Origin of the sequence: Falsiroseomonas algicola, from assembly GCF_011040385.1 — a bacterium.
GTDB lineage: Bacteria > Pseudomonadota > Alphaproteobacteria > Acetobacterales > Acetobacteraceae > Falsiroseomonas > Falsiroseomonas algicola.
In genome coordinates this window covers 110,935-167,669 of record NZ_JAAIKB010000003.1, presented here as the reverse complement: position 1 = coordinate 167,669, position 56,735 = coordinate 110,935, and the positions used below count along the sequence as shown (strand labels likewise).

At 71.4% G+C, this 56,735-nt stretch carries 50 protein-coding genes and 2 tRNA genes (2 of these 52 only partly in view); 20 read left to right on the top strand and 32 right to left on the bottom strand.

What is annotated here, in order from left to right:
* The 6 genes from glgC to G3576_RS09435 form a co-directional block, all read left to right on the top strand.
* Positions 1–558 carry the 3' portion of a glucose-1-phosphate adenylyltransferase gene (gene glgC, locus G3576_RS09460; RefSeq protein ID WP_164694141.1) on the top strand. Its footprint begins 714 nt before the window's first position, so the window shows 558 of its 1,272 coding nt (coding positions 715–1,272); its start codon lies off the left edge, out of view; it ends in the stop codon at positions 556–558.
* Entirely contained in the window at positions 555–1,997 is a 1,443-nt protein-coding gene (gene glgA, locus G3576_RS09455) for a glycogen synthase GlgA (RefSeq protein ID WP_164694140.1), read from the top strand. The genes glgC and glgA overlap by 4 nt, the downstream gene beginning before the upstream one ends.
* Positions 1,987–6,006 carry a glycogen debranching protein GlgX gene (gene glgX / locus G3576_RS09450; protein ID WP_164694139.1) on the top strand — a complete coding sequence of 1,340 codons (4,020 nt, stop codon included), beginning with the start codon at positions 1,987–1,989 and terminating at the stop codon, positions 6,004–6,006. The genes glgA and glgX overlap by 11 nt, the downstream gene beginning before the upstream one ends.
* A gap of 54 nt (positions 6,007–6,060) precedes the next feature.
* On the top strand, positions 6,061–7,161 hold the full coding sequence (locus G3576_RS09445) for an alpha-hydroxy acid oxidase (protein WP_164694138.1): 1,101 nt from the start codon (positions 6,061–6,063) through the stop codon (positions 7,159–7,161).
* Between the two features lie 77 nt (positions 7,162–7,238).
* Entirely contained in the window at positions 7,239–9,221 is a 1,983-nt protein-coding gene (locus G3576_RS09440) for a hypothetical protein (protein WP_164694137.1), read from the top strand.
* Positions 9,221–9,907, top strand: coding sequence for a sulfotransferase family protein (locus tag G3576_RS09435; RefSeq protein WP_164694136.1), 687 nt, complete (start codon positions 9,221–9,223; stop codon positions 9,905–9,907). Before G3576_RS09440 ends, G3576_RS09435 begins: the two co-directional genes overlap by 1 nt.
* A 12-nt stretch (positions 9,908–9,919) precedes the next feature.
* On the opposite strand, the gene G3576_RS09430 is transcribed toward G3576_RS09435, so the two are convergent.
* From G3576_RS09430 to ffh, 15 genes are all read right to left on the bottom strand, one after another.
* A complete protein-coding gene (locus G3576_RS09430; RefSeq protein ID WP_164694135.1) occupies positions 9,920–10,702 on the bottom strand; it encodes a 2-oxo acid dehydrogenase subunit E2 in 783 nt (260 codons plus the stop codon).
* Positions 10,703–10,707: 5 nt separating this feature from the next.
* Positions 10,708–11,388: an ABC transporter ATP-binding protein gene (locus tag G3576_RS09425; RefSeq protein WP_164694134.1), complete on the bottom strand. Its 681-nt coding sequence runs from the start codon at positions 11,386–11,388 to the stop codon at positions 10,708–10,710.
* Positions 11,385–12,569 (bottom strand): FtsX-like permease family protein, encoded by a 1,185-nt coding sequence (locus G3576_RS09420; RefSeq protein WP_328728916.1) that lies wholly within the window; start codon positions 12,567–12,569, stop codon positions 11,385–11,387. The genes G3576_RS09425 and G3576_RS09420 overlap by 4 nt, the downstream gene beginning before the upstream one ends.
* On the bottom strand, positions 12,569–13,585 hold the full coding sequence (locus tag G3576_RS09415; protein WP_164694132.1) for an HlyD family efflux transporter periplasmic adaptor subunit: 1,017 nt from the start codon (positions 13,583–13,585) through the stop codon (positions 12,569–12,571). The genes G3576_RS09420 and G3576_RS09415 overlap by 1 nt, the downstream gene beginning before the upstream one ends.
* Positions 13,582–14,151 carry a hypothetical protein gene (locus G3576_RS09410; RefSeq protein WP_164694131.1) on the bottom strand — a complete coding sequence of 190 codons (570 nt, stop codon included), beginning with the start codon at positions 14,149–14,151 and terminating at the stop codon, positions 13,582–13,584. The genes G3576_RS09415 and G3576_RS09410 overlap by 4 nt, the downstream gene beginning before the upstream one ends.
* Positions 14,148–15,509, bottom strand: a complete 1,362-nt coding sequence (locus G3576_RS09405; protein ID WP_164694130.1) for a cytochrome P450 — start codon at positions 15,507–15,509, stop codon at positions 14,148–14,150. The genes G3576_RS09410 and G3576_RS09405 overlap by 4 nt, the downstream gene beginning before the upstream one ends.
* Before the next feature lie 160 nt (positions 15,510–15,669).
* A tRNA-Arg gene (locus G3576_RS09400) sits at positions 15,670–15,746 on the bottom strand.
* Positions 15,747–15,814: 68 nt separating this feature from the next.
* A complete protein-coding gene (gene leuB, locus G3576_RS09395) occupies positions 15,815–16,927 on the bottom strand; it encodes a 3-isopropylmalate dehydrogenase (protein ID WP_164694129.1) in 1,113 nt (370 codons plus the stop codon).
* A gap of 65 nt (positions 16,928–16,992) precedes the next feature.
* The gene (gene leuD / locus G3576_RS09390; protein ID WP_164694128.1) at positions 16,993–17,613 is read right to left on the bottom strand and encodes a 3-isopropylmalate dehydratase small subunit; all 621 of its coding nucleotides are present in this window, start codon (positions 17,611–17,613) and stop codon (positions 16,993–16,995) included.
* Between the two features lies 1 nt (position 17,614).
* Positions 17,615–19,069, bottom strand: coding sequence for a 3-isopropylmalate dehydratase large subunit (gene leuC / locus G3576_RS09385; protein ID WP_164694127.1), 1,455 nt, complete (start codon positions 19,067–19,069; stop codon positions 17,615–17,617).
* A gap of 66 nt (positions 19,070–19,135) precedes the next feature.
* The gene (rplS, locus tag G3576_RS09380; protein ID WP_164694126.1) at positions 19,136–19,516 is read right to left on the bottom strand and encodes a 50S ribosomal protein L19; all 381 of its coding nucleotides are present in this window, start codon (positions 19,514–19,516) and stop codon (positions 19,136–19,138) included.
* A 27-nt stretch (positions 19,517–19,543) separates the two neighbouring features.
* A complete protein-coding gene (gene trmD, locus G3576_RS09375; RefSeq protein WP_164694125.1) occupies positions 19,544–20,302 on the bottom strand; it encodes a tRNA (guanosine(37)-N1)-methyltransferase TrmD in 759 nt (252 codons plus the stop codon).
* Entirely contained in the window at positions 20,299–20,829 is a 531-nt protein-coding gene (rimM, locus tag G3576_RS09370) for a ribosome maturation factor RimM (protein ID WP_164694124.1), read from the bottom strand. Before rimM ends, trmD begins: the two co-directional genes overlap by 4 nt.
* Positions 20,830–20,853: 24 nt before the next feature.
* Positions 20,854–21,183, bottom strand: a complete 330-nt coding sequence (gene rpsP, locus G3576_RS09365) for a 30S ribosomal protein S16 (protein ID WP_164694123.1) — start codon at positions 21,181–21,183, stop codon at positions 20,854–20,856.
* A 23-nt stretch (positions 21,184–21,206) separates the two neighbouring features.
* Positions 21,207–22,592, bottom strand: coding sequence for a signal recognition particle protein (gene ffh / locus G3576_RS09360; protein ID WP_164694122.1), 1,386 nt, complete (start codon positions 22,590–22,592; stop codon positions 21,207–21,209).
* 315 nt (positions 22,593–22,907) lie between these two features.
* Between ffh and G3576_RS09355 the strand changes: the two genes are divergently transcribed.
* Entirely contained in the window at positions 22,908–23,192 is a 285-nt protein-coding gene (locus G3576_RS09355) for a hypothetical protein (RefSeq protein ID WP_164694121.1), read from the top strand.
* A gap of 13 nt (positions 23,193–23,205) precedes the next feature.
* Positions 23,206–24,702 carry a tripartite tricarboxylate transporter permease gene (locus G3576_RS09350; protein WP_164694120.1) on the top strand — a complete coding sequence of 499 codons (1,497 nt, stop codon included), beginning with the start codon at positions 23,206–23,208 and terminating at the stop codon, positions 24,700–24,702.
* 115 nt (positions 24,703–24,817) lie between these two features.
* On the opposite strand, the gene infC is transcribed toward G3576_RS09350, so the two are convergent.
* Both infC and thrS read right to left on the bottom strand, forming a co-directional pair.
* Positions 24,818–25,330, bottom strand: coding sequence for a translation initiation factor IF-3 (gene infC, locus G3576_RS09345; RefSeq protein ID WP_235951707.1), 513 nt, complete (start codon positions 25,328–25,330; stop codon positions 24,818–24,820).
* Positions 25,331–25,470: 140 nt separating this feature from the next.
* Positions 25,471–27,405, bottom strand: coding sequence for a threonine--tRNA ligase (gene thrS / locus G3576_RS09340; RefSeq protein ID WP_164694118.1), 1,935 nt, complete (start codon positions 27,403–27,405; stop codon positions 25,471–25,473).
* Between the two features lie 149 nt (positions 27,406–27,554).
* Between thrS and G3576_RS09335 the strand changes: the two genes are divergently transcribed.
* Positions 27,555–29,165, top strand: a complete 1,611-nt coding sequence (locus tag G3576_RS09335; RefSeq protein ID WP_164694117.1) for an NYN domain-containing protein — start codon at positions 27,555–27,557, stop codon at positions 29,163–29,165.
* Here the strand turns inward: G3576_RS09335 and G3576_RS09330 are convergent.
* The 6 genes from G3576_RS09330 to G3576_RS09305 are packed head-to-tail and all read right to left on the bottom strand — an operon-like array spanning position 29,162 to position 35,355.
* Positions 29,162–30,079: a glycosyltransferase family 9 protein gene (locus G3576_RS09330; RefSeq protein WP_164694116.1), complete on the bottom strand. Its 918-nt coding sequence runs from the start codon at positions 30,077–30,079 to the stop codon at positions 29,162–29,164. The genes G3576_RS09335 and G3576_RS09330 overlap by 4 nt on opposite strands.
* Positions 30,076–31,203 (bottom strand): glycosyltransferase family 4 protein, encoded by a 1,128-nt coding sequence (locus tag G3576_RS09325; RefSeq protein ID WP_164694115.1) that lies wholly within the window; start codon positions 31,201–31,203, stop codon positions 30,076–30,078. Before G3576_RS09325 ends, G3576_RS09330 begins: the two co-directional genes overlap by 4 nt.
* A gap of 42 nt (positions 31,204–31,245) precedes the next feature.
* Positions 31,246–32,202, bottom strand: coding sequence for an isopenicillin N synthase family dioxygenase (locus G3576_RS09320; RefSeq protein ID WP_164694114.1), 957 nt, complete (start codon positions 32,200–32,202; stop codon positions 31,246–31,248).
* Between the two features lie 32 nt (positions 32,203–32,234).
* Positions 32,235–33,083, bottom strand: a complete 849-nt coding sequence (locus G3576_RS09315) for a carbohydrate ABC transporter permease (RefSeq protein WP_235951705.1) — start codon at positions 33,081–33,083, stop codon at positions 32,235–32,237.
* Entirely contained in the window at positions 33,080–34,018 is a 939-nt protein-coding gene (locus tag G3576_RS09310) for a carbohydrate ABC transporter permease (RefSeq protein ID WP_164694113.1), read from the bottom strand. Before G3576_RS09310 ends, G3576_RS09315 begins: the two co-directional genes overlap by 4 nt.
* On the bottom strand, positions 34,018–35,355 hold the full coding sequence (locus G3576_RS09305) for an extracellular solute-binding protein (protein WP_164694112.1): 1,338 nt from the start codon (positions 35,353–35,355) through the stop codon (positions 34,018–34,020). Before G3576_RS09305 ends, G3576_RS09310 begins: the two co-directional genes overlap by 1 nt.
* Before the next feature lie 181 nt (positions 35,356–35,536).
* Between G3576_RS09305 and G3576_RS09300 the strand changes: the two genes are divergently transcribed.
* Genes G3576_RS09300 through G3576_RS09290 form a run of 3 tightly spaced genes read left to right on the top strand, consistent with a single transcriptional unit; the run spans position 35,537 to position 38,435 of the window.
* Complete coding sequence (locus tag G3576_RS09300; protein WP_164694111.1) at positions 35,537–36,697, top strand: fumarylacetoacetate hydrolase family protein; 1,161 nt, start codon at positions 35,537–35,539, stop codon at positions 36,695–36,697.
* An 8-nt stretch (positions 36,698–36,705) separates the two neighbouring features.
* The gene (locus tag G3576_RS09295) at positions 36,706–37,428 is read left to right on the top strand and encodes an alpha/beta hydrolase (RefSeq protein WP_164694110.1); all 723 of its coding nucleotides are present in this window, start codon (positions 36,706–36,708) and stop codon (positions 37,426–37,428) included.
* Positions 37,425–38,435, top strand: coding sequence for a phosphotransferase (locus G3576_RS09290; protein WP_164694109.1), 1,011 nt, complete (start codon positions 37,425–37,427; stop codon positions 38,433–38,435). Before G3576_RS09295 ends, G3576_RS09290 begins: the two co-directional genes overlap by 4 nt.
* Here G3576_RS09290 and G3576_RS09285 read toward each other — a convergent pair.
* A complete protein-coding gene (locus G3576_RS09285; RefSeq protein WP_164694108.1) occupies positions 38,387–39,241 on the bottom strand; it encodes a Rossmann-fold NAD(P)-binding domain-containing protein in 855 nt (284 codons plus the stop codon). The genes G3576_RS09290 and G3576_RS09285 overlap by 49 nt on opposite strands.
* Before the next feature lie 119 nt (positions 39,242–39,360).
* Between G3576_RS09285 and G3576_RS09280 the strand changes: the two genes are divergently transcribed.
* The 4 genes from G3576_RS09280 to G3576_RS09265 all read left to right on the top strand — a co-directional run bounded on the left by G3576_RS09280 (position 39,361) and on the right by G3576_RS09265 (position 42,333).
* A complete protein-coding gene (locus G3576_RS09280; RefSeq protein ID WP_164694107.1) occupies positions 39,361–40,329 on the top strand; it encodes a tripartite tricarboxylate transporter substrate binding protein in 969 nt (322 codons plus the stop codon).
* Positions 40,330–40,407: 78 nt separating this feature from the next.
* Positions 40,408–41,241 (top strand): tetratricopeptide repeat protein, encoded by an 834-nt coding sequence (locus G3576_RS09275; protein WP_235951703.1) that lies wholly within the window; start codon positions 40,408–40,410, stop codon positions 41,239–41,241.
* Positions 41,242–41,251: 10 nt separating this feature from the next.
* Entirely contained in the window at positions 41,252–41,617 is a 366-nt protein-coding gene (locus G3576_RS09270; protein ID WP_164694106.1) for a CidA/LrgA family protein, read from the top strand.
* Entirely contained in the window at positions 41,614–42,333 is a 720-nt protein-coding gene (locus G3576_RS09265) for an LrgB family protein (RefSeq protein ID WP_164694105.1), read from the top strand. The genes G3576_RS09270 and G3576_RS09265 overlap by 4 nt, the downstream gene beginning before the upstream one ends.
* Positions 42,334–42,336: 3 nt before the next feature.
* On the opposite strand, the gene G3576_RS09260 is transcribed toward G3576_RS09265, so the two are convergent.
* The 8 genes from G3576_RS09260 to G3576_RS09225 form a co-directional block, all read right to left on the bottom strand.
* Entirely contained in the window at positions 42,337–43,053 is a 717-nt protein-coding gene (locus G3576_RS09260) for a hypothetical protein (protein WP_164694104.1), read from the bottom strand.
* A 68-nt stretch (positions 43,054–43,121) separates the two neighbouring features.
* Positions 43,122–43,439 carry a hypothetical protein gene (locus tag G3576_RS09255; protein ID WP_164694103.1) on the bottom strand — a complete coding sequence of 106 codons (318 nt, stop codon included), beginning with the start codon at positions 43,437–43,439 and terminating at the stop codon, positions 43,122–43,124.
* Entirely contained in the window at positions 43,436–43,810 is a 375-nt protein-coding gene (locus G3576_RS09250; protein ID WP_164694102.1) for a hypothetical protein, read from the bottom strand. Before G3576_RS09250 ends, G3576_RS09255 begins: the two co-directional genes overlap by 4 nt.
* Before the next feature lie 169 nt (positions 43,811–43,979).
* On the bottom strand, positions 43,980–44,648 hold the full coding sequence (fzlA, locus tag G3576_RS09245; RefSeq protein WP_164694101.1) for an FtsZ-binding protein FzlA: 669 nt from the start codon (positions 44,646–44,648) through the stop codon (positions 43,980–43,982).
* A gap of 74 nt (positions 44,649–44,722) precedes the next feature.
* Entirely contained in the window at positions 44,723–45,757 is a 1,035-nt protein-coding gene (locus tag G3576_RS09240; RefSeq protein ID WP_164694100.1) for an endo-1,4-beta-xylanase, read from the bottom strand.
* Between the two features lie 74 nt (positions 45,758–45,831).
* A complete protein-coding gene (gltB, locus tag G3576_RS09235; protein ID WP_164694099.1) occupies positions 45,832–50,373 on the bottom strand; it encodes a glutamate synthase large subunit in 4,542 nt (1,513 codons plus the stop codon).
* Between the two features lie 5 nt (positions 50,374–50,378).
* Positions 50,379–51,818: an NAD(P)-dependent oxidoreductase gene (locus G3576_RS09230; RefSeq protein WP_164694098.1), complete on the bottom strand. Its 1,440-nt coding sequence runs from the start codon at positions 51,816–51,818 to the stop codon at positions 50,379–50,381.
* Between the two features lie 216 nt (positions 51,819–52,034).
* Positions 52,035–52,973: a complex I NDUFA9 subunit family protein gene (locus G3576_RS09225; RefSeq protein ID WP_164694097.1), complete on the bottom strand. Its 939-nt coding sequence runs from the start codon at positions 52,971–52,973 to the stop codon at positions 52,035–52,037.
* A 159-nt stretch (positions 52,974–53,132) separates the two neighbouring features.
* On the opposite strand from G3576_RS09225, the gene G3576_RS09220 reads away from it, so the two are divergent.
* The 4 genes from G3576_RS09220 to lptC form a co-directional block, all read left to right on the top strand.
* Positions 53,133–53,219 (top strand) — tRNA-Leu (locus tag G3576_RS09220).
* Positions 53,220–53,526: 307 nt separating this feature from the next.
* Entirely contained in the window at positions 53,527–55,131 is a 1,605-nt protein-coding gene (locus tag G3576_RS09215; protein WP_164694096.1) for a sensor domain-containing diguanylate cyclase, read from the top strand.
* A 168-nt stretch (positions 55,132–55,299) separates the two neighbouring features.
* On the top strand, positions 55,300–55,923 hold the full coding sequence (locus G3576_RS09210; protein WP_207622740.1) for a ribonuclease D: 624 nt from the start codon (positions 55,300–55,302) through the stop codon (positions 55,921–55,923).
* Between the two features lie 237 nt (positions 55,924–56,160).
* A protein-coding gene (gene lptC / locus G3576_RS09205) for an LPS export ABC transporter periplasmic protein LptC (RefSeq protein WP_164694094.1) crosses the window boundary here: on the top strand, positions 56,161–56,735 show its 5' portion. It continues 52 nt past the right edge of the window; only the first 575 of its 627 coding nucleotides appear in the window; it begins with the start codon at positions 56,161–56,163; its stop codon lies beyond the right edge, outside the window.

The window sequence follows — 56,735 nt, the reverse complement described above, 5'->3', positions numbered from 1 at the left end:
GACATCATTCCCTACCTGGTCAAGCACGGTAAGGCCGTGGCGCATCGCTTCGAACGGTCCTGCGTGCGGTCTCGCGCTGAATCCAAGCCCTATTGGCGGGATGTCGGGACCGTCGATGCCTATTGGGAGGCCAATATCGACCTGACGGACGTGGTGCCGGAACTCGACCTCTATGACCGCGACTGGCCGATCTGGACCTACGCCGAGGTGACGCCGCCGGCGAAGTTCGTGCACGACCTGGACGGGCGCCGTGGCGAGGCCATCACCTCCCTCGTCTCGGGCGGCTGCATCGTCTCCGGCGCCATTGCGCGGAAGTCGCTGATGTTCACCGGCGTGCACCTGCACAGCTACGCGAAGATCGATGGCGCGGTGATCCTGCCCTATGTCGATGTCGGGCGCGGCGCGCGGCTCACGAATGTCGTCGTCGATCGCGGCGTGAAGATCCCCGAGGGCATGGTGGTCGGCGAGGATCCCGAGGAGGATGCGCGCCGCTTCCGCCGGACGGAGAAGGGCATCTGCCTCATCACCCAGGCGATGCTGGATCGCCTGGCGTCGTGAAGATCCTCTCCGTCGCCTCGGAATGCGTGCCGCTGATCAAGACCGGCGGCCTCGCCGATGTCGCCGGCGCGCTGCCGGCGGCGCTGGCGGCGGAAGGCGTGAAGGTGACCACGCTGCTGCCGGGCTATCCCGCCGTGATGGCGGCGCTCGGCGGCGGGCGGGCGCTGCGACGGATCGATGACCTCTTCGGCGGGCCTGCGCGGCTGCAGCGGGGAGAAGCCGCGGGGCTCGACATCATCGCCATCGATGCGCCGCATCTCTACGCCCGCGCGGGCAATCCGTACCTCGCCGCCGATGGCGGGGAGTGGGGCGACAACGGGCTCCGCTTCGCGGCACTCGGCGCCATCGCCTCCCTGCTCGCGACGGGCGGGATGCGCGGGCTGAACTTCGATGTGGTGCATGCGCATGACTGGCAGGCCGGGCTGGCGCCGGCCTATCTCCGCTTCGGCGCGAAGCGCGTGCCCTCCGTCTTCACCGTCCACAACCTGGCGTTCCAGGGCAAATTCCCGCTCGATCTCTTTCCGCGTCTTGGCCTGCCGCCGCAGGCGCTGTCGGTGGAGGGGCTGGAGTATTTCGGCGCGCTCGGCTTCCTGAAGGCCGGGCTTTGGTATGCCGACCGCATCACCACCGTCTCCCCCACCTATGCCGCGGAAATCCGTACGCCGGAGGCCGGGATGGGGCTGGACGGGCTGCTGCGCGGCCGCGCGGGCGCGGTCTCCGGCATCCTCAACGGCATCGACACCGTCGAATGGGACCCGGCGAAGGACCGGCACCTCGCCGCCAATTTCAGCGCGACGAAGCTTGCGGGCCGCGCGGCGAACAAGGCGGCGCTGCAACGGCGCCTGGGGCTGGAGGAAAACCCGGACGCGCTGCTGCTGGGCTTCGTCGGGCGCCTCACCTGGCAGAAGGGCGTGGACCTGATCCTGGGCGCCATCCCCTCCATCCTCGGCTGCGGTGCGCAGCTGGCGCTGCTCGGCACCGGGGAACGCTGGATCGAGGATGGCGCGCGCGGCGCCGCCTGGGCGCATCCCGGCCGGATCGGCGCGGAGATCGGCTATGACGAGGGGCTTGCGCGGCTGATCTATGGCGGCGCCGATGTCGTGCTGGTGCCGAGCCGCTTCGAGCCCTGCGGCCTCGCGCAGCTCTGCGCGCTGCGCTACGGCGCGGTGCCCCTGGTGGCGCATGTCGGGGGGCTGACGGATACCGTCGTGGACGCCAATGAGATGGCGCTGGCGCAGGGCCTCGGCACCGGCCTGCATTTCGCGCCCGTGCAGCGGGAGATGCTGGAAGCCGCGGTCTGGCGCATGGCGGGGCTGTGGCGGGACCGCAAGGCCTTTGCGCGGCTGCAGGCGAATGCGCTGGCCACCGACGTGTCCTGGACCCGGTCGGCCAGGCGCTACGTGGCCCTGTACCGCGACGCCATCGCCGATGCGCGCTGAGGCAACCGAGGGTTCGCACGAGCCGCTCGGCGCGACGCTGGACGAGACCGGGGCGAACTTCGCCTGGCCGGCGCCGGGTGCCTCCGCGGTCTTCGTCTGCGTCTTCGACGCGCAGGACCGCGAGATCGCCCGCATTCGCCTCCCTGGCCGGCACGGCGCCGTGCATCACGGCCATGTCGAGGGCATCGCCGCCGGCACGCGCTACGGGCTGCGCGTGGAGGGGGCCTTCGAGCCCTGGAACGGCCACCGGTTCAACCCGGCCAAGCTCCTCGTCGATCCCTGGGCGCGGCAGATCGATCGCCGCTTCGCCCTGGCGCCGGCGCTGTTCGACACCGGCGATGCGCCGGATGCCGCGGATAGCGCGCCCTTCCTGCCGAAGGCGGTGCTGGCGCCGCCGCTGCCGCCCATCCGCCGCCATGCACCGCGCGGGCCGCAGGTGATCTACGAGCTTCACGTGAAGGGCTTCACGGCGACGCATCCCGCGATCCCGGAGGTGCTGCGCGGCACCTTCGCGGGCCTCGCCCATCCCGCGGCGATCGCGCATCTCCGCGGCCTCGGCGTGACCTGCGTGGAGCTGCTGCCGGCGGCGGCCTGGGTGGATGAGAGGCACCTTCCGCCGCTCGGCCTGGCTAATTACTGGGGCTACAACCCGGCCGCGCTGCTGGCCCCCGATCCCGGCCTGGCGCCGGGCGGCATGGCGGAGGTGCGGGACGCCGTCGCCGCGCTGCAGGACGCCGGCATCGCCGTGGTGCTGGATGTGGTGCTGAACCACACCGGGGAGGGTGACGAACTCGGCCCGACGCTGTCGCTGAAGGGCCTCGGCAACGCCGATTTCTACCGGCTGCGGGGCGATGACCGGCGCCGCTACGCCAATGACACGGGCTGCGGCCATGCGCTGGCGCTCGACCGCCACTGGGGGCTGCGGCTGGCGATGGATGCGCTGCGGCATTGGGCGGAACAGGCGGGGCTCGACGGCTTCCGGCTGGACCTGGCGACGACGCTGGCCCGGCGCGACCACGGCTTCGACGCTGATGCGCCGATGATCCAGGCGATGCGCCAGGACCCGGCGCTGCGCGACCTGCTGATCATCGCGGAGCCCTGGGATATCGGCCATGACGGCTACCGCCTGGGACAATTCCCGCCGGGCTGGGGGGAGTGGAACGACCGCTTCCGCGACGATGTGCGCCGCTTCTGGCGGGGCGATAGCGGCATGGTGGGCGCGCTGGCCACGCGCCTCGCGGGGTCCGCCGATACCTTCCGCGAGCGTTCGCTGGCGGACAGCGTCAATTTCGTCACGGCGCATGATGGCTTCACGCTGGCGGACCTCGTGAGCTTCACCGCCAAGCGCAACCACGCCAATGGCGAGGACAACCGCGACGGCACGGACGACAACAAGTCGTGGAACAATGGCGCGGAGGGGCCGAGCGACGATCCCGCCATCCGGGCGCGCCGCCAGGCCGATGCGCGCGCGCTGCTGGCAACGCTGCTGCTGGCGCGGGGCACGCCGATGCTCTCGATGGGCGACGAGGCCGGGCGCAGCCAGGGCGGCAACAACAACGCCTATGCGCAGGACAGCGCGCTGAGCTGGTTCGACTGGGCGGGCGCCGATGCGGGGCTGGCAGCGTTCACGCGCCGGCTGGTGGCCGCGCGGCTGGCGCATCCCGCCTTGCACGCGACGGCGCCGCTGACCGGTGTGGCGGATGCGGATGGCGTCGCGGATGTCGCCTGGCTGCGGCCGGATGGCGCGGCGATGGATCGCTGGGAAGACCATGACTGCCGCGCGCTGGTCGCGCTGCTGCAGACCGGCGCCGATCGCTGCCTGGTGGCGCTGAATGCGGGCGATGCCGCGCCCTTCACGCTGCCCCCTTCCCGCCCTGGTCGCGCCTGGCGGCTGCTGGTGGACAGCAGCGCGCCGGACGCGACGGAGGTGCCGGAGACGCTGCCGGCACGCGCCGTGCTGCTGCTGGCGGAGGAGGCGATCCTCGCGCGCTCGCCGGCCGATGATCCCGCGCTGCTCGCCCATCTCGCGCGCGAGGCAGGGATCGACCCGATCTGGCACGAGATCTCCGGCCAGCGGCATGAGGTGCCGGTGGAGACCCTGCAGGCGCTGCTGGGCGCACTCGGGCTGTCGGCCGGGAACCGCGCGGCGATGCGGGACAGCCTCGCCCGCCTGTCGCGCCCCCGGGCGCTGCCGCCTTCCGTCACGCTGTGGCCAGGCCAGCCTTTGCCCATGGCGCTGGCCGACCGGCCCGTGATGCTGCGCATCGCCTGCGAGGATGGCAGCGAGCATCGGGTGGCCGTGGCGCCTGGCGACGGGGAGACGAGGCGCCTCATCCGCGCCGATGGCAGCGCGGCCGCCGAGCGGCTGGTGGCGCTGCCGCCGCTGCCGGAAGGCCGGCACCTGCTGTTCGATGAGGCCGCGCCGGAGTCGCGCTGCCTGATCACCATCGCGCCCCCGCGCTGCTTCCTGCCGCCGCTGCTGGACCGGCCGCGCTTCGGCATCGCAGCCCAGATCTACGCGCTGCGAGGGGCGGCCGACCAGGGGATCGGGGACTTCTCCGCCGTGGCCGCGTTGGCCCGCGCCGCGGCCGAGCAGGGCGCCAGCTTCCTCGGCCTCAGCCCGCCGCATGCGCTGATCCCCACCGATCGCAGCCGGGCCAGCCCCTACCACCCCAGCGACCGCCGCTTCCTCGACCCCATCTTCATCGACGTCGCTGGTCTTCCCGGTGGCGACGCCGAGATCTTCGCCGCGCTGGCGCGGGGCGAGAGCGTGGACCACGCCGCCGTCTGGGCCGCCAAGCGCGCGGTGCTGCGCGCGGCGTGGGAGGCTTCGCCGCGCGGCGACCTCCCCCTGCCCGGCTCGGCCCTGGCGCGCTTCTGCACCTGGACGGCGATCGCGGAGGCCGAGGGCCACAGCGACTCGCGCCGCTGGCCCGCCGGGCTGCGGCATGGTGACGACAGCGGCGTCGCCGACTTCGCCGCGCGCCATGCGGATGCTATCGATTTCGCCGCCTTCTGCCAGCGCCTGGCCGATGATCAGCTGGCGGCAGCCGGGCGCGCGGGCGCCGGGCTCTACCGGGACCTGGCCGTGGGCGCCGCGCCGGATGGCGCGGAGATCTGGTCCGGCGATGGCCGCTTCCTGCCCGGCTTCTCCGTGGGTGCCCCGCCCGACCCCTTCAGCGCGGAGGGCCAGGTCTGGGCCCTGCCGCCGCCCGACCCGCGCCACGCCATGGAGACCGGCCACGCCGCCTTCGCGGGGCTGATCCGGGCGAATATGCGCCACGCCGCGGCGCTGCGCGTGGACCATGTGCTCGGGCTGCGCCGGCTGTTCCTGGTGCCGGACGGGGCGCGCGGCGGCGATGGCGCCTACCTCGCCTATCCCTTCGAGGAGATGCTGGGCCAGCTCGCGCTGGAAAGCACCCGCGCCCGCTGCCTGGTGGTGGGCGAGGATCTCGGCACCGTGCCGGCAGGAATCGGGGAGGCGCTGCAATCCGCCGGCATCCTCTCCTACCGCGTGCTGTGGTTCGAGAAGGAGGGCACGGGCTTCCGTCCGCCCGCCCACTACCCGCCCCGCGCTGCCGCCTGCGTCGCGACCCACGATCTGGCGACGCTGGCGGGGTTCTGGAGCGGCGCCGACCTGGATGAGCGGGAGGCGCTGGCGCTGCTCGCCGACCCCGCGGCCGAACGCGCCACCCGGGCCGCGGAGCGGGAGGCGCTCTGCGCCCTGCTGGACGCGGAGGGGCTGCTGCCCGACGGCGCGGGCCCGGACCAGCCGATGGATGATGCGCTGGCCGCCGCCATCCACGCCCTGGTGGCGCGCACGCCCTCCGCCCTCATGCTCGTGCAGGCGGAGGACCTGGCGGGGGAGACCATCGCGGTGAACCTGCCCGGGACGGACCGCGAGAGGCCGAACTGGCGACGGCGCCTGCCCGTGGGCGCGGAGGCGCTGATGGCGCTGCCGCGCGCGCAGGCGATCCTCGCAACCCTGCGTGGCGTCCGCCCCGGCTAGGCCGCGGCGCAGTCGCGTTGCAGACTGCCCCCTTCACGGGGGAGACGATGCGCGATGTCGGCCGAAGGTCAGGAACGGTTCCAGACGCTGCATGAACTGGTGAAGGCGGCGAAGCTGCGGCTCAACGCCAATATCTGGGACTACCTGGTCGGCGCGACCGAGACCGAGACGACCATGCAGCGCAACCGCGCCTCGCTGGATGCCTGGGCCTTCCGGCCGCGGGTGCTGCGGGATGTCAGCACGGTGGATTGCTCCGGCGATTTCCTCGGCAAGCAGCGCATCCGGCTGCCCATTGCCCTCGCCCCGGTGGGCTCACTCGACAGCTTCGACCCGGGCGGCGCCGCGACGGCCGGGCGCGCGGCGGCGGCCTTCGGCGTGCCGATCATCGTCAGCAGCGTGACGGAGCCGGGGCTGGAGGGATCGGCGCAGGCCAATCCGGACGGGCCGAAGATCTTCCAGCTCTATGTCCGCGGCGGGCCGGAGTTCATCGACAGCCACATCAAGCGCGCGATGGATGCCGGCTACGACGCCTTCGCCATCACGGTCGACACCGCCCATTACAGCCGCCGCGAACGCGACATCGCCAAGCGCTTCGTCAAGCATTGGCGGGCGCGCAGCGAGGGGATGAACCACCAGGCCGCGCTCTCCTGGGCGGACATCGCCCGCGTCCGCGCCGCGCATCCCGGCGTGAAGCTGATCCTGAAAGGAATCGGCACCGGGGAAGATGCGGCGATGGCGGTCGAGCACGGCATCGATGTCGTCTACGTCTCCAACCATGGCGGGCGGCAGCTCGATCACGGGCGCGGATCGCTGGCCGTGCTGCCCGAGGTGGTGGAGGCCGTGGGAGGCCGCGCGCGGGTCTGGATGGACGGTGGCATCAGCCGCGGCACCGACCTGGTGAAGGCGATCATCCTGGGCGCGGAGCTGGTCGGCATCGGGCGCCTCTACTGCTACGGCCTGGCCGCGGCCGGGCAGGATGGCGTGCGGCGCGTGCTGGAACTGCTGGAGGATGAGGTGCAGACCTGCCTCGGCCTGCTTGGCGCCACCAGCTTCGCGGCCGCCGACCGCAGCATGCTGCACCCGGTGGCGCCGCTGGTGGTGCCGCATGTGCATTCTGCCTTCCCGCTGCTGGCGGAGCAGCATCGCGGCTACTGAACCTTGCCGCCGGCGCCGGGCGGGTGGGATACTGTCATCCCCTCCCCGCCGACTGCCCGCGACCTGTCCGAGGACCCGTGCGACCCCATCGCCCCACTGCCCATGCCGCCGGTCGCTGCCTGGTCCTTGCCGCGCTGACGCTGCTGCCGCTGTCGGCGGCGGCGCAGCAGCGCCCCGCCCGCCCGGCAGCCCGGCCGCCGGTGGCCGCCCAGCCGCTGCCGCCGCCCACCCCGGTCGCGCCGCCGCCGCTGGAACGCCATGTCGGGCTGGATGAGCTGGGGCTGGAGGCCGGTCTCGCCTTCGGCACCGCCGGGCGGGAAGTGGCCTTCGCGCTGCCGCGGGACATCCCCGGCCTCGCGGCCCGCGCCAGCTTCGCCTTCGACCTCGTCGCCCCCTTCGCCGGCCGCCAGGCGGTGGAGGTCTGGGCCAATGGCCGGGTGCTCGCCAGCCGCGCCTTCGCGGAAGGCGAGACGCGGCTCACCCTCGACCTGCCCATCCCGGCCGAGGATCTGGCGCGGGACGGCACGGCGCTGCGGCTCGGGCTGCGGCTGGTGGACCAGGGTGGCGGCGCGCTGGCGACGCTGCGCGCCGACAGCCACCTGGCACTGCTGCTGCCCGACGGCGCCGCGCCCTCCGTCGCCACCCTGTTCCGGCTGCTGCCGCGGGAGACGCGGATCCTGACCCGGCCCGGCCCGCTGCCGCCCGCCGAGGCCGCGGCGGCGCTGCGCATCGGCCTGGCGCTGGCGGGTTCGGGGCGGGAGGTGCGGATCGGCTCCGGCGCGCCGCCCTCGATCGGGCGCGGGCCTGGGGGACAGCCGCTCTGGACGACCGGCGCCGTGGTGGTGGGGCTCGGCCCTGCCGGCGCGGCGGTGCTGGACCTCGATGGCATGCCGGCGCTGGCGCTGGGTGGGCCGCAGCCCGAACAGGCCGCGGGGCTGCTGGATGGCCCCTGGCGGGACGCGGCGGCAGCCACGACGCTGTCCGTGCGGGATGCCCGCGCGCCGGATGCGGCGGCGACCGCCCTGCCCTTCTCCGCGCTGCGCGGCGCCACCCTGCCGCAGGAAGGCGCGACGCCGGGCTGGGCGGTGGAGTTCTCCCTGCGCGACCTGCCGGGTGGCGGGCTGCCGCAGGCCATCGACCTCGCCTTCACCCTCACGCCCGATGCCGGTGGCTGGAGTGTCGCGACCGCCACGCTGAATGACACCATGCTGGGCAGCGCGGCACTGCCGGCGGAGGGCCCGGCGCGGCTCAGCCTGCCGGTGCCGCCCGCGCTGCTGCGGCTCGACAACCGGCTGGTGGTGACGCTGCAGCGCCCCGCCGCCGGCGGCCTCGCGCAGCTGATGCCGGACAGCATGCTGCGCCTCGCCCCGCCGGCTCCGGCCCGTGACTTCCTCGCCCTGCCCGGCCGCTTCGCCGGCGGGGTGGAGGTGATCCTGGACTCGCCCGATGGCGGGCCGGTGGCGGAGGCGCTGAACCCCGTGCTGTGGCTGCTGCGCAGCCTGGTCCCGGCAACCGCCCCCGTCACGGTGACGCTGCGGGAGGGTGCGGCGCCCCCGCGCCCCACGGGCCCCTTCATCGCCGTTACGGCGGAACCGCCCGCGGGCAGCCAGCCCGCCCTTCGCTTCGATGCGGGGCGGCTGACCCTGTCGGACCGTGATGGCCGCCCGCTGCTGGATCTCGAGGGCGTGCAGCGCCTGATCGCGGCCCAGCTGGTGACGGCGGAGGGTGGCCAGCCCGGCCTCTGGCTGCGCCTGCCGACGCTGATGCCCGCCCTGCCCGCGGCCGCACCCCGGCTGGAACGGGGCGACGTGGCGCTGCTGGATGGCCAGGGCGTGGCCCTCGCCTGGTCCAGCCAGGCACCGGCGCCGGAGGTCCGGCTGGCCTATGCGGAGGCCCCCGCGACGACACCCGCGGTCGCGACCCTTCCCGCCGTGGCGGCGCCGGCCGAGCGATCGGCGATCCTCGTCTGGCGGCCCTGGGTGCTGGCGGTGCTCTGGGTGCTGGGTTTCGCGCTGGTGGTCTATGCCTTCCTTCGGCCACGGCGGGGGGTGGAGGCCTGATGGTGACCTCGCAGCCGCAGGTGGTCTTCATCCACCTGCCCAAGACCGGCGGCTTCGCGCTGCACGCGGCGCTGGTCCGCGCCCTGCCCCCCGAGAGCGTGCTGCGCATCGGCGACGAGGCCGAACGCGCCGCCTTCCTGGCCATGACGCCCGACCAGGTGGCGGGCTGCGCGCTGGTGAGCGGCCATGTGACGGTGAACGAAGCGCTGGAACGCGCCCGCCCCGATGCGCGCTTCGTGACGCTGCTGCGGGACCCCGTGGCGCGGCTGGTTTCCGCCTTCAACTACATGGCCACCTGGCCCGACCACCCGCTGCATGCCGAGTTCCGCGACCGCGGCTTCGCCGAATTCATCCGCGATTCCGCCGAGGCCCTGGCCGGCGAAGCCTGCCGGCAGCTCACCGGCGCCGCCTCCGCCAAGGAGGCGATCCCGATCCTGGAGGGCTGCTACGCCCTGGTCGGCACCAGCGCGCGGGTGAACGACGTCTCCGCCACGCTGCATCGCTGGCTCGGCGTGGTTCCGGGGCGGGTGGAGCGGGAGAACGTGACCGCCGGCCAGGGCCGCATCAACCTGGACAGCGCGACCTGCGAATTGCTGCTGGCGGTGACGCGGGAGGACCGTGCGCTGTTCGAGCATGTGGCCGGGCGCCATGGCGGGCTGATGAAGCACCCGGGCGTGCCGGCATAGCGCGGGTCGGCGCTACCCCTCGATCAGCCCGGCCAGCCCCTCCGCATCCGCCAGGCGCTGCTGCAGCGTGATGCAGAAGCGCGCCAGCGCGGCGCCATCGATCACCGCATGGTCCATCGCGCCACCCAGCGACAGCACGCGCCGCGGCGCGCCCCCGGCCACCGCAGGCCGCGTCTCGATCCCGCCTACCGCGACGGAGACGGTGAAGGGGTTCGGCGGGAAGGCGACCATGCGGAAATCGAGCCCGGGCCGTTGCAGGCTGGTCAGCCCGATCGTGCCCTGCACGCGCCGCAGGAAATGCGGGTCGGCCGCGATGCGGCGAAACACCAGCGCGCGCAGCGGCTTCGGCAGGCGCAGCAGGCGGCGGCGGCGCTTCACCTCCTCCGTCGCCGTCAGATCGCCCTTCAGCGCGCCGCGCAGCTCCTCATGGATCGCCATCACGTCCTTGGTCTGCGCCGCGCGGATCGTCAGGCCCATGGGCAGCCGCGTGCCGTCGGGCTGCTTGCGGTCCACCACCGTCGCCACATCGGCGTCGCGGAAGGTCACCAGCTTCTTCCCGTGGCGGAAGGTCAGCACGGCGGGGTTGCGCGCCGCGGCGACCGCCACCGCTTCCACCAGCACGGCGTGCAGCGACACGGCCTGGCGGTCGGCACGACGCCGCTTCGCGAGCACCTCCATGATGCGGGTGACATCAGCCTCGATCATGCCGTGGAAGGTCAGCGGCCGGTGCAGCGACAGCATGCCGAGGATGAGGTCGCGCAGCGGCGGCCAGGGGCGTTCGGTGAAGTCCGGCATCGTCGTCATCCCTGCTTCAGCACCCCGTCTTCCATGTGCAGCCGCCGCGTCACGAGATCGAGGCAGCGCTCGTCATGCGTTCCCATCACCACGGCGCAATCCCGCCCGCGTGTGAGGTCGGCCAACAGCGAAACCACGGCACGGCCGCTGCGCCCGTCGAGCGAGGCCGTCGGTTCGTCCGCCAGCACCAGCGCGGGCCGGCGCACCAGGGCGCGCGCCACGGCCACGCGCTGCTGTTCGCCGCCCGACAGGCGCGCGGTGGAATCGGCGCCGCGGCCGCCGAGGCCGACCGCCTCCAGCATCGCCAGCGCGGCGGCACGGTCCCGCGCCGGGTCGGCATCGGGCTGGCCATGCAGCGCGGCCTCCACATTCTCCAGCACGCTCAGCGACCGCAGCAGATGGTGGCGCTGGAAGACGAAGCCGATGCGGCGGCGGAGCGCGCCGAGCGCCCGCGCATCCAGCCCGCGCAGATCCTGGCCCAGCAGCCGGAGATCGCCCTCCTCCGGCACCCGGAGCGCGCCCAGCAGCGTCAGCAGCGTGGTCTTGCCCGACCCCGAGGGACCGGTGAGCGCCACGAACTCCCCGGCATGGAGGTCGAGCGTGATGCCTCGCAGCACGGCGCGGCGCTGCGCCCCGCTGCCGAAGCCATGGCCGATGTCGCGCAGCGCGGCGAGCGGCGCGGTCATCCGAAGAGCTCCAGCGGGTCCGCCCGGCGCAGCCGCAGCATCGCGAGTCCCGCCGCGACCGCTGCCATGCCGAGGCTCAACGCCAGCACCATCGCCATGTCGCCGGGATGCAGGCCGATCGGCAGGCGCGTGATCCCGGAGGCCGCGCCGGTCACGCCCAGCGCCAGGCCGAGTGCCGGCAGGTAGGTGACGAGCGCGATGGCGACCGCTGCCTGCGCCACCACCGCCGCCAGGAAGGCCGGGCGATAGCCCTGCGCCAGCAGCACCGCATATTCCGGCAGGTTGGCATCCACCAGGCCGTTCAGCACCTGAAGGATGAACACCACGCCGACCGCGACGCCGACCAGCAGGCCGACATTGAAAATGACGCCGATCGGCGTGCGGCTGGCGTAGAAATGCCGCTCCTCCTCCTGATACGCCGCCCGCGTCATCACCCGCGCGCGGCCCTCGATGCGCGCCGCGATCGCCGCCGCCACGGCGTCCGGCCGCGCGCCGGGCTCCAGCCGCACCAGCCCGATCGAGACCCGATCGAGCGGCACGCCAAGCGTGGCGTGCAGCGTCAGGTCGCTCACCAGCAGGGCGCCGTCGATGGTGAAGGAAGGACCGAGGGTGAAGAGGCCGCGCACCGTGACCACCGGGGCGAGGTCCGCCGACGGCGCGTAGATCGGCAGGCGCGCCAGTCCCTCCCGCGTCACCTGGTCCACCACGGCGCGGAATTCCTGGCGCGACAGACGGTCCAGCAGCGCTGTCTCCGGCACCGAGAGCGCGCGTTGCGCCGCCACCACCTCCGGCAGATCCAGCACGCGGGCGGCTGGGTCGATGCCGAGCAGCCAGACGGAGAGGTTGGCCCCCGTCTCCGGGCTGCGGACCTGGCTGCTATAGGCGTAGAGGCTGGCGGTCTCCGCCACGCCCGCCACCCCGGCCGCATCGCGCAGCGCCGCGCGCGGGAACCAGGGCGGCGAGAAGGTGAGCGCCCGGTAGCCCGGGCTGACCAGCACGAGGTCCGCCGCCAGCGCGCGCGGCAAGGCGAGCGCGCTGTCATAGAGCCCGTTGCGGAAACCGACCTGCACCAGCATCAGCATGACCGCGACCGCCACGCCCGCCAGCGCGGCGAGGGAGGCGAGGGCGCGATGACGCAGCTGGCGGAAGGCCAGCAGGGCGGCGAAGCGCGCCAGCGCCATCACGGGCGCGGCGTGCCCAGGGGAATGCGCACCTCCACCTCCGCCCCCACCACCGGCGGCAGCGGACCCTGCGGGCGGATCGTGACCTCCACGATGCGGGCGTCGCGGCCGACCAGCACATCCGAGCTCATGCGGCGCTGGCGCATGACCAGGCGGCCGACGCTCTCCACCCGGCCCTCCACCGGTGCCGCCAGCACGCGGCCGCTGATGCGCGCGGCCTGGCCGGGGGCGAGGCGGGGTGCATCCGCCTCCTCCACCTCGGCCACCACCACCAGCCGGTCGAGCGCCGCCATCTGCAGGATGCCCTCGTCCCCGATGCTCTCCCCGCCCCGGCGGAGCAGCGCCAGCACGGTGCCGGCGAAGGGGGCGCGGATCGTGGTGCGGGCCAGCTCGGCCTCGGCCTCCGCCAGCGCGGCCCGCTGCACGGCGGTGCGGGCGGCGGCGGCGCGGCGATCCTCCTCCCGCACCTCGCTCAGGGCGCGCAGTTCGGCCTCCGCCTGGCGGAGCGCGGCCTCGGCCCGTTCCAGCTCCGCCTGGCGCTGTTCCAGCGTGGCCTGGGCGGCGATGCTGGTGGCGCGCAGCGTCGCGATGCGGGCGTGTTCCTGGCGCGCCAGGGTCAGCTCCGCCTCCCGCGCCCGGACCAGGGCGCGCTGGGCCAGGATGACGCCGGGCTTGGCCGGGGCCGCGACCTGCGCTTCCTCGGCCTGCGCCAGGGCCAGGCGCGCCCGGGCGGCCCCCACCTGCGCCTCCGCCGCCGCATGGGTGTCGAGCAGCGCGACCACCTGCCCAGCGGCGACCGCCTGCCCCTCCTCCGCCATCACGCGCCCCAGCACGCTGCGATAGGGGCCATGGAGGGCGATGACGCGGCCCTCCGGCTCGATCCGTCCGCGCGCCACCAGCGAGGCGGGCGCGGCCGGCGATTGGGCCGCCGGCGCGGGACCATCCGGGCGCGGCAGCAGCAGCGCGGCCGGCGCCGCCAGCACGATCAGGCCGAGCAGCCAGAGGCGGCGCCTCATGCGCCCCCGCCCTGGCCCCGCGAGAAATCCGCCGCCAGGTCGAAGCGCAGCAGGAAACGGGCCTCGCCGTTGATCCAGCGTTCCTCGACGACCTCCGTCCCGAAGCGGCCATAGGCCGGCAGCGGGCGGCGGCGGGCGGTGCCATAGCCCGTGTGGAAGCCGCGGGCGCGGAGGTCGGCGTAGCAGGCGCGGCGGAAGCGGAGCGCGCCGCGCAGGTCATGCGGCCCGGCGGCGAAGAAGGTCAGCATCTCCGCCACGCCGGGGGCGGCCGGCACGCTGAAGCCGAAGCGCGCCGCCTGCACGGTCCGGAGCGCCAGGTTCACGGCCAGCCCGCGCCGCACCTCGCCCGTCGCATCGCGCAGCAGGTAGACCACCTGGTCGGCATAGGGCACTGGCGCGGCTATACGCCCGGCCGTGTCATCCCATTCCCAGAGGCGCCGCAGCAGGCCGGCAGGCCGGATGGGTTCGAAGGCGCGGTAGAAGGCGCGTTCATAGGCCAGCACGGCGACGGAGTCGGCGGCGTCCAGCACCTCGAACCCCGCGAGGCCAGGCGGCAGGATCCTCATGCCAGCGGTACCGGGCGCAGCAGGATCGGACGGTCCGGCGCCAGGGTGGTGCGGCCACGGAGGCCGACGGGCGCTTCCTCCACCAGGTCCAGCCGGTAGCGCCGCACCAGGGCCAGCAGCGCCACCACCAGTTCCAGGTCGGCGAAGTGGTTGCCGATGCATTGGTGGCGGCCCCAGGCATAGGGCAGAAGGTTGCGCCGGGCGGCAGCGCCGGCGCCGAGGAAGCGGTCCGGGCGGAACTGCTCCGGTGCCTCCCAGAGGTCCGGGCTGCGGTGGATGGCGAAGATCGAGACAACGACGGTGGTGCCGGCGCGGATGCGGAAGCCGCCGAGGTCATCATCCGCCGCACAGTCCCGGCCCATATTGTAGACCGGCGGGAAGAGCCGCATCGCCTCCTCCACCACCGCCGCGGCATAGGGCAGGCGTGGCAGGTCCGCGGGCATGGGGGCGCGGTCGCCCAGCACCGGCAGGGCTTCGTCCCGCAGGGCATCCGCGACGCCGGGATGGTGGGCCAGAATGTACATCAGCCAGGTCAGCGCCGTCGCCGTCGTCTCGAACCCCGCGGCGAAGAGGGTCTTGAGCTCGTTCAGCAGGGCCTGGCGCGGCAGCGGCGGGTCGTCCGGCCGGCCGCGGATCAGCGCCGCCAGCAGGTCATCGGGCTGCGCGTCCGGCGCAGCGAGGCGACGGTCCAATTCCTCGCCCAGGAAGGCTTCGAGCGTGCGGCGGGTGGCGTTGACGGCGCGGTTGACCGGGACCGGCACCCAGAGCGGCCAGCGGATGAGGGACCAGTTCCGGCGCATGAGCTGCGCCAGGCAGTCCTGCACAGCCGCGACGAAGGCACTGCCCTCCCCCTCCTCGATCCGACGGGACAGCAGCACGCCGCCGATGACGCGGATGGCGATGCGCGCGGCTTCCTCGCCGGCATCGATCGGGCCGCCCTGCCAGGTGGCGAAGGCGTCCCCCATCACCGCATCCGTCGTGGCGGCCAGGGCGCCGAGCCGGTCCGCGCGGAAGGAGGGTTGCATCCGCCGGCGGCGGGCGCGCCAGAGGTCGCCCTCCGTTGCCAGCAGCCCGTCGCCGATGACGGCGCCAAGGTTCCGGTTGATGCGGCCGCGGGGATAGCGGTCCGCCCGCGTCACCAGCACCTCCCGCGCCAGGTCCGGGCGGCCGATGGCGACGACGCGCCGCGGGCCGATCCGGATGCCGATGATGCCGCCATGGGCCTGGAGCGCGGCGGCCGGGAAGCTGTGGGGCGCCGCCGCCATGGCGCGCAGATGGCCGAGCAGCCCGCCGCCAGGCAGGGCGGGCACATCAGGGAGGGTGACGGGAGGGGCGGGCTTGCTGCCGGCGACGGTCATGTCGGCGGCAAAATGCCTCAAATGCCGGTTGCGGCATAGCTCAACCGGCAGGCGAGGTGGCGACGGCTGCGGGCGCGCGGGGCCCGAAACGCAGAAGGCCGGGTCAGTGATGACCCGGCCTTCTGCGTTGGGTGGAAACTGGTGTTTCCAAGTAATCGGATGGCGGACCCGAAGAGATTCGAACTCCTAACCCCCAGATCCGTAGTCTGGTGCTCTATCCAATTGAGCTACGGGTCCGCACGGGGGGCGATTTAGCGGGGCCGGCGGGGGGGCGCAACCCCTCTGCCGACCCCTTGTCACCAATTTTACGCCGAGAGCTTTTCGAGCTCCCGCAGCACCGCCTCGCCCATCACGGTCGTGCCCACGCGGGCGCGGCCGGGCGACATGATGTCGGCCGTGCGCAGGCCACCGGCCAGCACCTTCTCCACCGCCGTCTCGATCAGCTGCGCATCCTCATCCATGCCGAAGGACAGGCGCAGCAGCATGGCGAAGGACAGGATCTGCGCGCAGGGATTGGCGATGCCCTTGCCCGCGATGTCCGGCGCGCTGCCATGGATGGGTTCGTACAGCGCATGCCGCTTGCCGGAGGGCTGCATGGCGCCAAGCGTCGCGGAGGGCAGCATGCCGAGCGAGCCCGTCAGCGCCGCCGCCAGGTCCGACAGCACGTCGCCGAAGAGGTTGCCGCCCAGGATGACGTCGAACTGCTTCGGGCGGCTGGCCAGCTGCATCGCGCAATTGTCGGCATACATGTGCTGCAGCTCGACATCCGGATATTCGGCCTTGCCGACCTCCCCGACGACGGCGCGCCAGAGGCGGCCGGACTGCATGACGTTCGCCTTCTCCACGCTGGTCAGCTTGCGGCTGCGCTTGCGGGCGATGTCGAAGGCGACGCGCGCGACGCGCGCGATCTCGTCCTCGGAATAGACTTCCGTGTCGATGCCGACGCGCTTGCCCTGCTCGTTCACATGGATGCCGCGGGGCTCGCCGAAATAGATGCCGCCCGTCGTCTCCCGGACGATCATGATGTCGAGGCCCTTCACCAGCTCCGGCCGCAGCGCGGAGGCATCGGCGAGCGGGTCGAGCACCACGGCGGGGCGGAGATTGGCGAAGAGGCCGAGATCCTTGCGAAGCCGCAGGATGCCGAGTTCCGGGCGCTGGTCGAAGGGCAGGCTGTCCCACTTCGGGCCACCCACGGAGCCGAAAAGCACCGCATCCGCCTCGCTGGCCGCGGCCACCGTCTCATCCGGGCAGGGGCTGCCGGTGGCGTCCAGCGCGGCGCCGCCGACGATGCCTTCCTTCACCTCGAAGGTCACGGAGCGGCGGCGGTCCATCCAGTCGATGATGCGGCGCACTTCGCGCATCACCTCGGGGCCGATCCCGTCGCCGGGGAGGATCAGGAGCTTCTTGTTGGCGGGCATGGAGCGTCTCGTGCTGGCGCGGGTGATGCGCGAATGGAAAAGGGGGGCCCCGGCCCCCCTTGGTGTCAGAGCGCGGCGTCGTAGAGCCAGGGCTGGGCGGCGCGCTGCTTCGCCTCGAACCCATCGATGGAGGGCGCGTGCTGCATCGTCTGGCCGATATCGTCGAGCCCGTTCAGCAGCAGGTGGCGGCGGAAGGGGTCGATGGTGAAGGGGATTTCCTCACCATTGGGACGCACCACCACCTGGCGTTCCAGATCGACGGTGATGCGGGAATTCGGGCCGAGCCGCGCATCCTCCATCAGCTGCTCGCAGATCTCCCGCGGCAGCTTCACGGGCAGCACACCGTTCTTGAAGCTGTTGTTGTGGAAGATGTCCGCGAAGTCCGGTGCGATGACGCAGCGGATGCCGAAATCGAGCAGCGCCCAGGGCGCATGCTCGCGGGACGAGCCGCAGCCGAAATTCTCGTAGGCCACGAGGATCTCGGCCTTGCGGTAGGGCTCCTGGTTCAGCACGAAGTCCGGCTTCTCCGCCCCGTCATCCTCGTAGCGCATATTGGCGAAGAGGTGCTTGCCGAGGCCCGTCCGCTGGATGGTCTTGAGGAAGCGGCCGGGGATGATCTTGTCGGTATCGACATTCGCCATCGGCATGGGCGCGGCGATGCCCGTCAGCGTGGTGAAGGCCTTCATCTCACACGCCCTCCTGCTTCGCGAAGTCCCGCACATCGACGAAATGCCCCGCGATCGCCGCCGCCGCCGCCATGGCGGGGGAGACGAGGTGGGTGCGCCCGCCAGGGCCCTGGCGGCCTTCGAAGTTGCGGTTGCTGGTGCTGGCGCTGCGCTGGCCGGGCTTCAGCTTGTCCGGGTTCATGCCGAGGCACATGGAGCAGCCGGCCTCACGCCACTCGAAGCCCGCTTCCAGCAGCACCTTGTCGAGGCCCTCGGCCTCCGCCGCTTCCTTCACCAGGCCGGAGCCCGGCACGACGAGGGCGCGCACATGCGGCGCGACCTTGCGGCCCTTCGCGATGTCGGCGACGACGCGGATGTCCTCGATCCGGCTATTGGTGCAGGAGCCCACGAAGACGACATCAACCTTCAGGTCGGTCAGCTTCTGGCCAGGCGTCAGGCCCATATACTCGACCATCCGCTGCACCTGCGCGCGCCGCGCCTCGTCCGCGATCTCGGCGGGGTTCGGCACCACGCCGGTCACCGGCAGCACGTCCTCGGGGCTGGTGCCCCAGGTCATCTGCGGGATGATCTCCGCGGCATCGAGGCGCACTTCCTTGTCGAAGACCGCCCCCTCGTCGGAGGGGAGCGTCTTCCACCAGGCGACGGCGCGGTCATAGGCCTCGCCCTTCGGCGCGAAGGGGCGGCCCTTCACGTAGTCGAAGGTGGTCTGGTCCGGCGCCACCATGCCGGCGCGGGCGCCGGCCTCGATCGACATGTTGCAGACCGTCATGCGGCCGGCCATGTCGAGCGCGCGGATCGCCTCGCCGGCGAATTCGATGACATGGCCCGTGCCGCCGGCGGTGCCGATCTTGCCGATGATGGCGAGAACGATGTCCTTGGCGGTGCAGCCCGCGGGCAGCTTGCCATCGACCGTCACGCGCATGTTCTTGGCGGGCTTCTGCAGCAGCGTCTGGGTGGCGAGCACGTGCTCGACCTCCGAGGTGCCGATGCCGAAGGCCAGGGCGCCGAGTGCGCCATGCGTCGAGGTATGGCTGTCACCGCAGACGATCGTCATGCCGGGGAGCGAGAGGCCGAGCTCCGGACCGATGACGTGGACGATGCCCTGGCGCTTGTCGGTCAGCGGGATGTAGGGGACGCCGAAGGCCTTGACGTTGGCTTCCAGCGTCTCGACCTGCGTGCGGCTCTCGGGATCCTCGATGGTGCCGTAGCGGCTGGCATCGGTCGCGATGTTGTGGTCCACCACCGCGAGCGTCGCATCCGGGCGCCGCACCTTGCGGCCGGCAAGCCTGAGGCCTTCGAAGGCCTGCGGGCTCGTCACCTCATGCGTGAGGTGCTTGTCGATGTAGAGCACCGCGGTGCCGTCGGGCAGCGTCTCGACGACATGCGCATCCCAGATCTTGTCGAACAAGGTTCGCGGGCTTGAATCTGACAGCGTACGCGGCTTCGTGGCCGACATTCCCGATTTCCCCCAAGACAAAAGCGCCCCGGCCTGGCGGGCCGGGGCGTTCGGTTAGGCGTAGGCTCAGGCGGTCGCCTCGACCTTGGCCCGCGCCCGCTCCTCGATGCGGGCGGACTTGCCGGTCCGGCCACGCAGGTAATACAGCTTCGCGCGCCGCACCTTGCCGCGGCGCACCACGACGATCTCCGCCACGTTCGGGCTGTACAGCGGGAAGACGCGCTCCACGCCCTCGCCGTAGGACAGCTTGCGGACCGTGAAGTTGCTGTTCAGGCCACGGTTGCTGCGGGCGATGCAGACGCCCTCATAGGCCTGGGTGCGGATGCGCTCGCCTTCCACGACCTTCACCATGACGCGGAGCGTGTCGCCCGCGGCGAATTCCGGGGTCTCGCGGGTCGCCGAGAGCTTCGCCTGCTGGGCGGCCTCGAACTGCTGAAGCAGGTTCATCGGGGTGGTTCCTTCCGTCTGAAGCAATTAGGCGGCGGCCGGGTGGCCGTCCAGCCGCCCCGCCTTTGCCTGTTTGGGTTCCGCGCCTGCGCGCGTCTGATAGCGTTCCCAGAGGTCGGGCCGCCGCGTCCGCGTCGCCGCTTCCGCTTCCGCGCGCCGCCAGCGCGCGACCTCTGCATGGTGGCCGGAGAGCAGCACCTCCGGCACCTTGCGGCCCTGCCATTCGGCGGGCCGCGTGTAGTGGGGATATTCCAGCAGCCCCTCGGCGCCGTGGCTCTCCTCCTCCGCCGAGGCCGCGGCGCCCATGACACCCGGCAGCAGCCGGATGCAGGCATCGAGCATCAGCAGCGCGGCGGGTTCGCCGCCGGAAAGCACGAAATCGCCGGCCGAGACTTCGACCATCTGACGCGCCTCGATGACGCGCTGGTCGACGCCTTCGTAGCGGCCGCACAGCACGGTCACGCCAGGCCCCGCCGCCAGGTCCCGCACCAGCGCCTGGTCCAGCCGGCGCCCGCGGGGCGTCAGGTAGACCAGCGGCGCGCCAGGGTTGCGGCTGGTCGCGGCCTCGCAGGCCAGGTCCAGCACGTCGGGGCGCATCACCATGCCCGCACCGCCGCCGAAGGGCGTGTCGTCCACGGTGCGGTGGCGATCCGTCGCGAAGCTCCGGATATCCAGCGCCTCGATCGCCCAGCGCCCCTCGCGGAGCGCACGCCCCGCCAGCGACAGGCCGAGCGGGCCCGGGAACATGTCCGGGAACAGCGTCAGGATGGTGGCGCGCCAGCTCATGCCGGCGCCCCCTGCCCTTCGCCGCCCTCGGGCCGCACCAGCACCTCCGCCGGCGGCACCACGGTGATACGCCCGCCCGCCACATCCACCACCGGCACGCAGGCCTTGGTGAAGGGCAGCAGGATCTCGCCCGTCCTGCCGTCGATGGTGAGGAAGGGCCCCGCGCCGTGATCCTCCACTGCGCGCACCGTGCCGATCGCCGTCCCGTCCTCCGCGACGGCCGCGAGGCCCTCGAGGTCGCTCAGGTAGAACTCGTCGGGATCGGCGGGCGGCGGCAGGCGGTCACGCTCCACATAGAGCTTCGTGCCGGTCAGCCGTGCCGCGGCATCGCGGTCCGCGACACCTTCGATCCGGCCGAGCCCGTCAGGCAGCGCGGTGATGCGGAAGGACTTGGCGCCCGAGGCATCGGTGAGCGGGCCATAGCTGCCGATGGCGCGCGGGTCGGCCGTGAAGGCGTGCAGGCGCACGAGCCCGCGCACGCCATGCGGCCGCCCGATCTCCCCCACCAGCACGCGCTGCGCCCGCATCGCCCGATCGACCTATGGCGTCGTTCAGCCGCCGGCCGCGGCGCGTTCCTGCGCCTTCTTCTTCGGCGCGGACTGCTTCGGCTGCTCGTTGTAGACGGGCATCGGCGCCAGGCCGGCATGGCCCAGGAACTTCGCCACGCGCTCCGTCGGCAGGGCGCCCACGGACTTCCAGTAGGTGATGCGCTCGGCGAACAGCCGCACGCGGTCGGCGTGGTCCGACGGCAGCATCGGGTTGTAGCTGCCCAGCTTCTCGATGAAGCGGCCGTCGCGCGGGCTGCGGCTGTCCGCCACCACGATGTGGTAGTAGGGGCGCTTCTTGGCGCCGGCGCGCGCGAGGCGAATCTTGAGACCCATGAGGGTTACCTTCTCCTGATCGTCTAGAAAGGTCGTCGGTTGCCGAGGCCCGGCATGAGGGCCCCAAGGCCCCCACGCATCAGCCCCTTCTGGCCGAGCTTGTTCATCCGCTTCATCATCGCGGACATCTCGTCGAACTGCTTCAGCAGGCGGTTCACGTCCTGCACCGTGGTGCCGGAACCAGCCGCGATGCGCCGCTTGCGGGACGCCTTCAGCAGGTCGGGGTTGCGTCGCTCCTTCGGCGTCATCGAGCTGATGATCGCGGCCTGGCGCTTCAGCATGGTCTGGTCGAGGTTGGCGTTCTCGATCTGCGACTTGATCTTGCCCACGCCCGGCAGCATCCCGAGGATGCCGGACAGCGAGCCCATCTTGTTGATCTGCTTCAGCTGGGATGCATAGTCCTCGAGGTCGAAGGACCCCTTCTGCATCTTCTTCGCCAGCTTCTCGGCTTCCGCCTGGTCGATCGTCTCCGCCGCGCGCTCGACGAGGGAGACGATGTCGCCCATGCCGAGGATGCGGTTGGCGATGCGATCCGGGTGGAAATCCTCCAGCGCGTCCAGCTTCTCGCCGGCGCCGAGCAGCTTGATCGGCGCGCCGGTCACGGCCCGCATGGACAGCGCCGCGCCGCCGCGCGCATCGCCATCGACGCGCGTCATGACGATGCCGGTGACGCCGACCTTCTCCTGGAACGCCTTGGCGGTGTTCACCGCATCCTGGCCGGTCATCGCATCGACGACGAGCAGCGTCTCATGCGGCTTCACGAAGGCCTTCACCTCCGCGACCTCGGCCATCAGCGCCTCGTCGATCGCGAGACGGCCGGCGGTGTCGAGGATGACGACGTCGTAGAGCTCCCGCCGGCCGACATCCATCGCGCGCTCGGCGATCTGCCGCGGCGTCTGGCCGGCGATGATGGGCAGGCCCGTGACCTCGGCCTGGTCGGCCAGCGTCTGCAGCTGCAGCTGCGCGGCGGGGCGGTGCACGTCGAGCGACGCCAGCAGGACCTTCTTGCGGTCCCGCGTACGCAGCCGCAGCGCGATCTTGCCCGAGGTGGTGGTCTTGCCCGAACCCTGGAGGCCGACCATCAGGATGGGGACAGGGGACGGCGCGTTCAGGTCGAGCCCGCGCTTGCCGTCATCGCCCTCGCCACCGCCCAGCGCCTCGACCAGCGCATCGTTGACGATCTTGATGACCTGCTGGGCGGGGGAGACGGAGCGGATGACCTCCTGCCCCACAGCGCGCTCGCGCACGCGGGTCACGAGGTCCTTCACCACCGGCAGGGCGACATCGGCTTCCAGCAGCGCGACGCGGACTTCCCGCAGCGCCTCCTGGACATCGGCATCCGTCAGCGCGCCGCGGCGGCGCAGCTTGTCGAAAACCCCTGTCAGCCTGTTGCCCAGCGCCTCGAACATCGCGGCGGGAACTTCCTTGCCAAACCGTTGAGACCGCCCCAAACGAAATCGCGCCGCTGCGCGAGCCTTCGCGGAGCGACGGAGCCGACCCGCATCAGGCGGGGCGACCGACAAGGTCCAGGGCGGACCGGACGGCGCCATTAGGCGCGAATGCGCCAACCGTCAAGCTCAGCCCCATCCGCGCCCGTCTACCGGTTCGACGCGCAACCGCGATTATTGCTGATAAGCATTTGAAATTGCCGCGATTTCTCGACCGCGTCACCTGACATTTCGTTCGGCTTGGCGGACACCGATGTCTCCGGGAAGGAACACACCATGCCGAGACACCCACCCTGGCCGCCAAGCCCGGCCCAGGAACCGCTTTCGCTCCGCCAGATCCTCACCGCGCTGCGAACACCCGGCATTGCCGCGGAGTGCCGGGCGCCGCTGGTTTTCGCCGCGCTCGCCCTCAGCGTCCTCGCCATCGACCTGCTGGGGCCGCTGCTGGGCCTCGGCCTCGCCGTTCCGCTGCTGCATGCGGCGGCGGGCTACCGGCTGTCACCTTTCGCCGGCGCACTGACGGTCGGCGCACTTGGCTGCCTCGCCTGGCTCATTCTCTAGGAACCGCGCCGCCATGCTCGACAATCTCATCCTCGGCTTCAGCGTCGCGCTCACGCTGCAGAATCTCACCTTCGCCTTCCTCGGCGCCATGATCGGCACGGCCATCGGCGTCCTGCCCGGCCTCGGCCCCACGGCAACCATCTCCCTGCTCCTGCCCCTTACCTTCGGGCTGGATGCCACCACCGCCATCATCATGCTGGCCGGCATCTACTACGGCTCCCAGTACGGCGGATCGACCACCGCCATCCTGCTCAACCTTCCCGGCGAGATATCCAGCGTCGTCACCGCCATCGAGGGCTACCAGATGGCGCAGCAAGGGAGGGCTGGCGCGGCGTTGGCCACCGCGGCCATGGGGTCCTTCTTCGCGGGAACGGTGGCGACGGTGGTGGTGGCGGCCTCCGGCCCGCTGCTGACCTCCGTCGCGCTGTCCTTCGGCCCGCCGGACTATTTCGCGCTGATGCTGCTCGGCCTCATCGTCTCCTGCATCCTGGCGCAGGGCGGCATCATCAAGGCGATCGGCATGGTGGTGCTGGGTCTCACCCTCGGCATGGTGGGCACCGATGTGCAGACCGGCCAGCAGCGCTTCACCTTCGGCGTGCCGGAACTCTCGGACGGCATCAACTTCGTCGTCCTCGCCATGGGCCTCTTCGGCATCGCGGAAGTCATGGTGAACCTGGAGAATCCGGAGATCCGCAAGGGCATCGTCGCCAAGCACGGCAAGCTGTGGCTGACGCGGGAGGAATGGCGCTACGCCGCGCCCGCCGCCGTCCGTGGCACCATCCTCGGCACCGTGCTCGGCATCCTGCCCGGCGGCGGCGCCTCGCTCTCCGCCTTCGGCTCCTACATGCTGGAACGGCGGATCAGCCGGCGGCCGGAGAAGTTCGGCAAGGGCGCGATCGAGGGCCTGGCCGGCCCGGAATCCGCCAACAATGCCGGCGCGCAATCCAGCTTCATCCCGCTGCTGACGCTCGGCATCCCCTCCAATGCCGTCATGGCGCTGATGACGGGCGCGCTGATCATCCAGGGCATCCAGCCGGGGCCGCGGATGGTGGAGGCGCAGCCCGAGCTTTTCTGGGGCCTCATCGCCTCCATGTGGGTCGGCAATCTGATGCTGCTCATCATCAACCTGCCGCTGATCGGGCTGTGGGTGATGCTGCTGCGGGTGCCCTACCGCTTCCTTTATGTCGGCATCCTGGTCTTCTGCTGCATCGGCTCCTACAGCCTCAACAACAACGTCTTCGACATCTACCTGATGGCCGCCTTCGGGGGCATCGGCTACCTCTTCAACAAGCTCAAGATGGAGCCGGCGCCGCTGCTGCTGGGCTTCGTCCTGGGGCCGATGATGGAGGAGCATCTGCGCCGCGCCATGCTGCTGAGCCGGGGCGACGCGACCGTCTTCTTCGAACGTCCGATCAGCGCGACGCTTCTGGCGCTGGCGGCGGTGGCGCTGGGCATGATGCTGCTGCCCAACCTGCGCAAGAGCAAGGAACAGGCGATGGAAGCGGAGTGACGAAGCCGCCGCCATCCCATCCCCCTCCCACGCCGGGAGGGGGACCCCGAAACGGCAAGGCCCGCGCCAGGGATGGCGCGGGCCTTGCCGCGTATCGTCGAAGGACTGGCGCCAGCTACTTCGGCGCCAGCACCATGATCATCTGCCGGTTCTCGAGCCGCGGCATCTGCTCGACCTTGGTCGTCTCGGCCAGCTCCGTGCGGATGCGGTCCAGCACCTTGAGGCCGAGGTCCTGGTGCGCCATCTCGCGGCCACGGAAGCGGAGCGTGACCTTCACCTTGTCGCCCTCGCCGATGAATTCCTTCATCTGGCGCATCTTCACGCCGTAGTCGTGGTCGTCGATGTTCGGACGGACCTTGATCTCCTTCAGCTCGACGACCTTCTGGCGCTTGCGCGCCTCGTTGGCCTTCTTCTGCTGCTCGTACTTGTACTTGCCGTAGTCGAGGATCTTGCAGACCGGCGGGACGGCGTTCGGGCTGATCTCGAGCAGGTCGAGGCCCACGTCGTAGGCGCGCAGCAGCGCCTCGCGCGCCGACATCACGCCGATCATCTCCCCATCCTGGTCGATCAGGCGGACCTGGGGGACTCGAATATCCTCATTGACCCGCGGGCCGTCTCTCGTCGGCATCTGGGCGGGCATTGGACCACGGGCTATGGCGCTCTCCTGTCGATGTTCAAGGCTAGTGACTCATTGTTATGGCGAGTGGGCGGCGCTGGTGCAAGCCGCCGCCCGATTGGGCAGGCCCGGAAAAGTGCCGGAATCCCGCCTCAGCCGCGCAGATCGGGGGGTGTCGCCTCCGCCGCCAGGGTCGCAACCGCCTCCGCAAGCGGCAATTCCACCTGGTCGCGCCCCGGCAGGCGGCGCAGCACGAGCTTGCCCTCCTCCGCCTCCCGCCGCCCGACCACGGCCAGAACCGGAACGCGCTGGGCGATGTGGTCCGGCACCTTGCGGTTGATCTTCTCGTTCCGCAGGTCGAGTTCCACCCGCAGCCCGGCCTTGCGCAGCGCTTCCGCCGCCTCCTTCGCGAAGGGGGCGGCGTCGTCCACGATGGTCGCCACCACCACCTGCACCGGCGCGAGCCAGAGCGGGAAGCGACCCGCATGCTGTTCGATCAGGATGCCGAGGAAGCGCTCGAAGCTGCCCAGGATGGCACGGTGCAGCATGACGGGGCGCTTCCGCGACCCGTCCTCCGCCACGTATTCCGCGTCCAGCCGCTCCGGCAACACGAAGTCCACCTGGAAGGTGCCGCATTGCCAGTCGCGGCCGATCGCGTCGCGCAGCACGAATTCCAGCTTCGGGCCGTAGAAGGCGCCCTCCCCCGGATTCATCTCATAGTCGACGCCGGCCTTGCGGCAGGCCTCGTGCAGCGCGCCCTCCGCGCGGTCCCAGATGCCGTCATCGCCGGCCCGCTGTTCGGGGCGGTCGCTGAACTTCACCCGGAAGTTCTCGAAGCCCAGATCCTTGTAGATGCGCGACAGCAGCGCGGTGAAGCGCACCGCCTCATCCGCGATCTGGTGCTCCTCGCAGAAGATATGGGCGTCGTCCTGCGTGAAGGCCCGCACGCGCATGATGCCGTGCAGCGCGCCTGAGGGTTCGTAGCGGTGGCAGGCGCCGAATTCCGCCATGCGCAGCGGCAGCTCGCGGTAGCTGCGGATGCCCTGGTTGAAGATCAGCACATGGCAGGGGCAGTTCATGGGCTTCAGGGCCAGCAGGCGATGCGCCTCGTCCTGGTCCTCCACCGTCGCCATGAACATGTTCTTGCGATAGTTCTCCCAGTGGCCGGAGGCTTCCCACAGCTTCCGGTCCAGCACCTGGGGGGTCTTCACCTCCTGGTATTCGCCCTCGTTCTGCCGGCGGCGCATGTAGTCCTCGACCACCCGGTAGAGCCGCCAGCCCTTGGGGTGCCAGAAGACGCTGCCGGTCGCTTCCTCCTGCAGGTGGAACAGGCCCATCTCCCGGCCGATGCGGCGGTGGTCGCGCTTCTCCGCCTCCTCCAGCTGCAGCAGATAGGCATCCAGCTCCTTCTGGTCGCGCCAGGCGGTGCCGTAGATGCGGGACAGCACGGGGTTGCGATGGTCGCCGCGCCAATAGGCGCCGGCCACCTTCATCAGCTTGAAGGCGGTGCCGACATCGCCGGTGCCGCGCATGTGCGGCCCACGGCAGAGATCGACCCAGTCGCCCTGGCTGTAGAGGCTGATCGTCTCCGATTCAGGAAGGTCGCGGATCAGCTCCACCTTGAAGCGCTCGCCCTTGCCCTCGAACAGGGCGATGGCGTCCTCCCGGCTCACTTCCTGGCGGCGGAAGGGCGCGTTGCGGCCGACGATCTCCCGCATCTTCGCCTCGATCGCGGCGAAGTCTTCCGTGGTGAAGGGCTGGTTGCGGGAGAAGTCGTAGTAGAAGCCGTTCTCGATCGAGGGCCCGATGGTCACCTGGGTGCCCGGGAACAGCTCCTGCACCGCCTCCGCCAGCACATGGGCGGTGTCGTGGCGGATCAGGTCCAGCGCCTCGGCGTCCTTCCGGGTGACGAAGCGCACGGCGGCATCGGCGGCGATCTCGTGGCTGAGGTCGCGGAGCGTGCCGTCCACCTGCATGGCGAGCGCGGCCTTGGCCAGGCCGGGGCCGATGGCGGCGGCGATCGTCGTGCCCGTCACGGGCCCGTCGAAAGCGCGGACGGAACCGTCGGGCAGGGTGATCGCGGGCATGGGGGCAGCAGGCTCCACTGGCGTGAAATGGGGCGGGACCATGGCCAGCCCGGCACGCCGTCGTCAAGGTTGCCCACTATGGTTACACTCGATCCCTCAACCCGGGGTTTCTGTGTCACGGTCCCTGCCTAACGGAGTCGAACCATCGCATGGCTGAAGTCGAGAAGCCGCCGCGCGCGGCGCTCTATGTTGATTTCGACAATGTCTTCATGGCGTTGCTGCGGTGGGATGAACGGGCAGCCTATGCCTTCGGCGAACGGCCCGATGCCTGGCTGGCCTGGCTCGAGGGGCGGGAGGGAGGGGGCGCGCCGACCACGCGGCGCACGCTGATCCGGCGCTGCTACCTGAACCCTGGCGGCTATTACGATTTCCAGATGGGCCGCGCCGTCGCGCGCTACCGCCAGCAGCGGGACCTGCGCAACCGGACCTATTTCGGGGAATTCCGCGCGGCCTTCGTGCAGGCGGGCTTCGACATCGTGGATTGCCCGCCGGTCGCCTACCTCAAGAACAGCGCCGACATGAAGATGGCGCTCGATATCCGGGACGCGCTGGACCACAAGACCACCTTCGATGAATTCGTGATCCTGTCGGGGGACAGCGACTTCCTGCCCGCGCTGGCGCGGCTGCGCGCGCATGACCGGCGGATCACCATCCTGGCGCAGAACACCGCCAAGCGCGCCTACCTGGCCGCCGCCGACATCGTCGTCGGCCTGGATGATTTCGCGCATGACGGCATGGGCAATGTCGCCATCGCCCAGGTGGAGCAGACCGCCCCGCGCCCCGACTACCAGCGGCCGGAGCCGCGCGCGGAGGCCCCGCCTGCCGCGCGCGGGCCGGATCTGGGCGCGCTGCGCGCCAATGCCCTGGCCTGGCTGCGGGAGGCATTGGCCCGCAGCCCGGCCGGTGCGCTGCGCATGACGGAAGTGGGCAGCCAGATCACCCGCACCCTGCCCCAGCTGAAGGCCACCAACTATGCCGGCGCCGGCACGCTGGGCGCCCTGATCGAGGAGGCGCGCGACCCCCGGCTGCTGATGACCGGCCCGCCCTCCCGCCGCTGGGTCTTCGACCCCGAACGCGGCCCGCCGCCGGGAGACCTGCCGCCAGGCGTCGAGGACCAGCCCGGCCTGCCACCCGAAGTGCCCGCCGGCGCCGAGGAGCCGCCCGCGCCGGAGGTGGTTGCGGAAGCGCCGGAGCCGCTGCCGGCCCCGGCCGCGGAGGCGCTGCCGGACGCCGAGCCCCCCGCCCCCGAGCCCATGGCGGAACCGGCGCCGGCAGCCGAGGCCGAACCGGAGCCCGAACCGGAGCCCGAGCCGGAGCCGGAGCCGGAGCCGCCAAGCCGCGAGGCGCTGATGGCCGAGGCCGCGCTGCTGGTGCGCGACCTCCTCTGGGGAACGCGGGACAACAAGGGCCTGGCGCAGGACCTGCCCGCCTTCGCCCCGGCTGAGATCGGCTTCGTGTTGAACGCCATCGCCGCCCGCCAGCCGCTGGACCTGCAGGACCTGCCCGGCGCCGCCACCGCCATCGCGGCGGAAGGCGCCAGCCAGGGCATCCATGTCTCGGCGCGGGAGGTCACGGCCGTGTTGCGCTGGCTGCTGCGCGGCTTCGCCAAGCTGAACGAGGCGCCGGCGCCCGATGCCGCCGCCCAGCACGCCCGCCGGCTCTACGCCACGCTCGTCGCCGCGGTGCGCGCGGTGGAAGAGCCGTTGAGCGAGACGGAGAAGGAGGCGCTGCGGAACTGGACCCAGGCAGGAATCGGTTAGCGGGGCACCAGACCCGCCATCGCCGCGCGCACATCCTCCACCCCCAGGGCGGAAAGGGGCGCGTGGCGCAGCACCGCAACGGCCGGGCCGCGCGGCGCGCAAAGCGCCGGGTCGCTCTCGTCGCCGAACAGCGCGAGCGTCGGGCAGCCGGCCGCGGCGATGAGGTGGGTGGGCCCGGTGTCGTTGCCGAGCGCGAAGCTCGCCCGCCGTGCCAGCGCCGCGACCTCCGGGATGCTGGTGCGGCCCGACAGGTCGATGGCGGCCGGCACCGCGGCGACGATCCGCGCCGCCAGTTCGGACTCCGACTTCCCCCCCAGCACCAGGCAGGGCAGCCCGCAGCCTGCCGCGAATTGCGCGAAGCGATCGGCCGGCCAGCGCTTCCCCGGGCGGTGCGGGGAGGCACCGGGCACCATCAGCGCGAAGCGCGGCGGCAGGTCGAAGGCCGAAAGGTCAGCATCCAGCCAGTCCAGCGCGGGGGCCGGGAATTGGTGGATGCCCGCCATCTCCAGCTGGTCCCGCTGGCGTTCCAGCGTGTGCATCACCGTCCGCCGCGGATTGGCATGCGGGTGGGACGCGCCCCAGGCCGTGCCGGACCACTTCGCGCCAAGCCCCACCATCAGCCGGTAGCGGGAGGATCGGCCGGAGGTCTGCAAATCATAGACCCAGTCGAAGCCCGCACCCCGCAGGCGCCGCGCCAGGCGCAGCACGGCGGGCAGGTCCGTCCAGGCTGGGCGGCCCTCCTCCCACACCTCGTCGAACCAGGGGCTGCGGCGGGCGAGCGGCGCGAAGGGCGGCGTCGTCAGCAGCACGATGCGCCGCCCCGGATGGTGCGCGCGGATGGCGGCGAAGGGCCCGAAGGACTGCACGAAATCGCCGAGCGCACCCAGGCGGATCACCAGCACGGGCGCGCTCATCGGAGCAATTCCCGGTACACGGCGATGGTGGCGGCCTGCATGGCCACGGTGGTGTGCCGCGCCATCACCGATTGCCGCCCCGCCCGTGCCACGCCCGCCCGTTCCAGCGCCGGCATCGCCAGCACGCGCGCCAGCGCCGCGGCCAGCGCGGCGGGATCGCCGGGCGGGACGCGCCAGCCGGTGACGCCATCCTCCACCGTCTCCCGCGGCCCGCCGAGGTCGGAGGCGATGACGGGGCGGCCCATGGCCTGCGCCTCGATCACCGTGCGGCCGAAGGCTTCGGGATCCGTGCTGGCATGCACGACGACATCGGCCGCCAGCAAGGCGGTGCCCATCGCCTCCACATGGCCCAGGATGCGCACGCGATCCGTGACGCCGTGCTGGCGGGCCAGCGCCACCAGCCCTGCGCGGTACTCCCCTTCCCCGCCGCCGCCGGCGAGCACGGCAAGCGTATTGCCAGGGAGCCTGGCCATCGCCTCGATCAGCACGGCCTGGCCCTTCCAGCGCGTCAGCCGCCCGGGCAACAGCACCACCTGCCGGTCCTCCGTCGCGCCCCAGGCGGCGCGCAGCGCGATGACCCGCTCCGGCGGCACCGATTCCGGATCGAATCGGCGGGGATCGACGCCGCGCGGGATGATGCGCAGCCGATCCTCCGGCACGCCGTGGCGTTCGCGGACGAGGTCGGCGATGAAGCGGCTGACGGCGATGACGCGATCGCCCCGCGCCATGACGGAATTGTAGAGCCGCTTGCCCGGGAAGTCCTCGTTATAGGCGCCGTGATAGGTGGTGACGAAGGCGCTGCCCGTCCGCCGCGCCGCCAGCAGCGCGGACCAGGCGGGGGCGCGGGAGCGCGCATGGATCAGCGCCACGCCTTCCTGCCGCGCCAGCGCCGCCAGCGATGCCGCATTGCGCCAGATGGCGGCGGGCGATTTCGACCGCAGCGGCAGTTCGACATGGGTCGCGCCCAAAGCGCGCAACTCCTCCACCATCGGCCCGCCGGCGGAGGCGACGATGGCGCGCAGCCCCGCATCGCGGATGGCTTCCGCGATCTCAATCGTCCCTCGCTCCACGCCGCCGGTGACGAGCGCGGGGAGGACCTGCAACACGGCGGGGGGTAGAGCCATCGGGGGCGTTACCTAGCCCCGTCGCGCGCGCGCGTGAAGGGTTCAGCCGGCTTCGCGCCGATGCGCGTAGGTCTCGTCCAGCTTCGCGCGGAGGTAGGCGGCCCCGGTCACGGGCGCATACCGGGGCGGGTTCCCCGGGCCCGTGCACCCCGGCAGCACCGCCACCACCGCATCGGGGTTGGGATCCAGGAAGAAGGCGGCGGAGTAGCGTTCCGCCACCGGCGCGCGGACGCGGTGCGGGGTGGAGGCGTAGAGGTCGTTCGTCCAGCGCATCAGGCAGTCCCCGATGTTGCAGACGAAGGCGCCGGGCAGGCTCGGCACCTCCTCCCACCCGCCACCGCGTCGCTTCACCTGCAACCCCGCCACGCCATCGGTCGCCAGCACGGTGACGCAGCCATAATCCGTGTGCTCCCCGGCGCCGAGCGGCGCGTCCGGCCCGCCGGCCTCGGGGTAATGCAGCAGGCGGAGCGTCGCCAGCGGCCGGTCCAGCTTGTCCTCGAAGAAATCCTCGGGGATGCCGAGGTCCAGCGCGAAGCCGCGATGCAGCAGGCGGCCCAGCGCCCAGGCCGCGTCGAAATGGGCGAGGATGGCGGTGCGGAGCGCGGGCTGCCCCTCGGGCCAGAGATTCACGCCGCGGAAGGGCACGCCGGCCCGGATCTCCGGGTCGTCGGGCGCCATCTCCAGCCCGACATTGAAGGCCTCCTTCCGATCGGCCGGCTTCGAGGGATCGAGCTGTTCCTCCGACAGGCCGACATAGCCGCGGTTGTGCGGCGAGCGGCGGATGGACATGGCCTGCTTCGCCGCCCCCGGCAGCGCGAAGAGGGCGCGCGCCGCAGCGAAAAGGTCCGCCGTGGTCGCTTCGGGGATGCCGTGGCCTGTGACCAGGAAGAAGCCCGGGCCGCGGCAGGCCGCGCCGAGTTGCGCGGCCACCGCCTGGCGCGCGGAGGGATCGGGGCTGCGGAGGCCGGAGACGTCGATGACGGGGACGATGTCGCTCATGCCCGGCATGGTGGCGCGGCCGCGCCGCGCTGTCAGCCGCCCTTCACGCCGCCCTGGGTCAGCCCCGCCACGATCTGCTTCTGCGCGACCAGGGTCAGGATCAGCACCGGCGCCGTCACCAGCAGCGCGGCGGCCGATAGCGGGCCCCAGCTGATCTGCTCGAAGGTCAGCATGTTGTTGACCGCGACGGGCAGCGTCCGCGTCTCCCGCCCCGCCAGCACCATGGCGAAGATGAAGTTGTTCCAGGAAAAGATGAAGGCGAGGATGGTCGCCACCGTGATGCCGGGCCGCGCCAGCGGCAATGCCACGTGGCGGAAGGCCTGCCAGATGGTGGCGCCATCGACCAGCGCCGCCTCCTCCAGCTCGCCCGGCAGGCCCTCGAAGAAGCCGATCATCACCCAGACCGCGATCGGCACCGTGAGCACCAGGTGCGTGATCAGGATCGGCCAGAGCGTGCCCGTCAGCCCGATCCACTGGAACAGCAGGAACAGCGGGATGAGGTAGGACAGCCCCGGCGTGATGCGGGCGATCAGGATCAGCACCGCCGCCTTGGTGGCGCGCATCTTGGCGATGCCATAGCCCGCGGGGATGCCGACGGCCAGCGCGATGCCCGTCGCGCCGAAGCTGACGACGATGCTGTTCCAGGCCTGCAGCAGGAAGTCGTTGCGTTCGAACACCGCACGGAAATTGTCGAGCGTCGGCGGGTTCGGGATGAAGACCGGCGGGAAGGCGGTGTTGTCCACCTCGTTCTTCAGGGACAGCGACAGCATCCAGAGGAAGACCAGCGCCGCCGGCGAGACCAGCGCGAAGACGGCGAGCCCGAAGCCAAGGCTCTCCAGCCGCCGCTTCCATGGCCTGGCGCGCATCGTCGTGCCGCTCATCGCGCCGCATCCTTGAAGCGTTCGCGCGACCAGAGCAGCAGCAGCGCAAGCCCGATGATGAGGGCGAAGAACACCACCACCACGGCGCTGGCATAGCCCATGTTGTAGTAGGCGAAGGCGTTGAGATAGAGGAAGATGTTGATCGTCTCGCTGGCCGTCCCGGGCCCGCCCTGGGTGATCACGTAGATCGTGTCGAAGGCCTTCAGCGCATCGATGGTGCGGATGATGATCGCCACCATCAGGAAGGGTGCCAGCAGCGGCAGGGTGATGAAGCGGAAGGCCTGCCAGCCCGTCGCGCCATCGATCTTCGCGGCCTCATAGGGATCGACGGGCAGCGACGCCAGGCCGCCCAGCACCAGCAGCATGACCAGCGGCGTCCAGTGCCAGACCTCCACCATCACCAGCGTCGGGATCACGGTGGAGGCATCATAGACCCAGAGGCTGGGCGGGATGCCGAACTGGGACAGGATCCAGTTCAGCACGCCGAGCTGCGGGTGGAACATCATGGTCCAGACCAGCGCGACGGCGACGGGTGTCGCCATCATCGGCAGGATGAAAATGGTCCGCGCCAGGCCGCGCAGCGGGAAGCGCCGGTGGAAGACGATGGCGGCCGCGGTGCCCAGCACCACCGGGATCACCACGGCCAGCGCGGTGAAATACAGCGTTCGCCAGATCGAGGCATGGAAGCGTTCGTCGCCCCACAGCCTCTCGTAGTTCGCGAAGCCCACGAAGCTGCGGCCGGAGCCCAGCTTCCATTCGTTCACGCTCATCCACAGCGTGAAGATCCAGGGAAACACGATGACGGCGACCACCACGATGGCGGCGGGGACGACGAAGGGCCAGTAGTGCCGGGCATAGGCGCGCTTGCGGCGCGCCCTGTCCGCGGCCGCACCCGAAAGCGCCGCCGCATCCCCCGTGGTGGTGCCGCCAGACATCAGGTCGCGCGCTCGGACTGTTCGAGGATGGGCCGGAAGGCTTCCGTGGCGCGGCGGAGTTCGGTCGCCACATCGGCGCCGCCGATCGTGTTGGTCAGCGCGGTGCCCAGCGTGTCGCGGAATTCCGTGACGGGCACGATTTCCGGCAGGCCGGGATGCGCGATCCGCGAACTCGCGATCAGCGTCTCGAAATAGTCGCGGCCGAAGCGGCTGGACCGGATCGCCTCCTCGTCGCGATAGGGGCTCTGGCGCGCCGGGGCGCCGGCGCCGGAGGTGAGGAAGCGGAGCTGGTTCCGCTTGTTCGTCGCCCATTGGAGGTAGAGCCAGGCGGCGCCGCGCTTGCGTTCGTTGGACGCGGCGCTGATGCCGAGCCCGGTGCCGAACAGCGCGCAATGATGGCGCGCCGCGCCGCGCGGCACGACGGCATAGCCGACCTTGCCCGCCACGCGGGACCGCGTCGGATCCTCGAGCGGCGCCGCGAAGCCGACGCCATCCAGCCACATGGCGGCGCGCCCTTGCGCGAAGCTCGTCTGTGCCTCGTTCCAGTTGAAGCCGGCGACACCCTGCGGCGCGCAATCGCGCAGGATCTTCTTGTAGTACTCCCCGGCCGCGATGGCATCCGGCGTGTCGGTCAGCAGGCGCTGGTTGGCATCCGTGCAGTCCCGCTGCTGGGTGCCGAGCAGGAAGCTGGTGTAGAGCACGACATTGGCGTTGCGCACGCCGCGGCCGACGAAGCCCGCCTGGCCCGCCCGCGCATCGGTCAGGCGACGGGCCGTCTCATACATCTCGTCATAGGTCGTCGGCACGGCCACGCCGGCGCGCTGGAAGATCTCCTTGTTGTAGTAGAGGATGAAGTAGTCCGTGAATTCCGGCAGCGTATCCATGCGGCCATCGGCCTGGGTCGAATAGGCCACCGCGCCGGCGCCATAATCGGCGAAATCGAAATCCGGCGCGGTCATGGACGCATCGGCGATCAGCGGCTTCAGATCCGCCGTCCAGCGCGCGCGGCCGACCTGGCGCTTGTTGACGTGCAGGCTGATGCCGATGACGTCGAAGGAAGGGCGGCCGGAGGCGAATTCGATGACGAATTTCTGCCGGTGCTGCTGTTCCGGGATGGCCTCGGACCCGACGCGGATGCCCGTCAGTTCCTCGAACTCCCGCTGGTTCTGGATCAGGATCTGGCTGCGGGGGTTGGCCGTCAGGCTCACCTCGATCCGCTCTCCGGCGAAGCGGCGCCAGTTGAAGGCCCCTTGGGCATCCACCCGGCTCACCAGCGCCGGCGATGCCAGCAGCCCCGCGCCACCCAGCAGCGCGCCGCGCCGCGTCAACATGGTCATGGTTTCCCTCCCCAAGGCTCGAAGCGGCCTGTGCGGCGCGGATGCTCCGCCGAAATGGCGTCCCTCGGCAAGCCCCGCCGTCACGGCGCGGGGTCGGTTCGGCATCCGATTGCATTCCCCTCCCCCTTCCGCATCGCGCCGATGCCGCTAGGCTTCGCGTCCAAAGGGAGAGCCGCACGCCATGACGACGCCAGACAGCCTGCCTGACGACTGGAAGGACGGCGCCTTCGCGCTGCGGGTCCAGACGCCGGAGGGGCCTTCGGTCTTCGCCCTGCAAGGTGGCGCGGCCTTCGACATGACGCCCGCCTTCGGCACCGCCAGCGCCTGGCTCAACAGCGACGATCCCGTCGCCGCCATCCGCGCCCAGGGCGTGCCCGCGGCGCTGGACCTCCCCGCCGCATTGGCCAATGCACGGCATGGCGCGCGCGATTCCGGAAAACCCTGGATCATCGCCCCCATCGACCTGCAGGCCATCAAGGCCGCCGGCGTCACCTATGTCCGCTCCATGCTGGAACGCGTCATCGAGGAACGCTGCCGCGGCGATGCGTCCCAGGCCGATGCCGTGCGTGGCGAGGTCCGCGCCATCATCGGCGACGATCTGCAGAACCTCATCCCCGGCAGCCCGGAGGCCATGGCCGTGAAGGCGGCGCTGGTCGCCAAGGGATGGTGGAGCCAGTACCTGGAAGTCGGCATCGGCGCGGATGCGGAGATCTTCACCAAGTCGCCCGTGCTCTCCGCCGTGGGCCACGGCGCCAAGGTCGGCGTGCACCCGATCAGCCACTGGTCGAATCCGGAACCGGAAGCGGTGATGGTGGTGAACGGGCGCGGGAAGATCGTCGGCGCGACGCTCGGCAATGACGTCAACCTGCGCGACGTGGAAGGGCGCTCCGCCCTGCTGCTCGGCCGCGCCAAGGACAATAACGCGTCCTGCGCGCTCGGCCCGATGATCCGGCTGTTCGATGCGGGTTTCACGCTGGAGGATGTGCGCCAGGCGGAGATCACGCTGACCATCACCGGCAAGGATGGGTTCGAGCTGTCGGAATCCGGCCGCGTCGGGTCGATCAGCCGCGATCCCGCCGATGTCGTCGGGCAGATGATCGGCCCGCACCACCAGTATCCCGATGGCGCGGTGCTGTTCCTCGGCACGCCCTTCTCGCCGACCAAGGATCGGGGCGCGCCGGGCATGGGCTTCACGCACCATCCCGGCGACGTGGTGCGCATCGCCTCGCCCCGCCTCGGCGCGCTGGAGAATGAGGTCGACCGCACCGATGAATGCCCGCCCTGGACCTTCGGCATCGGCGCGCTGATGGCGAACCTGGCGCGGCGGGGCCTGCCGCGGTGAACGAAGAGATGGGCCGCCTCGACGGGCGCCTCGCCTGGGCGCGGCTGCCCGGTCGCGGCCCCGGCGTGGTCTTCCTGCCGGGCTTCCGCAGCGACATGCAGGGCTCGAAGGCGATCTTCCTGCGCGACCATTGCGCGGCCCGCGGCCAGGCCTTCCTGCGGCTGGACTATTCCGGGCATGGGGAAAGCGATGGCCGGTTCGAGGATGGCACCATCGGCCAATGGGCCGCCGATGCGCTGGCGCTGTTCGATGCGCTGACCGAGGGCCCGCAGATCCTGGTCGGCTCCTCCATGGGCGGCTGGATCGCGCTGCTGATCGCCCGCCAGCGGGCGGCGCGGCTCGCGGGCCTCATCGGCATCGCGCCCGCGCCGGACTTCACCGACAAGCTGCTCTGGCCCGCGCTTCCCCCGGAAGCCCGGCAGGCGCTGACGCGGGACGGCATGATCCAGCTGCCGAGCCAGTATGGCGAACCGACGCCGGTGACTCGGGCGCTGATCGAGGACGGCAAGCGCCAATCGGTGCTCGACACCCCGATCGACCTGCCCTGCCCCGTCCGCATCCTGCAGGGCATGGCGGACCCCGACGTGCCCTGGCGCCACGCGCTGCGGATCCTGGACGCGCTGGTCCAGGGCGATGCCCGCGTCACCCTCGTCAAGGATGGCGACCACCGCCTCTCCCGGCCGGAGGACCTCCGCCTGCTGGCGGAGACGCTGGACAGCCTGATCGCGTGAGCGACGAGGCGGCGGCAGCGGCCGGCATCGCAGCCCGGCTGCTGGGCCATGATCCCGGGGGGTTCGAGCCGCTGAGCCAGCCCGGCCGCCGCAACCTCCTCCTGCGCCTGCCGGGCGGGCTGATCGCCAAGCGCATCCTGGGCGCCGATGCAGAAGATCGATTTGCGCGGGAGGAAGCGAGCCTCGGCCTGCCCGGCCTGCCTCGCCTGGTGGCGCGCTGCGCCGAGGCGAAGCTGCTGGTCATGGAGGATGTCGGTCCCGCGGGGTCGATGGTGGCGCCCCTGCTGGGCGACAACGCCGGCGCGGCGGAAGCGGCGCTCCTGGCCTGGGCGCATGCACTCGGCACGGTTCATGGTGCGACGCGGGGCCACCAGGCGCTGCCCTGCCCGCTTCACCTCGACCTCGGCGCGCTGCCGACTGCCATCGATGCCGCGCTGCCCCGCCCCGCCGTCGCGGCGCTGGTCTCGGCGCAGCCCGGCCCGTTCCGAAGCTGGGTGCATCACGATCCCTGCCCGGACAACGTCCTGCTGGCCGCCGGCACCGCGCGCCTGATCGACTTCGAACGCAGCGGAAGCGGCTTCTGCCTGATGGATGTGGCCTATCTCCGCATGGGTTTCCCGACCTGCTGGTGCGCCGGCACCGTGCCGGCCGCGATCGTCGCACGGGTCGAAGCGGCCTATCGCCGGGCGCTGGCGCCGGCCCTGCCGGAGGCGGCCGACGATTTCCGCTTCGAAGCCGGCATGCAGGCCGCCTGCGCCGTGTGGTTCCTGCGCCGGCTCGGCTGGCTGCTGAGGCTGGCGATGGCGGAGGATTCGACCTGGGGGATCGCGCCGCGCCGATCGCGGCTGCTGCACGATGCCGAGACGGTGGCCGCCGGCAGCACGGCCCTGGCTCAGCCGGCACGGGCCATCGCCTCGATACTGCGCGGCTGGTGGCGGGAATCGTCGCCGCTGGCGCCCTACCCCGCCTTTTCCGCCGCCAGGATCCTCGCCAGCCCCTCCCGGTAGGTCGGGCAGCGCCAGGCGATGCCGAGCGCAGCCTTGGTGGCTGCATTCGTCACCACGCGGTTCTCCGACCAGAAGGACAGCGCCATGGGGGACATGCGCGGCGCCGCCTCCTCGAAGGGCAGCGCGGGCGGCGGTTCCACGCCCAGCAGCCGCGCGGCTTCCGCCACCACATCGGCCGAGGGCGCCGGTTCGTCATCCACGAGGTGCAGCACCCGCACCCCATCCGGCCGCACAGCCGCCGCGACGACAGCCAGCGCGATGTCGTCCCGGTGGATACGGCTGAAGGCGTGGCCCGCCTTCACCACCCGCCGCGCGGTGCCGGCGCGGAGTTCGTCCAGCGAAGACCGGCCGGGCCCGTAGATGCCGCCCACCCGGAAAAGGTCCAGCGCCCGCCCGCCCGCCGCCGCGCGCCAGGCCTGCTCCGCCTCGAGCCGTCGCTTCGATCGGTCCTGGCCGGGCGCGGGCGGCGTCGCCTCATCCACCGCGGCGCCGCCGCGGTCGCCATAGACGCCAGTGGTGGAGAGGTAGCCGATCCAGCGCAGCGCTGGCGCCGCCGCGATCGCCGCCGCATGGGCGGCAAGCACCGGGTCGCCGGTCTCGCCCGGCGCGGCCGTGACGACGAGGTGCGTGGCCTCGCGGATGGCAGCCGCGGCCGCTGCGAAAGGCACCATGACGACACCCGGTGGCGGCGCGGCGCGGGCAGGGTCCCGCGCGGTCCCCGTCACCACGAATCCGGCAGCCAGCGACTCCTGCGCAATCGCGCCGCCGCTGTAGCCCAGCCCCGCCACCACCAGCCGATCCGTCATGCCATCCCCCCGGTCACCGGCCCTGATGTGCGCCCAAGCCGGCCGGCCGCAAAGGGGTTGCGCCCCGGCTGATCGTTCCGCCATGGTCAGTCATTACAAGCAAGACAGGAAACGTCCGCATGCTTAGCCGCCGCCACGCCCTTGCCCTGGCCGGGGCCAGCCTGGCCCTGCCGCTGGCCGCGCGCGCGCAGGGTTTCCCGCAGGACCGGCCGATCCGCGCCGTGGTGAACTTCCCGCCCGGCGGCACGGTGGACACGGTGGCGCGCCTCATCGCCCCCGTCCTGTCCGACAAGCTCGGCCGGCAGGTCGTGGTCGAGAATCGCGGCGGCGCCTCCGGCCTGATCGGGGCGGAGGCCGTGGTGCGCAGCGCGCCGGATGGCCACACGCTGCTCTTCGCGCTCTCCACCCATGCGGTGAACCCGCACATGGTCCCGCGCATGCCCTTCGACACGCTGGCGGATTTCGCGCCGGTCGGCTTCATCGGCGGCGCGCCGGTGCTGATGGCGGCGCATCCCTCCGCGCCCTTCCGGACGCTGGCCGACGTCATCGCCGCGGGGCGCGTGGGCGAAGGCCCGCATTTCGGCACCATCGGCAACGGCTCGACCGGCCACCTGATGATGGCGCAGCTTTCCACCTTGAGCGGCGCGCGCTTCACCCATGTGCCCTTCCGCGGCGGCGGGCCCGCCGTGCAGGCGGCGCTGGGCGGGCAGGTGCCGCTGGTCATCACCTCCACCGTCGCGGTCGGGCCGCATGTCGCGGCGGGGTCGCTGCGGGGCATCGCGCTGTCCGGCGCCGACCGCTCCCCGGTGCACCCCACGGTGCCGACCGTGGCGGAGCAGGGCTTCCCGGGCTTTGCCGCGGATAGCTGGGTGGGCGTGCTGGCGCCGGCTCGGACGCCGGACGCGATCGTCGCGCGGATCAACGCGGACCTGGCCGCCACACTCGCCGATCCGGGCGTACGGGAACGCCTGGCCGGCATCGGCATGACGCCCCGCGCCATGGCGCCCGCGGAATTCGGCGCCTTCGTCGCCAGTGAATACGAGCGCTGGGGGAAGGTCGTGCGGGAGCACCGGATCATCTCCGACTGAGAGCTACCCGAGGTTGCGTGCCGGCGGGCTTCTCCGCCGGCGATTCCCGTGCCGCGCAAGGTGGTATAGGATCACCCCATGCGACGCCCCGCCCGCACCATGCTCCTCGGCGCCTTCGCCGCCGCCGCGCTGGCGGCGCTGGGTGGATTCGCCTGGGTCGTGGTCATGCCCTCCCCTGCCCTGACCGCCGAGGAGGTTCTGCCCACGCCGCCGGAGCCCCCGCGGCTGGATGGCAGCCCGCGCAGCGAGCGCTGCATGATGCTGGCCCGCACCGATGCGGTGGAAGCCCGCGCCTTCGCCGAAGCCTGGGAGGCCGAGGGCGGCGGAGAGGGTGCGCGCCATTGCCTGGCCATCACGATCCTGGCGATGGGCGAGCCCGCGCAGGCGGCACGTCAGCTGGAGGCATTGGCCCGCGCCTCCCGCGCCGGCAGCGCCGCCCGCGCCGCCGTCTTCGCCCAGGCGACCCAGGCCTGGCTGATGGCGGGCGATGCCGGGCGCGCCTATGCCGCGGCGACGCTGGCCCTGACCCTCTCCCCCGATGATCCCGACCTGCTGACGGACCGCGCCGTGACGCTCGGCTCCCTCTCCCGCTACCGGGAGGCGCTGGAGGATCTGGACCGCGCGCTGGTGCTGGACGCCGAGCGGACCGAGGCGCTGGTCTTCCGCGCCGCCGCCTGGCGGCACCTCGACCGCGTGGAGAATGCGGCGCGGGACATCGACCGGGCCCTGGCCCTCGATCCCAACTACGCGGAGGCGCTGCTGGAACGCGGGATCATCCGCCAGCTCCGCGGCGACAGCGCCGGGGCGCGGGAGGATTGGGAGCGGGCGATCGAGCTGTCGCCCGACAGCCCGACGGCCGACCTGGCGGCGCAGAACCTCGCGCTGAACGAGGCCGGGCCCTTCCGCCGTTGACCCCCCTCCCATGATCGGCGCGATCACCGCCCTGCTGGTCTGCCAGCTCGCCGGTGAGATCCTGACGCGCGCGCTGCACCTGCCCGTGCCTGGGCCGGTCATCGGCATGGTGATCCTGTTCATGGCCCTTCTGGCCCGGCGAAAGCCGGCACCCGAGACGCTGGGCGGCACGGCGGATGCGCTGCTCGGCAATCTCGGGCTGCTCTTCGTGCCGGCTGGCGTCGGCGTGGTGCTGTTCCTGCCCGTGCTGGCGCGGGACTGGGCGCCGCTGTCGCTCGCCATCCTGGCCGGCACGCTGGCCGCCATCGCCGCAACGGGGCGGATCGCCCAAGCCTTGCTTCCAAAGGAAGCGCTGCTGCCGAAGGACGACCCGTGACGCCGCTGGCGGAGATCTGGGTCTACCTGGCGCAGGAACCGCTCGCCGCCCTGACGGCGACGCTGCTGGCCTGGCTGGCGGCGCTGCGGGTGCATGCCTGGTGCGGGCGCCATCCGCTGGCGAACCCGGTGCTGATCGCCGTCGTGTTGCTGGCCGGCGGGCTGCTGGCGGCGGGGATCGACTACCGCGCCTATTTCAGCGGCGCGCAGTTCGTCCATTTCCTGCTGGGTCCGGCCACCGTGGCGCTGGCCGTGCCGCTCTATCGCCAATTCGCCCTCGTCCGGCGATCGGCGCTGGCGGCCACGGCCTCCATCATCCTGGGCGGCGCCTTCGCGGCTCTCGCGGGCATCGGCATCGCGCTGGCGCTCGACGCGGCGCCGGAGGTGGTAGCGAGCCTGGCGCCGCGATCCGTCACCACCCCCGTCGCCATGGGCATCGCGGAGCGCATCGGCGGCCTGCCGAGCCTGACGGCCGTGGTGGTCATCCTGTCCGGCATCGTCGGCGCGGCGCTCGGCCCGGTGGTGCTGGACTGGGCGGGCGTCAGGGACTGGCGGGCGCGCGGCATCGCCATCGGCACCGCCTCGCACGGCATCGGCACGGCGCGGGCGCTGAGCGTCAACGCCACCGCCGGCGCCTTCAGCGGGCTCGCGATGGGGCTGAACGCGCTGGCGACGGCACTGCTGCTGCCGCTGCTGTGGGGTCTCCTCGCGCAGTAGGCGTCAGAAGAGCGAAGGCAGCGGCGCCGCGGGCTGGCGGCCATAGAGGCCACGACGGAGTTCCGACCGGGCCTGCGCGCCCCAGGCATCCAGCTGCTGGATGAGGGCTTGCGGGACCGGAACGCGGGAGCCCTCGGCCAGGGTCGTGCCGCCCGTCGTCCCCGGCGCAAAGGCGGGTGGCACCATGCGATACTCCACGTTCAGGTAGTGCATCGTCTCGCTGATCACGAACTGGCTGCTGATCCAGTAGGGCGGCAGCCAGCCCGGCCGACGCTGCCCTTCGTCGTAGAGCGCGTCCAGATAACCGGCCTGCCCCGGCTGCCTTCTGGCGGCCAGCACGACCAGGCCGCGGCAATCCAACGCAGCCCGCACGGCGGAGACGACATGCCGTGCCAAGGCACCTTCGTTGAAGCAGACGCCATGCGGTTCCCAGAAGACCCCGACTTCCTGCGCCGCCTGCGCGACGATGACCGCCGCGGCGCGTCCCCCGCGTTCCTGCACCAGGACGGCCCGGTGAAACCTCGTCGGGACAAGCAGGTCGCTGGTGCGCCCATCACCGACACCGAGGTGAAGCACCCGCCACGGCCCGGCCGGCAGGGGCAGGACCTTGGGGCCCAGGGAGAGGCTACCCTCCACCACTGATCCTGGCGCCTGCGCCTGAACCAGGGACGGCAGCATCAGCAGAGCCATCAGCAGCACGAAGCGACGCACAGACTGCAACCCCCGATTGCCGTTGCGGCAATGCTGGCGTCGCACGCCCGATCATGTCAACGCCGCAACGGCAGGCGTCACTCCGGGCGCGATTGCGGCGGCGCGCCGGCCGGCGGCGTGGCCGGATCCCGGGCGCCGGAGGTGCTCTCCCCCAGGAATCCCTGCGGCGTGGTGCCGGTGCCGGCGGGCTGGTCGAGCCCGACCGCCGATCCATCCGTGCCGCGGTTCACCGCCTGGGGGCTGTCGGTCTGCGGGGGCTGGCGCGCCGGGCCGGCATCCCGCCCGATCTCCTCCACCCGCCCGGGCGGCGGCCCGCCCGCCTGCGGCGGCGCGACGGGCTGGGCAAGGGCCAGGCCTGGGACGAACAGGGCGACGAGGAGAAGGCGATGGGTCATGGCACGCTCCGGGTTTCGGCATCGGAACGTGAGATGGCTGGTGGGGTTGCCGGGCGGCGCCGTCGCGGGTGGGGCGCGGCCAACACCAACGCCCAGCCTGCAGCGTCAGGCGCCAGCCGGACCCGTACGGGCACCGACGGGCAGCAATTCCCATCATTTGGTCCCTGCGCCAGGCCCTCGACGACGACGCGGCCCGCGATGATGCGGGCCGCCTGGATGAAAATGGGCAGGATGTCCTCGACCGGCTCCGGGACCGCGAGGAGGCGGAATGTCGGGCCGACCCTTAGCGCAACGGCGACCTCGGTCAGCGAGTGACTCCCGCCTTCGGCATTTTCGGCATGCCAGACGACAACCGCGAGCGGATCGGCCAACCCCGCCGGCGCCCGCGATCGGTCACCCGGCAGTTCTCCATGCGGTACCCGTCCCAGACCAACTCCGCCGCGACGCGTGCGCAGATGGCAGCCTGGGATTGCGCCGCGGCTTGTGGCGCGAGGCAAAGGGTGGCCGTGGCGGAGAGCAACGCCCGCCACGCCCGCATGCTCAGAAATCCAGGTCCGCGTAGTGCTCCGGCGGAGTCACGCCGCTCACCCGGTCTGCCAGCAGGCCCCGGAAGGACGGCCGCGACTTGATGCGCGCATACCAGTCCTTGGCGCCGTCGGAGATCGTCCAGTCGAGATCCCCGATATAGTCCAGCGCCGAAAGCTGCGCCGCCGCCGCCAGATCCGCCAGGCTGAGCGCCGGCCCCGCCAGCCAGGCCCGGGTCTCCGCCAGCCAGCCGATGTATTCCAGATGCGGCTTCAGGTTCGCATAGCCCGCGCGGATCGAGGCCGCATCCGGATTGCCCCGGCCGAGCACGCGCTTCATCTGCTTCTCGAACAGCAGGTTCCGGGTGACCTCGGCGTAGAATTTCTGGTCGAACCAGGCGACCAGCCGCCGCACTTCCGCCCGTTCCGCCAGCGTGCGGCCCAGCAGCGGCATGTCGGGATAGGCCTCGTCGAGGTATTCGCAGATGGCGTTGCTGTCGACGATCGAGAGGCCGTTCGCCTCCTGCAGCACGGGCACGGTGCAGGCCGGGTTCACCGCCAGGAACTCGTCGCGCCGCTCCCACACCTTCTCCACCCGCAGGTCGAAGGGGATGCGCTTTTCCGCGAGGGCGAGCCGGACCTTGCGCGAGAAGGGCGAGAGGGGGAGGTGGTAGAGGATCCGCATGCAGGCTGGCGCTTCGGTTCGTGGCAGGCCCGCCCTATCGCATGCGCCGCGCGGCAGGCCAACAGCCGCTTCGTTCACGCCCGGGCTGGCGCTCGATCGAAGGCGATGGCGATGGCGTGCCACATCGGCTTGCGGCGCATCGCCTCATCCAGCGGCAGGGGGCGGGCGCGGGCATTGTCGCGCCGGCGGTGTTCCGGCAGCCGTTCCGCATGCACCCAGCTGTGGCGGTCCGACAGGCCCCAGGTGACCACGGCGCGCACCGCGGGCTGGGCCAGCGTCGCCTCCAGGAAGCGCCGCACCAGATCGGCGCTGGCGGCATCCCGCGCCGCGACGTCGGCCGGCAGCGCACGGTCATTCACGTCGAGTTCCGTGACTTCGATCGTCAGCCCGAGTTCGGCGACGTCGCCAAGGAAATCCTGCCATTCATCGGCGGCGAAAGGCTGCCCGGCCTGCAGATGTGCCTGCACGCCCAGCACATCCAACGGCGCCCCGGCCCGCTTCAGCCCGCGCAGCAGGCCGAGCACGCCCATGCGCTTGCGCCGTGCCGCGACGGTCGCGTGCTCGCAGCCGAAATCATTGTAGGCGAGGCGCGCCGTCGGGTCCGCGGCACGCGCCGCGCGGAAGGCGGCGGGGATGTAGTCCGGCCCCAGCACCTCCAGCATCCGCGTGCGGCGCAGCCAGTCCACGCGCCCATCCTCCGCCCGCACCGCCTCGTTCACCACGTCCCAGGTGCCGATGCGGCCGCGCCAGCGGCCGACCACCGCCTCGATATGGTCCTGCATGGCATTGGCGAGGCCCCGCGCATCGAGCCGGCCCATCCAGGGCGGGTCGCTCTCGTGCCACACCAGGGTATGGCCGCGCATGGCCATGCGGTTGACCCGGGCAAATTCCATGAGGCGGTCGGGCAGGCGGAAGCGCCGGTCGCCCCGGTTGCGCTCCAGCTGGTCCCACTTCATCTCGTATTCCGCGACCAGCAGCCCGCACTCGGCGCGGATGGCGGCGGCGGTATCGGGCTCCGCGATCTGGCCCGTGGTGACGGCAGTGCCGAAGGCGATGCCCTTCGCCGCCGCCCTGGCATGAAGGCCGGGACCCGCCGCCGCCTGGGGCATGGGCGGCGGGACCGTGGCCCGCGCGCACCCCGCGCCGAGCAGCGCGGGGGCGGCGAGAACCGACCGTCGTCCGATCACTCCGCGGCGACGGCGGCCGCGTCGGTCATCGGCTTCGGCAGGTACTTCGCGTATTCCTTCGGCACGACGTGCCAGAAATGCCCGCGCTCCTGCGCCCAGTCGTTCAGGATGCGGGCGGCGAAGGGGCTGCCCGTCTCCTTCACATGGCGCTGCACATGCTCCCGCAGCACCCCTTCCCAATGCGCGCTGCCGCCGAGCCGCTGCCACAGCAGCGTCTCCGGGTTCACGCGCTTCTCGAAGGTGCCGTCGGCGTCGTAGAGGAAGCCCATGCCACCGGTGAAGCCGGCGCCGAAATTGTCGCCCACGGGGCCGAGGATGACGACGCAGCCGCCCGTCATGTACTCGGCACCGTTGGCGCCGCAGCCTTCCACCACCGCGAGCGCGCCGGAATTGCGCACCGCGAAGCGTTCACCCGCCTGCCCCGCCGCGAACAGCGCACCACCGGTCGCCCCGTACAGCACGGTGTTGCCGATGATCGTGTTCTCCCGCCACACCAGCGAGGAGGAGGGCGCCGGCCGCACCACGATGGTGCCACCCGACAGGCCCTTGCCGACATAGTCGTTGGCGTCGCCGAAGACTTCCAGCTTGAGACCCCGCACCGCGAAGGCGCCGAGCGACTGGCCGGCGGAGCCGCGCAGGCGGACCGTCAGGTGCCCGCGCTGCAGCCCCTCCATCCCGAACTTGCGCACGATCTTGGAGGAGATCTTCGTGCCGATGGCGCGATGCGTGTTCCGGATGTTGTAGGCCAGCTGCATCTTCTCGCCACGCTCGAACAGCGCCGCGGCGTCGCGGATCATGTCGGCGTCCAGCGTCTCCGGCACCTCGTTCCGCCCTTCCAGGGTGCAGTAGGCGGCGTGGGAGCCCGCATCCGCCTTCACCAGCAGCGGGTTGAGGTCGAGGTCGTCGAGGTCCTCCGACCCGCGGCTCACCTGACGCAGCAGGTCGGTGCGGCCGATCACGTCGGTCAGCTTGCGGAAGCCGAGGCCGGCCAGGATCTCCCTCACCTCCTCCGCCACGAAGCTGAACAGGTTGATGACCTTCTCCGGCGTGCCGGTGAATTTCTGGCGAAGCGCGTCATCCTGCGTGCAGACGCCGACCGGGCAGGTGTTGGAATGGCACTGCCGCACCATGATGCAGCCCATGGCGACGAGGCTCGCGGTGCCGATGCCGAATTCCTCGGCGCCCAGCATGGCCGCGATCACCACATCCCGCCCCGTCTTGATGCCGCCATCGGTACGCAGCTTCACGCGGTGCCGCAGGCGGTTCAGCATCAGCACCTGGTGCGTCTCGCTGAGCCCCATCTCCCAGGGCAGGCCGGCATGCTTGATGGAGGAGACGGGCGAGGCGCCCGTGCCGCCGGAATGGCCGGAGACCAGGATCGCATCCGCCTTCGCCTTGGCCACGCCAGCCGCGATGGTGCCGATGCCGCTGCGCGCCACCAGCTTCACGCAGACCGTCGCTTCCGGGTTGATCTGCTTCAGGTCGTAGATGAGCTGCGCCAGATCCTCGATCGAGTAGATGTCGTGGTGCGGCGGCGGGCTGATCAGCATCACGCCCGGCGTGGAATGCCGCAGCTTGGCGATGAGCTCCGTCACCTTGAAGCCGGGCAGCTGCCCGCCCTCGCCGGGCTTGGCGCCCTGCGCGACCTTGATCTCGATCTCCTTGCAGTTGTTGAGATACTCGGCCGTGACGCCGAAGCGGCCCGAGGCGATCTGCTTGATGGCGGAATTCGCGTTGTCGCCGTTGCGGCGCGGCCGCGCGCGCGCCGGATCCTCGCCACCCTCGCCGCTGTCGCTGCGCGCACCGATGCGGTTCATGGCGATGGAGAGCGTCTCATGCGCCTCCGGGCTCAGCGCACCCAGCGAGATGCCGGGCGCCACCAGGCGCTTGCGGATCTCCGTGATGCTCTCGACTTCCTCCAGCGGGATGGCGATGCGGCCATCGGCGCGGAAATCGAGCAGGTCCCGCAGCGCGACGGGCGGCAGCTTGCGCACGCCTTCCGAGTAGCGCTTGAAGGTCTGGTAGCTGTCCGTCTCCACCGCCTTCTGCAGCGTGTGGATCAGGCTGCCGTCGAAGGCGTGGTTCTCGCCGCGCTTGCGCAGCTTGTAGAGGCCGCCGACCGGCAGCGTCACAGCATCCGCATCCCAGGCCTTGGCATGCAGCGCCAGCACGCGGCGCGCGATGCCGGAGAGGCCGATGCCGGAGATGCGGCTGGCGATGCCGGGGAAGAACTCCGCCACAAGCGCGCGCGACAGGCCGATGGCCTCGAAATTCATCCCGCCGCGGTAGCTGCTGATGACGGAGATGCCCATCTTGGACATCACCTTCAGCAACCCCTTGTCCACCGCCTTCTTGTAGCGGGCGACGCAATCCTTCAGCGACAGGCCGCCGAACAGCCCGCGGCGGTGCCGGTCCGCGATGCTCTCCTGCGCCAGGTAGGCATTCACCGTCGTCGCCCCCGCGCCGATCAGCACGGCGATGTAGTGGACGTCGATGGATTCCGCGCAGCGCACATTGAGCGAGGTGAAGGTGCGGAGCGAATGGCGCACGAGGTGGGTGTGCACGCCGCCGACCGCCAGGATCATCGGGATGGCGGCACGCTCCGGCCCCTGCGCCTCATCGGTCAGGATGACATGGGCGCAGCCGCTGCGGACACCTTCCTCCGCCTCGCGGCGAATGCGCTCGATCGCGCGGCGCAGCCCCTGCTCCCCCTCCGCGACCGGGAAGGTCGCGTCCACCGTGCAGGCGGTGGCGCCCATATAGGCGCGCATCGCGGCGAATTCCGCGTTGGACAGCACGGGGCTGTCCAGCATCAGCATGTCGCACTGCGTCGGGTCCTCGTCGAGGATGTTCCCGAGATTGCCGAGCCGCGTCTTCAGCGACATCACCCGCGTCTCGCGCAGGCTGTCGATCGGCGGGTTGGTCACCTGGCTGAAGGACTGCCGGAAATAATGGTGCAGGCCGCGATACTGGCCCGACAGCACGGCGATGGGCGTGTCGTCGCCCATGCTGCCCACGGCCTCGCTCGCCTCCTCCACCATCGGATGCAGGATCGTCTCCAGCTCCTCCAGCGTGTACCCCACCGCCAGCTGGCGGCGGCGCAGCGCCTCTCCGGTCAGCTCCGCCTGCTCATCCGCCGCGGCCTTGACGATGCCGTCGATGCGCGTGGTGCGGCGCGTCCAGTCGCCGAAGGGCTTGCGGGAGGAGAGCGCGTCCTTGAGTTCCGTGTCGCCGTAGAAGCGGCCGGTCGAGAGATCGACGGCGACGCACTGCCCGGGTCCGACGCGGCCCTTGGCGATGATGCGGTCCTCCGCGATCTTCACCATGCCGGTCTCGGATCCCGTCACCAGCATGTTGTCGGTGGTGATGGTGTAGCGCATCGGGCGCAGGCCGTTGCGGTCGAGGCCGCCGATCGCCCACTTGCCATCCGTCGCCGCGATCGCCGCCGGGCCGTCCCAGGGCTCCATCACCGCGTTGCAGTAGAGGAAGAATTCCCGGTGTGCCTCCGGCATCGTCGCGTTGTTGCCGAGGCTTTCCGGGATCAGCATCGCCTTGGCCATCGGCGCGTCGCGGCCGCCGCGCACCAGCAGCTCGAACACGTTGTCGAGCGTCGCGGTGTCGGACCCGCCCGCCTGCACCACCGGCTTGATGTCCTCCATCCAGGCATCGAGCAGCGGATGCGCGAGCCGCGTCTCGTGGCTCTTCATCCAGTTGATGTTGCCGTGGACGGTGTTGATCTCCCCGTTATGGGCCAGCGTGCGGAAGGGCTGGGCCAGGCGCCAGGTCGGGAAGGTGTTGGTGGAATAGCGCTGGTGGTAGATGGCGAAGCGCGACACGAAGCGCGCGTCGTTCAGGTCCGGGAAGAAATCCGTCAGGTTCTCCGCCAGGAACATGCCCTTGTAGATGATCGAACGGCAGGAGAGCGAGCAGAGGTAGAGCTCCGGAATCTGCGCCGCGATGGCCTGCTTCTCGATCCGCCGGCGGATGACGTAGAGGTCCCGCTCATAGGTGTCGTCATCGACGCCGCGCGGGTTCCAGATCAGGATCTGCTCGATCTCCGGCCGCGTCGCATTGGCCTTCTCGCCGATGCAGGAGACGTCGATCGGGACCTGGCGCCAGGAATAGATGTTGTAGCCCGCGTTCAGGATCTCGGTCTCGACGATCTGGCGGCAGCGTTCCTGCGCGCCGAGGTCGGTCTTGGGCAGGAACACCATGCCGACCGCGATGCGGCCCGGCCGCACGGCGTCGCCGCCGCGCTGCACGACTTCCGCGAAGAAGTCCTGCGGAATCTCGATATGGATGCCGGCGCCGTCGCCGGTCTTGCCATCGGCGTCCACGGCGCCACGGTGCCACACCGCCTTCAGCGCATCGATGCCGGCCTGCACGACATCGCGCCGCGCCTTGCCGTCCAGCGCCGCGACCAGGCCGACGCCGCAGGCGTCATGCTCGGTCAGGTCGATATGCGCGTCCTGGAGGGTCTTGAGGTTCTCGACATAGCCTTCGGCGAACTGCGCGCCGGTCTCGAAGCCGTTGTCCATCGAAGTCACTCCGCCGCCACGGCGAGCGCCGCGGTCTTCTGCTGGATGTAGCCGTGCATCTGTTCCGCCGCGTCGCGGCCGTCGCGGATCGCCCAGACCACGAGGCTGGCGCCGCGCACGATGTCGCCCGCGGCGAAGACGCCCGGCAGGTCCGTCATCATCGTGCGATGGTTCACCTTCAGCGTGCCCCAGCGCGTCACCGGCAGGGCAGGCTCCTCGAAGGCCTTGGGCAGGTCCTCCGGGTCGAAGCCCAGCGCCATGATGACCAGGTCGGCGGGCAGGTTGAAGCTGCTGCCCGGGATCGGCTCCACCTGCTGGCGGCCGGAGGCATCCGGCAGGCCGAGATGCATGCGATGCGCGCGCACCGCATTGACCTTTCCATCACCCAGGAAGGCTTCCGGCGCGCCGAGCCATTCGAAGGTGACGCCTTCCTCCTCCGCGTGGTGCACTTCGCGCATCGAGCCCGGCATGTTCGCCTTGTCGCGCCGGTAGAGGCAGGTCACGGCCGCCGCCCCCTGTCGCACCGCGGTGCGGACGCAGTCCATGGCGGTGTCGCCGCCGCCGATGACGACGACGCGCTTGCCCGCCGCGTTCAGCGCGCCCGATTCCATCGCGGCCACGGTCTCGCCAAGCCCGGCGCGGTTCGACGCCGTCAGGTAGTCCAGCGCGGGCACGATGCCTTCAAGCCCGATGCCGGGCGCGGCCATGTCGCGCGCCTTGTAGACGCCGGTCGCCACCAGCACCGCGTCATGCTTCTCCCGCAGCTCGGCGAGCGTGATGTCGCGGCCCACGGCCACGTTCAGGTGGAAGTGGATGCCGCCTTCCTCGAACTGCTTCCAGCGGCGCAGCACCACCTCCTTCTCCAGCTTGAAGTTGGGGATGCCGTAGATCATCAGGCCGCCGACGCGGTCGTAGCGGTCGTAGACATGGACCTGGTAGCCGCGCATGCGCAGCCGCTCCGCCGCCGCCAGGCCGCCCGGCCCGGCGCCGATGATGCCGACGCTCTGCGCCAGCTCCCGGCGCGGCTTCGGCGCCTTCACCCAGCCGTTTTCCCAGGCGGTATCCGTTATGTATTTCTCAACGGACCCGATGGTGACACTACCAAAGTCCTTCTCGATGACGCAGTTGCCTTCGCAGAGGCGGTCCTGCGGGCAGATGCGGCCGCAGATCTCGGGGAAGGTGTTGGTGGCGGAGGCGACCTCATAGGCCTCCTCCAGCCGCCCTTCCGCGGTCAGCTTCAGCCAGTCCGGGATGTTGTTGTTCAGCGGGCAGTGGACGGAGCAGAAGGGCACGCCGCACTGGCTGCAGCGGCTCGCCTGCGTCTTGGCGCCCTCGGGGTCGAAGGCCTTGTAGATCTCGTCGAAATCCTCGCGGCGCAGCTCCGCCTTCCGCTTTTCCGGCAGGCGTTGGTCGAGGCGCACGAATTGCAGCATCCGGTCAGCCATGGCGGCGACGCTCCCTAGGGGCGAGACGAGGCACGCGCCTCCCCTCATCCCCCGGGGGCGCGCACGGCCCCTCTACAGCACCGAAAACCGGGACGCGAGTCCGAAATGCATTAATTAGTCAGTATGGCTGACATTATTTCCGCGTTCCCGATCCGGCACCCGAACCATCTCGGCTGCCCGAACCGGAATTAGGTCCGTTATGGACGGGTTGCGCGCTCACGCCGCGGCGAGGTCCCGTCGCCCACCGCCGGGCCGGAAGCGCCGCAGGTAGCCCGGCACCACCGCCTCCACCGAGGTCGGCGCAATGCCGAGATCGGCAAGCCCAGGCACCCCCTCCCCCACCACATTGTCTCGGCCGAGCAGCTTCAGCTGGTCCGTGGTCAGGGCCGGGTTGGGCAGCTTCTCCAGGATGCTCGCCTGGAGGCTCATCAGCCCCATCGGCATGTCCACCATCCGCTTGGTCCGCCGCGTGGTGTCCAGGATGAAGCGCAGCACGTCGCGCATGCTCATCACCCGCGGGCCACCCAGTTCATAGGTGCGCCCCGCCGCATCATCGCGCTCCACGGCGGCCATCACCGCATCGGCGACGTCCCCCACGAAGACCGGCTGGAACTTCGTGTCGCCCGCCACGACGGGCATGAAGGGCAGCAACCGTGCCATGCCGGCGAAGCGGTTGAAGAAGTTGTCCTCCGGACCGAAGACGACGGAGGGGCGGAGGACCGTCGCCGCGGGGAAGGCCGCCCGCACCGCCGCCTCCCCTTCCGCCTTGCTGCGGGCATAGCGGCTGTCGCTGGCGGCATCGGCCCCGATCGCCGAGACCTGGACGAATCGCCGCGCCCCCGCCGCGGCGGCGGCCTGCGCCACCACGCCCGGCCCCTTGGCCTGCACCCGGTCGAAATCCCCGTGCAGGATGCCGACCAGGTTCACCAGCACCTCCGCGCCCTCCACGGCGCGGGCGACAGCGGCGGCATCCGTCACCGGCGCACGCAGCGGCACGATCTGGCCGACCCGCCCCTGGGTGGTCAGGAAGCGGGCGGCCTGCGGGTCGCGCCCCGCGATGCGGACGATGTAGTCCTGCGCCGCCAGCCGCTGCACCACGTAGCGGCCGATGAAACCGGCGCCGCCGAACACCGTCGCCACCTTGCGATCCGCCATGCGCATGATCCGCACTCCGTCCAGGAAATCCGTGCCGGACCATATGGGGACGACCCTGGCGCGCCAAGCGGCGGGAACTGTCCACAACTTCTGTCGCCACCCCCGCTTGACGCCCCCGGGCCCGCCCCGTAAATCGCCCCTCGCTGAACGACGCCCCCTGCCCAGGTGGTGGAATTGGTAGACGCGCTGGCTTCAGGTGCCAGTGACCGCAAGGTCGTGAAGGTTCGAGTCCTTTCCTGGGCACCATCACCCCGCCAGTCGCGGCGGTGGTCACGCAGACAGCACACTCCCAGATTGCAGTTAGCCCCCTCCTGGGCATAGCGGACGGCTGTTCCGACAATTGTCGACAACCGTAGGTGCTTGTTGCAGTGCGGTCGCCCAGATGCCAGATTGGCGCCGCTTCACGTGATCGTCCCCCCGCCCATGTGAGGTCGGGCCTGCCAGGGCCGGTGCGTCACCCCGCGGTGCCGATCCCTTCCCCCCGGAACCCTCCGTCGGCCCACCGCCACCCGCCTGCGCCTAGACACGACAGCCGTGAGATCGTCCCGCACCGATGCAACACTGGCCCCAGGGTGAACTTGGCCGCAGCAGCGCGACCGCGGATGAACAGCAGGCTCGCGCATCCGGACCCTTCGCCGCGCTGCTGGCCCAGCCGCTGCTGCTGGTCGCGGCGAATCTGGTGGTGGCCGTGCTCTATGCCGGGTTGGGTGCGGCGGTCGGGCTGTTCTTCGCGCGCTACGGGCTCTTCCCCGCGCCGATCTGGCTGCCCGCCGGCATCGCCGCGGTCGCCACGCTGGTGGGCGGCATCCGGCTGGTGCCCGGGATCTTCGCGGGCTCCTTCGCCGTCAACGGCCTGCTGCTGGATGCCGGGTTGCTGACCGCCGCCCTCATCTCCGTCTCCAACAGCCTTGGCCCCTGGGTCGGCGCGGTGCTGACCCGTGCGCTGCGGCCACCCACCGGCCTCTTCACCCGGCTGCGTGGCGTGCTCGGCTTCGTCGCCGGCGGCGTGCTGCTGCAATCCATGCTGACCGCGCTTGGCGGCACGGCGGCACTGCTGCTGGTGGCCGGCCTGCCGCTGGACGATGCCTATTCCGTCTTCTCCCGCTGGGTGCTCTGCGATGCCGGCGGCGTCTTCTTCTTCGCCCCGGCGCTCATGCTCTGGATCGGCGCGGAACGCACGCCGGCCGTGCCCGGCCACCGCATGGCGCCTGGCGATGCCGCCGTCTTCGGCGCCACCGCAGCCCTCACGGCGCTCCTCTTCGCCCTGCCGCCGCCCCTGGCGGACCTCGTCCAGCCGGAAGCCGTGGTGCTGCTGACCATCCCGGTTACCTGGGTGACGCTCCGCATCTCGCTGCGGGCCGCCTATTCGCTGCTGACGCTGATCAGCGTGGTGGCCACCGTCGGCACGCTGGCCGGCCTCGGCCCGTTCCAGCCCGATGCCGTCGCGAATCCACTCCGCGCGGTCGGCATGATGATCGTGCTGATGGCGACCAATGCGCTGGCGCTCATGGCGCTGCTGAGCGAGCGGCGCGAGGCGGAGGCCAGGCTGGCGGAGGGCAATGCGCGGCTGACCGAGGAGGTCGCCGACCGCACGGCGGAGCTGCGCTACCGCGCCGAGACCGATGACCTGACCGGCATCGGCAATCGCGGCCATTTCCTGCGCAGCCTCGCGGCCCATATCGCCACCGCACGGCGGGATGGGGGGCCGCTGTCCCTGATCCTCCTCGATCTCGACCAGTTCCGGCTGCTGAACGACATGCGCGGCCATGCCGCCGGAGACGCGGCGTTGCAGGCGGTGGCCAAGCTCGTGGCCGGGCGGTTGGAGGGCATGCCCGCCAATCTCGGCCGGCTGGGCGGAGAGGTCTTCGCCGTCTCCCTCCCCGGCCTCGACGCCAACGCGGCGTCTGCCCTGGCGGAGGCCATGCGCGCCGCCGTCGCCCGCCACAATTTCGCAACCGAAGGGGATGCGGCGCCGGTGCGGCTGACCGCCAGCCTCGGCGTCACCGGCCTGCTGCCGCGCGACCAGGCGGCGGAGGACATGCTGAAGCGCGCCGACGCGGCCGTCTTCCTGGCCAAGGCCAAGGGCCGCAACCGGGTGGAACTGCGGATGGTGAGCGAGGTGCCGAAGGAGATGCGCGCCAGCAGCCTGTCCCGGTAGCGGGCCGCCCGCCTGCCCGCTATAGCGCGTGCCGGGGCGCAGCCCACCAGCCGCCCGCACCCTTCACGCCCGATGGCCCCTGCACCCTCCTCTCCCGGCTCCTCGCCGTCGCCTGGCCCCCGCCGGGGCGCCGGCGGTCAGGGCCAGACCCTCTTCACCGGAAAAGCCATGATCCAGCTGCATCGGCATGACCTGCCGGAAGGCCTGAGCTTCGGCACCGCCGTGGCCATCGACACCGAGACGATGGGCCTCGACCCGCGCCGGGACCGCCTTTGCCTGGTGCAGCTTTCCGCCGGCGACGGCACGGCGCATTGCGTGCAGATCCTGCCCCCCTCGCTCGGCGGCCGCGGCGGGGACTGCCCCAACCTGAAGAAGCTGCTGACGGACCCGTCGGTGCTGAAGATCTTCCACTTCGCCCGCTTCGACGTCGCCGCGCTCTACAACGCGCTGGGGGTGGAGGTCGCGCCGGTGGTCTGCACCAAGATCGCCTCCAAGCTGGTGCGCACCTATACGGACCGCCACGGCCTCAAGGACCTGTGCAAGGAACTGCTGGGCGTCGAGATCTCGAAGCAGCAGCAATCCAGCGACTGGGGCCAGCCGGAGCTGACGCCGGAGCAGTTGACCTATGCGGCGTCCGATGTCCTGCACCTGCATGCCCTCTGGGCCCGGCTGAAGGCGCTGCTGGAGCGGGAGGGGCGGCTCGACATCGCCGAGGCCTGCTACCGCTTCCTGCCGATGCGCGGCCGGCTCGACCTGCTGGGATACGAGGAGCCAGACCTGTTCAGCCACTGAGGGCGTCAAGCGGCGCCTGGTCACGATTGCCTCCGGATCGCGCGATCGTTGCCCAATCGCCTCACGGTTGACGGTTGGTTGGCACGTTTCTTGTCCGGACAATGCCGGAATGGTCATCGGCGCGTTGACCCTCTCGCCCGGCAGGCCCATACAAGTCGTGTGCGCTTGCCCCCGCCCATCTCCTCCTCCCGTGCTGCCGGATCCGCCCCCGGCGGCTTTCGTGCGCCGCCGCGCCGCATGCTGGCCCCTTCGCGGGAACGGCGGGCGCCGCGTCCCTCGGAACTCGCGCGGCGGCGGATCATCGTCAGCATCGCCAAGCGCGTGCTGCCGCTGGCGGCGGTCGGGCTGCTGGCGGCCATCGCCCTCTGGCCCGAATTCGACAGCGCTGCTGATCGCGGGCGCATCTCCTTCCAGCGGGTCATGTCGGCACGCCCGGATGCGCTGCGGATCGTCGATCCGCGCTACCAGGGGGTGGACGAGCAGAACCGCCCCTACAACGTGACCGCCACCCTCGCGACCCAGGCGGGCAACGAGGATACCGTGAACCTCCAGGCCCCCCGCGCCGACCTGCTGATGGGCGACGGCGCCTGGATCTACATCGAGGCGCGCGATGGCCGCTACGACCGCCCCCGCAACCACCTGGACCTGGCCGGCCGCGTGACCGTGCACCATGACGACGGCACCCAGTTCGTGACCGAAAAGGCGGCCGTGGACCTCGCCGTCGGCGCGGCCTCCGGCGATGATCCCGTGGCGGCGCAGGGCCCCTTCGGCACACTGACCTCCCAGGGCTTCCGCCTCATCGACCGCGGCCA

Bases quoted from the DNA above. Each gene is read 5' to 3' on its own strand.
- G3576_RS09425 (WP_164694134.1), bottom strand. From the start codon at position 11,388: ATGACCGCGCCGCTCGCCGCGCTGCGCGACATCGGCCATGGCTTCGGC.
- G3576_RS09320 (WP_164694114.1), bottom strand. From the start codon at position 32,202: ATGAGCGACATCGTCCCCGTCATCGACGTCTCCGGCCTCCGCAGCCCC.
- rimM (WP_164694124.1), bottom strand. From the start codon at position 20,829: ATGCGGGCGCAGCGCGTGCTGGTGGGGGAGATCGGGCGGCCGCATGGC.
- glgX (WP_164694139.1), top strand. From the start codon at position 1,987: ATGCGCGCTGAGGCAACCGAGGGTTCGCACGAGCCGCTCGGCGCGACG.
- thrS (WP_164694118.1), bottom strand. From the start codon at position 27,405: ATGCCCGCGATCACCCTGCCCGACGGTTCCGTCCGCGCTTTCGACGGG.
- G3576_RS09325 (WP_164694115.1), bottom strand. From the start codon at position 31,203: ATGGCTCTACCCCCCGCCGTGTTGCAGGTCCTCCCCGCGCTCGTCACC.
- leuB (WP_164694129.1), bottom strand. From the start codon at position 16,927: ATGCCCGCCAACAAGAAGCTCCTGATCCTCCCCGGCGACGGGATCGGC.
- G3576_RS09300 (WP_164694111.1), top strand. From the start codon at position 35,537: ATGACGACGCCAGACAGCCTGCCTGACGACTGGAAGGACGGCGCCTTC.
- ffh (WP_164694122.1), bottom strand. From the start codon at position 22,592: ATGTTCGAGGCGCTGGGCAACAGGCTGACAGGGGTTTTCGACAAGCTG.
- G3576_RS09255 (WP_164694103.1), bottom strand. From the start codon at position 43,439: ATGACCCATCGCCTTCTCCTCGTCGCCCTGTTCGTCCCAGGCCTGGCC.
- G3576_RS09310 (WP_164694113.1), bottom strand. From the start codon at position 34,018: ATGTCTGGCGGCACCACCACGGGGGATGCGGCGGCGCTTTCGGGTGCG.
- G3576_RS09240 (WP_164694100.1), bottom strand. From the start codon at position 45,757: ATGCCCCAGGCGGCGGCGGGTCCCGGCCTTCATGCCAGGGCGGCGGCG.
- G3576_RS09285 (WP_164694108.1), bottom strand. From the start codon at position 39,241: ATGACGGATCGGCTGGTGGTGGCGGGGCTGGGCTACAGCGGCGGCGCG.
- G3576_RS09435 (WP_164694136.1), top strand. From the start codon at position 9,221: ATGGTGACCTCGCAGCCGCAGGTGGTCTTCATCCACCTGCCCAAGACC.
- G3576_RS09350 (WP_164694120.1), top strand. From the start codon at position 23,206: ATGCTCGACAATCTCATCCTCGGCTTCAGCGTCGCGCTCACGCTGCAG.
- gltB (WP_164694099.1), bottom strand. From the start codon at position 50,373: ATGGACAACGGCTTCGAGACCGGCGCGCAGTTCGCCGAAGGCTATGTC.
- leuD (WP_164694128.1), bottom strand. From the start codon at position 17,613: ATGAAGGCCTTCACCACGCTGACGGGCATCGCCGCGCCCATGCCGATG.
- G3576_RS09295 (WP_164694110.1), top strand. From the start codon at position 36,706: ATGGGCCGCCTCGACGGGCGCCTCGCCTGGGCGCGGCTGCCCGGTCGC.
- G3576_RS09420 (WP_328728916.1), bottom strand. From the start codon at position 12,569: ATGGCGCTGGCGCGCTTCGCCGCCCTGCTGGCCTTCCGCCAGCTGCGT.
- G3576_RS09445 (WP_164694138.1), top strand. From the start codon at position 6,061: ATGTCGGCCGAAGGTCAGGAACGGTTCCAGACGCTGCATGAACTGGTG.
- G3576_RS09230 (WP_164694098.1), bottom strand. From the start codon at position 51,818: ATGGCTGACCGGATGCTGCAATTCGTGCGCCTCGACCAACGCCTGCCG.
- G3576_RS09210 (WP_207622740.1), top strand. From the start codon at position 55,300: ATGATCCAGCTGCATCGGCATGACCTGCCGGAAGGCCTGAGCTTCGGC.
- G3576_RS09275 (WP_235951703.1), top strand. From the start codon at position 40,408: ATGCGACGCCCCGCCCGCACCATGCTCCTCGGCGCCTTCGCCGCCGCC.
- leuC (WP_164694127.1), bottom strand. From the start codon at position 19,069: ATGTCGGCCACGAAGCCGCGTACGCTGTCAGATTCAAGCCCGCGAACC.
- G3576_RS09270 (WP_164694106.1), top strand. From the start codon at position 41,252: ATGATCGGCGCGATCACCGCCCTGCTGGTCTGCCAGCTCGCCGGTGAG.
- G3576_RS09305 (WP_164694112.1), bottom strand. From the start codon at position 35,355: ATGACCATGTTGACGCGGCGCGGCGCGCTGCTGGGTGGCGCGGGGCTG.
- fzlA (WP_164694101.1), bottom strand. From the start codon at position 44,648: ATGCGGATCCTCTACCACCTCCCCCTCTCGCCCTTCTCGCGCAAGGTC.
- G3576_RS09415 (WP_164694132.1), bottom strand. From the start codon at position 13,585: ATGAGGCGCCGCCTCTGGCTGCTCGGCCTGATCGTGCTGGCGGCGCCG.
- G3576_RS09430 (WP_164694135.1), bottom strand. From the start codon at position 10,702: ATGCCGGACTTCACCGAACGCCCCTGGCCGCCGCTGCGCGACCTCATC.
- G3576_RS09330 (WP_164694116.1), bottom strand. From the start codon at position 30,079: ATGAGCGCGCCCGTGCTGGTGATCCGCCTGGGTGCGCTCGGCGATTTC.
- G3576_RS09405 (WP_164694130.1), bottom strand. From the start codon at position 15,509: ATGACCGTCGCCGGCAGCAAGCCCGCCCCTCCCGTCACCCTCCCTGAT.
- G3576_RS09355 (WP_164694121.1), top strand. From the start codon at position 22,908: ATGCCGAGACACCCACCCTGGCCGCCAAGCCCGGCCCAGGAACCGCTT.
- rplS (WP_164694126.1), bottom strand. From the start codon at position 19,516: ATGAACCTGCTTCAGCAGTTCGAGGCCGCCCAGCAGGCGAAGCTCTCG.
- trmD (WP_164694125.1), bottom strand. From the start codon at position 20,302: ATGAGCTGGCGCGCCACCATCCTGACGCTGTTCCCGGACATGTTCCCG.
- G3576_RS09410 (WP_164694131.1), bottom strand. From the start codon at position 14,151: ATGAGGATCCTGCCGCCTGGCCTCGCGGGGTTCGAGGTGCTGGACGCC.
- rpsP (WP_164694123.1), bottom strand. From the start codon at position 21,183: ATGGGTCTCAAGATTCGCCTCGCGCGCGCCGGCGCCAAGAAGCGCCCC.
- G3576_RS09315 (WP_235951705.1), bottom strand. From the start codon at position 33,083: ATGAGCGGCACGACGATGCGCGCCAGGCCATGGAAGCGGCGGCTGGAG.
- infC (WP_235951707.1), bottom strand. From the start codon at position 25,330: ATGCCGACGAGAGACGGCCCGCGGGTCAATGAGGATATTCGAGTCCCC.
- G3576_RS09215 (WP_164694096.1), top strand. From the start codon at position 53,527: ATGCAACACTGGCCCCAGGGTGAACTTGGCCGCAGCAGCGCGACCGCG.
- G3576_RS09280 (WP_164694107.1), top strand. From the start codon at position 39,361: ATGCTTAGCCGCCGCCACGCCCTTGCCCTGGCCGGGGCCAGCCTGGCC.
- G3576_RS09225 (WP_164694097.1), bottom strand. From the start codon at position 52,973: ATGGCGGATCGCAAGGTGGCGACGGTGTTCGGCGGCGCCGGTTTCATC.
- G3576_RS09335 (WP_164694117.1), top strand. From the start codon at position 27,555: ATGGCTGAAGTCGAGAAGCCGCCGCGCGCGGCGCTCTATGTTGATTTC.